Source organism: Arthrobacter sp. zg-Y844, from assembly GCF_024385465.1.
GTDB lineage: Bacteria > Actinomycetota > Actinomycetes > Actinomycetales > Micrococcaceae > Arthrobacter_B.
This window is the reverse complement of record NZ_JANFLS010000001.1, coordinates 172024-229694: the sequence shown is the minus strand read 5'-3', so window position 1 is coordinate 229694 and position 57671 is coordinate 172024. Positions and strand designations below refer to the sequence as shown.

The 57671-nt window shown below is 65.3% G+C and carries 47 protein-coding genes and 1 pseudogene (2 of these 48 only partly in view); 34 read left to right on the top strand and 14 right to left on the bottom strand.

What is annotated here, in order from left to right:
- The 3 genes in view from NNX35_RS01020 to NNX35_RS01010 are tightly spaced (at most 2 nt apart) and all read right to left on the bottom strand, a layout consistent with a single transcriptional unit that may run on beyond the window.
- Positions 1-173: the beginning of a DUF4350 domain-containing protein gene (locus NNX35_RS01020; protein ID WP_255866753.1), read on the bottom strand. Its footprint begins 1060 nt before the window's first position; 173 of the gene's 1233 nt are visible here — the first part of the coding sequence; its start codon is at positions 171-173; the stop codon falls past the left edge of the window.
- Positions 170-856, bottom strand: coding sequence for a DUF4129 domain-containing protein (locus tag NNX35_RS01015; protein ID WP_255866752.1), 687 nt, complete (start codon positions 854-856; stop codon positions 170-172). Before NNX35_RS01015 ends, NNX35_RS01020 begins: the two co-directional genes overlap by 4 nt.
- Before the next feature lie 2 nt (positions 857-858).
- The gene (locus NNX35_RS01010) at positions 859-2172 is read right to left on the bottom strand and encodes a hypothetical protein (RefSeq protein ID WP_255866751.1); all 1314 of its coding nucleotides are present in this window, start codon (positions 2170-2172) and stop codon (positions 859-861) included.
- A gap of 208 nt (positions 2173-2380) precedes the next feature.
- Between NNX35_RS01010 and mtrA the strand changes: the two genes are divergently transcribed.
- The 7 genes from mtrA to secA all read left to right on the top strand — a co-directional run bounded on the left by mtrA (position 2381) and on the right by secA (position 12516).
- Positions 2381-3058 (top strand): MtrAB system response regulator MtrA, encoded by a 678-nt coding sequence (mtrA, locus tag NNX35_RS01005; RefSeq protein ID WP_227918371.1) that lies wholly within the window; start codon positions 2381-2383, stop codon positions 3056-3058.
- Between the two features lie 49 nt (positions 3059-3107).
- On the top strand, positions 3108-4778 hold the full coding sequence (mtrB, locus tag NNX35_RS01000) for an MtrAB system histidine kinase MtrB (RefSeq protein WP_255764730.1): 1671 nt from the start codon (positions 3108-3110) through the stop codon (positions 4776-4778).
- Entirely contained in the window at positions 4768-6501 is a 1734-nt protein-coding gene (locus tag NNX35_RS00995; protein ID WP_255764729.1) for an LpqB family beta-propeller domain-containing protein, read from the top strand. The genes mtrB and NNX35_RS00995 overlap by 11 nt, the downstream gene beginning before the upstream one ends.
- Positions 6502-6556: 55 nt before the next feature.
- Positions 6557-7552, top strand: a complete 996-nt coding sequence (locus tag NNX35_RS16135; protein WP_370646908.1) for a ComF family protein — start codon at positions 6557-6559, stop codon at positions 7550-7552.
- A 127-nt stretch (positions 7553-7679) separates the two neighbouring features.
- On the top strand, positions 7680-8411 hold the full coding sequence (hpf, locus tag NNX35_RS00985) for a ribosome hibernation-promoting factor, HPF/YfiA family (protein ID WP_255764726.1): 732 nt from the start codon (positions 7680-7682) through the stop codon (positions 8409-8411).
- A gap of 50 nt (positions 8412-8461) precedes the next feature.
- On the top strand, positions 8462-9676 hold the full coding sequence (locus tag NNX35_RS00980; RefSeq protein ID WP_255866750.1) for a winged helix-turn-helix domain-containing protein: 1215 nt from the start codon (positions 8462-8464) through the stop codon (positions 9674-9676).
- An 89-nt stretch (positions 9677-9765) separates the two neighbouring features.
- Positions 9766-12516: a preprotein translocase subunit SecA gene (secA, locus tag NNX35_RS00975; RefSeq protein ID WP_255862712.1), complete on the top strand. Its 2751-nt coding sequence runs from the start codon at positions 9766-9768 to the stop codon at positions 12514-12516.
- Between the two features lie 21 nt (positions 12517-12537).
- Here secA and NNX35_RS00970 read toward each other — a convergent pair whose 3' ends face one another.
- On the bottom strand, positions 12538-13137 hold the full coding sequence (locus NNX35_RS00970; RefSeq protein ID WP_255764721.1) for an Rv3235 family protein: 600 nt from the start codon (positions 13135-13137) through the stop codon (positions 12538-12540).
- 100 nt (positions 13138-13237) lie between these two features.
- Complete coding sequence (locus NNX35_RS00965; protein WP_255862713.1) at positions 13238-14029, bottom strand: LysM peptidoglycan-binding domain-containing protein; 792 nt, start codon at positions 14027-14029, stop codon at positions 13238-13240.
- Positions 14030-14236: 207 nt separating this feature from the next.
- Between NNX35_RS00965 and NNX35_RS00960 the strand changes: the two genes are divergently transcribed.
- Positions 14237-14803, top strand: coding sequence for a hypothetical protein (locus tag NNX35_RS00960; protein ID WP_255862714.1), 567 nt, complete (start codon positions 14237-14239; stop codon positions 14801-14803).
- A 36-nt stretch (positions 14804-14839) separates the two neighbouring features.
- Here NNX35_RS00960 and NNX35_RS00955 read toward each other — a convergent pair whose 3' ends face one another.
- Positions 14840-15073 carry a helix-turn-helix domain-containing protein gene (locus NNX35_RS00955; RefSeq protein ID WP_227918361.1) on the bottom strand — a complete coding sequence of 78 codons (234 nt, stop codon included), beginning with the start codon at positions 15071-15073 and terminating at the stop codon, positions 14840-14842.
- Positions 15074-15318: 245 nt separating this feature from the next.
- Here NNX35_RS00955 and NNX35_RS00950 point away from each other — a divergent pair, with 245 nt between their 5' ends.
- From NNX35_RS00950 to NNX35_RS00935, 4 genes are all read left to right on the top strand, one after another.
- Positions 15319-15978 (top strand): SAF domain-containing protein, encoded by a 660-nt coding sequence (locus tag NNX35_RS00950; RefSeq protein WP_255862715.1) that lies wholly within the window; start codon positions 15319-15321, stop codon positions 15976-15978.
- Complete coding sequence (locus NNX35_RS00945) at positions 15975-17279, top strand: chromosome partitioning protein (RefSeq protein WP_255866749.1); 1305 nt, start codon at positions 15975-15977, stop codon at positions 17277-17279. The genes NNX35_RS00950 and NNX35_RS00945 overlap by 4 nt, the downstream gene beginning before the upstream one ends.
- An 83-nt stretch (positions 17280-17362) precedes the next feature.
- Positions 17363-22237, top strand: coding sequence for an NAD-glutamate dehydrogenase (locus tag NNX35_RS00940; RefSeq protein ID WP_255866748.1), 4875 nt, complete (start codon positions 17363-17365; stop codon positions 22235-22237).
- Between the two features lie 12 nt (positions 22238-22249).
- Positions 22250-23731, top strand: a complete 1482-nt coding sequence (locus NNX35_RS00935) for a sensor histidine kinase (RefSeq protein WP_227918357.1) — start codon at positions 22250-22252, stop codon at positions 23729-23731.
- A 93-nt stretch (positions 23732-23824) separates the two neighbouring features.
- On the opposite strand, the gene NNX35_RS00930 is transcribed toward NNX35_RS00935, so the two are convergent.
- On the bottom strand, positions 23825-24073 hold the full coding sequence (locus NNX35_RS00930) for a WhiB family transcriptional regulator (RefSeq protein WP_055239553.1): 249 nt from the start codon (positions 24071-24073) through the stop codon (positions 23825-23827).
- 415 nt (positions 24074-24488) lie between these two features.
- On the opposite strand from NNX35_RS00930, the gene NNX35_RS00925 reads away from it, so the two are divergent.
- Positions 24489-24911, top strand: a complete 423-nt coding sequence (locus tag NNX35_RS00925) for a hypothetical protein (protein WP_255764713.1) — start codon at positions 24489-24491, stop codon at positions 24909-24911.
- Positions 24912-24965: 54 nt separating this feature from the next.
- Here the strand turns inward: NNX35_RS00925 and NNX35_RS00920 are convergent, their stop codons facing one another.
- Positions 24966-28991: an FtsK/SpoIIIE domain-containing protein gene (locus NNX35_RS00920; RefSeq protein WP_255866747.1), complete on the bottom strand. Its 4026-nt coding sequence runs from the start codon at positions 28989-28991 to the stop codon at positions 24966-24968.
- Between the two features lie 283 nt (positions 28992-29274).
- Between NNX35_RS00920 and NNX35_RS16130 the strand changes: the two genes are divergently transcribed.
- The 8 genes and pseudogenes from NNX35_RS16130 to wecB all read left to right on the top strand — a co-directional run bounded on the left by NNX35_RS16130 (position 29275) and on the right by wecB (position 40534).
- Positions 29275-31224 (top strand): acyltransferase family protein, encoded by a 1950-nt coding sequence (locus tag NNX35_RS16130; RefSeq protein ID WP_255866746.1) that lies wholly within the window; start codon positions 29275-29277, stop codon positions 31222-31224.
- A 123-nt stretch (positions 31225-31347) separates the two neighbouring features.
- Positions 31348-32550 (top strand): annotated as a pseudogene (gene glf, locus NNX35_RS00910) (UDP-galactopyranose mutase); the annotation flags it as partial.
- Positions 32547-34544, top strand: a complete 1998-nt coding sequence (locus NNX35_RS00905) for a glycosyltransferase (RefSeq protein ID WP_370646907.1) — start codon at positions 32547-32549, stop codon at positions 34542-34544. The pseudogene glf and the gene NNX35_RS00905, both read left to right, overlap by 4 nt.
- Before the next feature lie 31 nt (positions 34545-34575).
- Complete coding sequence (locus NNX35_RS00900; protein WP_255764709.1) at positions 34576-35445, top strand: ABC transporter permease; 870 nt, start codon at positions 34576-34578, stop codon at positions 35443-35445.
- A gap of 2 nt (positions 35446-35447) precedes the next feature.
- The gene (locus NNX35_RS00895) at positions 35448-36182 is read left to right on the top strand and encodes an ABC transporter ATP-binding protein (protein ID WP_255866745.1); all 735 of its coding nucleotides are present in this window, start codon (positions 35448-35450) and stop codon (positions 36180-36182) included.
- A 127-nt stretch (positions 36183-36309) separates the two neighbouring features.
- Positions 36310-38247, top strand: a complete 1938-nt coding sequence (locus NNX35_RS00890) for a DUF6541 family protein (protein WP_255866744.1) — start codon at positions 36310-36312, stop codon at positions 38245-38247.
- Positions 38248-38297: 50 nt separating this feature from the next.
- The gene (locus tag NNX35_RS00885; protein WP_255764705.1) at positions 38298-39389 is read left to right on the top strand and encodes an NAD-dependent epimerase/dehydratase family protein; all 1092 of its coding nucleotides are present in this window, start codon (positions 38298-38300) and stop codon (positions 39387-39389) included.
- Positions 39386-40534 (top strand): non-hydrolyzing UDP-N-acetylglucosamine 2-epimerase, encoded by a 1149-nt coding sequence (gene wecB, locus NNX35_RS00880; protein ID WP_255764704.1) that lies wholly within the window; start codon positions 39386-39388, stop codon positions 40532-40534. The genes NNX35_RS00885 and wecB overlap by 4 nt, the downstream gene beginning before the upstream one ends.
- A gap of 70 nt (positions 40535-40604) precedes the next feature.
- On the opposite strand, the gene NNX35_RS00875 is transcribed toward wecB, so the two are convergent.
- Together NNX35_RS00875 and NNX35_RS00870 are read right to left on the bottom strand one after the other, a co-directional pair.
- Complete coding sequence (locus NNX35_RS00875; RefSeq protein ID WP_255866743.1) at positions 40605-41030, bottom strand: DUF2304 domain-containing protein; 426 nt, start codon at positions 41028-41030, stop codon at positions 40605-40607.
- Positions 41027-41770, bottom strand: a complete 744-nt coding sequence (locus NNX35_RS00870) for a glycosyltransferase family 2 protein (RefSeq protein WP_255764702.1) — start codon at positions 41768-41770, stop codon at positions 41027-41029. The genes NNX35_RS00875 and NNX35_RS00870 overlap by 4 nt, the downstream gene beginning before the upstream one ends.
- A gap of 182 nt (positions 41771-41952) precedes the next feature.
- On the opposite strand from NNX35_RS00870, the gene NNX35_RS00865 reads away from it, so the two are divergent.
- Both NNX35_RS00865 and NNX35_RS00860 read left to right on the top strand, forming a co-directional pair.
- On the top strand, positions 41953-42978 hold the full coding sequence (locus NNX35_RS00865) for a polysaccharide biosynthesis protein (protein WP_255764701.1): 1026 nt from the start codon (positions 41953-41955) through the stop codon (positions 42976-42978).
- A 59-nt stretch (positions 42979-43037) separates the two neighbouring features.
- Positions 43038-44267, top strand: a complete 1230-nt coding sequence (locus NNX35_RS00860; RefSeq protein WP_255866742.1) for a glycosyltransferase family 4 protein — start codon at positions 43038-43040, stop codon at positions 44265-44267.
- A 68-nt stretch (positions 44268-44335) separates the two neighbouring features.
- On the opposite strand, the gene NNX35_RS00855 is transcribed toward NNX35_RS00860, so the two are convergent.
- Both NNX35_RS00855 and NNX35_RS00850 read right to left on the bottom strand, forming a co-directional pair.
- Positions 44336-45616 (bottom strand): hypothetical protein, encoded by a 1281-nt coding sequence (locus tag NNX35_RS00855; RefSeq protein WP_255866741.1) that lies wholly within the window; start codon positions 45614-45616, stop codon positions 44336-44338.
- Between the two features lie 56 nt (positions 45617-45672).
- Entirely contained in the window at positions 45673-48372 is a 2700-nt protein-coding gene (locus NNX35_RS00850) for a GH25 family lysozyme (RefSeq protein ID WP_304661026.1), read from the bottom strand.
- A gap of 229 nt (positions 48373-48601) precedes the next feature.
- Here NNX35_RS00850 and NNX35_RS00840 point away from each other — a divergent pair, with 229 nt between their 5' ends.
- A complete protein-coding gene (locus tag NNX35_RS00840; RefSeq protein WP_255764698.1) occupies positions 48602-49045 on the top strand; it encodes a DUF2304 domain-containing protein in 444 nt (147 codons plus the stop codon).
- Here the strand turns inward: NNX35_RS00840 and NNX35_RS00835 are convergent.
- Positions 49042-49929, bottom strand: coding sequence for a glycosyltransferase (locus NNX35_RS00835; protein WP_255866740.1), 888 nt, complete (start codon positions 49927-49929; stop codon positions 49042-49044). The two genes, NNX35_RS00840 and NNX35_RS00835, sit on opposite strands and share 4 nt — an antisense overlap.
- Positions 49930-50235: 306 nt before the next feature.
- Between NNX35_RS00835 and NNX35_RS00830 the strand changes: the two genes are divergently transcribed.
- The 7 genes from NNX35_RS00830 to NNX35_RS00800 are packed head-to-tail and all read left to right on the top strand — an operon-like array spanning position 50236 to position 54887.
- Positions 50236-51462: a CpaF family protein gene (locus NNX35_RS00830; RefSeq protein ID WP_255867292.1), complete on the top strand. Its 1227-nt coding sequence runs from the start codon at positions 50236-50238 to the stop codon at positions 51460-51462.
- Complete coding sequence (locus NNX35_RS00825) at positions 51459-52316, top strand: type II secretion system F family protein (protein ID WP_255764696.1); 858 nt, start codon at positions 51459-51461, stop codon at positions 52314-52316. Before NNX35_RS00830 ends, NNX35_RS00825 begins: the two co-directional genes overlap by 4 nt.
- The gene (locus NNX35_RS00820; protein WP_255866739.1) at positions 52313-53251 is read left to right on the top strand and encodes a type II secretion system F family protein; all 939 of its coding nucleotides are present in this window, start codon (positions 52313-52315) and stop codon (positions 53249-53251) included. The genes NNX35_RS00825 and NNX35_RS00820 overlap by 4 nt, the downstream gene beginning before the upstream one ends.
- A 47-nt stretch (positions 53252-53298) precedes the next feature.
- On the top strand, positions 53299-53571 hold the full coding sequence (locus tag NNX35_RS00815) for a hypothetical protein (protein WP_255867328.1): 273 nt from the start codon (positions 53299-53301) through the stop codon (positions 53569-53571).
- Positions 53568-53996, top strand: a complete 429-nt coding sequence (locus NNX35_RS00810; RefSeq protein WP_370646972.1) for a TadE/TadG family type IV pilus assembly protein — start codon at positions 53568-53570, stop codon at positions 53994-53996. Before NNX35_RS00815 ends, NNX35_RS00810 begins: the two co-directional genes overlap by 4 nt.
- Positions 53980-54417, top strand: coding sequence for a hypothetical protein (locus tag NNX35_RS00805; protein ID WP_255866738.1), 438 nt, complete (start codon positions 53980-53982; stop codon positions 54415-54417). Before NNX35_RS00810 ends, NNX35_RS00805 begins: the two co-directional genes overlap by 17 nt.
- Entirely contained in the window at positions 54414-54887 is a 474-nt protein-coding gene (locus tag NNX35_RS00800; protein WP_255866737.1) for a pilus assembly protein TadG-related protein, read from the top strand. The genes NNX35_RS00805 and NNX35_RS00800 overlap by 4 nt, the downstream gene beginning before the upstream one ends.
- A 4-nt stretch (positions 54888-54891) precedes the next feature.
- Here NNX35_RS00800 and NNX35_RS00795 read toward each other — a convergent pair whose 3' ends face one another.
- Entirely contained in the window at positions 54892-55188 is a 297-nt protein-coding gene (locus tag NNX35_RS00795) for a hypothetical protein (RefSeq protein ID WP_255764692.1), read from the bottom strand.
- Positions 55189-55354: 166 nt separating this feature from the next.
- On the opposite strand from NNX35_RS00795, the gene prfB reads away from it, so the two are divergent.
- The 3 genes from prfB to ftsX form a co-directional block, all read left to right on the top strand.
- Positions 55355-56473 carry a peptide chain release factor 2 gene (prfB, locus tag NNX35_RS00790; protein WP_227933148.1) on the top strand — a complete coding sequence of 373 codons (1119 nt, stop codon included), beginning with the start codon at positions 55355-55357 and terminating at the stop codon, positions 56471-56473.
- Positions 56474-56667: 194 nt separating this feature from the next.
- On the top strand, positions 56668-57423 hold the full coding sequence (gene ftsE / locus NNX35_RS00785) for a cell division ATP-binding protein FtsE (RefSeq protein WP_255866735.1): 756 nt from the start codon (positions 56668-56670) through the stop codon (positions 57421-57423).
- Positions 57420-57671, top strand: partial view of a permease-like cell division protein FtsX gene (ftsX, locus tag NNX35_RS00780; RefSeq protein ID WP_255764690.1) — the start only. The gene runs 651 nt beyond the window's last position; 252 of the gene's 903 nt are visible here — the first part of the coding sequence; its start codon is at positions 57420-57422; its stop codon lies beyond the right edge, outside the window. Before ftsE ends, ftsX begins: the two co-directional genes overlap by 4 nt.

Genomic DNA, 57671 nt, shown 5'->3' with positions numbered 1-57671 from the left:
CAGACAGAAGCAATCACAACTGCGCAGAGCAGCAGCAGAAGCAGAAGCGGGACCCGGTGCCGGCGCAGCCAGGCCGTGAACCTGCCGCGGCTCCGGGGCTGCCCGGGCTCCTCATTGCCGCCGCTGGCTTCAATGCTGCCGGCGGGCGCCGCTTCACTGGCGGCCCGGCTCACTTCGGCACCGCCAGCGACGGCGGTTCAGCCGATGCCGGAGTTGCCGGCCGGGCTGCTTCCAAAGCCGTATCAAGGGCGGCTGCGCGTCCGTAATCCGGTTCCGCGGCAACCGCCTTCCCGTAGAGCACCTCATCGAACCGCTGCTGGATCCAGGTGATCCCGGGGCGGTGGTCCGGGAAGGCGGCGGCCAGCCGGGTACCGGCTTCGGCGGCCGTTCGGGCCGGCCGGGCATCGAAGATGACCCGTTCCTCCGCCGAGCGGACCATCGCGCGGAAAGACTCGGCAAGGGCATCATTCCAGCGGTGCTCCGCGGCGGCCTGCTCCGCGCGGATACGGTGGTCGGTTGCCCGTTCCACGACGTCGCGGGCGAAGACCCCGGTCTGCTTTTTCACGGACGCATTCAACCGGGGGCGAATCACGAGAATGGCGACGGCCACCAGCACGACGGCGGCCAGGACCAGTATCAGGACTCCGGGACCCGCGCCGAGCCCGTCCGCATCCTCGAACAACTCGTTCAGCCACTTGCCGACCCGTGCCCAGAACCGGTCGAGCAGGCCGGGTTGGGCTTCTTCGTACACGCGCTTGGACAACTCTTCGCGCGCCCAGTCCCGCGCCTGGTCTGCATCGGGCTCGATCGGGGCTTCCCCGGCGGCGCCGAACCATGGGCGTGCTGTGGACGGCATGTCTACTTCATGCCCGCAGGGGGACCATGCGGCGTGTTCCGGGCCATGGGCACGGCATTCCGGCCGGGCAGGAAGTCGGAATCCTGTGCCTGCGGATTCTCCTGATCCTTCATCAAGGCAAGGTCGAAGCCTTCCCGGCGGATGCGGAGGTCGACATACAGCAGGGCTGTGACGGCACTTTGGAAGCCGCAGGCCACCGCGGTCAGGAGCAGGGAGAAGGCGAAGATCAGGACAACGCTGACACCGATGAGGACGGTGCTGTCCGTCAGGGTGAGCATGCTCGCGGCGAAGGAGAGCGGGACCGTAAGGACCTGGGACAGGACATTGACGATCAGGCTCGTCAGGGCCATGATCCCGAAGGTGCGCCACCAGTTGCGCCCGGTGAGGCGCCAGGACCGCCGAATCGCAGGAAAGACACCGATACCTTCCAATACCAGTGCTGCCGGTGCGAGGGAGAGTTTCACCGAGACCCACACCACCGCGGCAACCACCGCGAACAGGGCCGGTATCACCACGAGCAGCCCGGCTGCACCAAGAGTATCGATGATCAGGTAAGCCAGCACGGCGAGGACCGTGACGCCCACGGCGGCACCGGCCAGCATCAGTAAGGCGAGGCCGGCAAGCGGACCGAGCGATCCGCGGGCCAGCCGCCAGACCTGGCCGAAGCCGGTCCGCAGGTTAAGGATGGACCGCACCACCGGAAGGACCAGGAGCCCCTGGACAATCAGTACCCCGGCCAGGGAGAGGCCGCCGAGGGTCGAAACCGCCCCGACGACCGTCCCCAGGACCGGCCCTGTGACTTCTCCGCTCGCCGATCCGCTCTGCAGCCACCCGTCTACGGAGACGAAGAAGCCCGCACCCAATCCGACAACCAGCAGCGTTATGACGGCCTGGACTACAAACGCGTTGCCGAAGGCGGCCAACGCGTTGCGGCGGCACGCCTGGAACGCGCCGTCCAGGATTTCACCCAGTCCCAGGGGACGCAGGGGAATGATGCCCGGTTTGGGCGGCGGCGTGTAGCCGGGCTGGGGGAGGGGGCCGCCCCGGTAGGGATTGGGCTGCTCCCAGGCGGATGCCGGGGGCGCGTACCCCGGTGCGGCGGGTGGCTGTGTCCACGCATTACCCTGCTGCTGCGCCCACGGGTTTACCGGCGGCTGAGGTATTCCGGGTGGCGCTGGAGCCTGTTGCGCCCACGGGTTTACGGGCGGTTGCGGTATTCCGGGCACAGGCCCCCGGGCGCCGTCGTTCTGCGCCGTGGTTTGCTGTCCGCTGTCCGGGCCGCTGTTGTTTCGGTTGTTGTGTTCTTGCTCGCTCATCCTCAGCCGTTCCCCCGCAGGCACTAGCGTCTATTTACCTCGACTATAGTGACGCTCCGCCCAAACAGCACCCGGCGAGCCGTGGCGGGAAATGTGTCCCTTAGGATGATAGGGATTAACCTAGTCGGCTTTAACGCCGGGGGAGCGGCAGTCGATGCTGCTCCGGGCGCGCAGCGGCGCGTGAGTCAAGCAGCGGAAACAGGGAGCTATGAAGGCACGCATACTGGTCGTAGACGACGACGAAGCACTCGCCGAAATGATCGGTATCGTGCTGCGCAACGACGGGTTTGAACCGGTGTTCTGTGCCGACGGTTCCTCCGCACTTGAAGTGTTCCGCAACAGCAAGCCGGACCTGGTGCTGCTGGACCTGATGCTTCCCGGCATCGACGGCATCGAAGTGTGCCGGCAGATCCGCAGCGAGTCCGACACCCCCATCGTGATGCTCACCGCCAAGTCCGACACGTCCGACGTCGTGCGCGGCCTCGAATCCGGCGCCGACGATTATGTGCCCAAGCCCTTCAAGCCCGCCGAACTGGTGGCGCGCGTGCGTGCCCGGCTGCGCCCGGGCGACCAGAAATCGCCGGAGACCCTGCGGATCGGCGAAGTCTCCATTGATGTTGCGGGCCATTCCGTGACCCGGGGCAGCGACAGTGTTTCCCTCACGCCGCTGGAATTCGACCTGCTCGTGGCACTGGCACGCAAGCCCTGGCAGGTTTTCACCCGCGAGATGCTGCTCGAACAGGTCTGGGGGTACCGCCACGCCGCCGACACGCGGCTGGTGAATGTGCATGTGCAGAGGCTCCGCTCAAAGATTGAACGCGACCCCGAAGCACCCGAGATTGTATTGACGGTGCGCGGTGTCGGATACAAAGCGGGTCAGAGCTAAGTTGCCGGGGTTCCTGGCCGGGATGGCCGGGAAATCCCCTAAATTGGACATGGCCCTGCAGGGCCTGGCGCACCTGCGCGATTCCTTCCGGCGTGCCACTTTCCATCGGATCGCCCGCCAGTGGCGGAGGTCCCTGCAGTTCAAGACAGTCGTTTCCACGCTCCTCCTGGTGGCGCTCGCCGGCGCGGGGATCGGTGCTTTCCTCTCCCATCAGATTGCCGATTCCCTCTATGAAGAGCGGCTGACCCAGTTCCGGACCGAAGCGACGGCCGGTCTGTCCAAGGTGAAGGACAACTTCCGGGACACCGCCGCGAGCGACCGGGAGGGTACCGACCGGCTGGTCATGGACACCCTTCCGCTGCTGGAAGGGCAGGGTGCAGACGCTCAGCGGACCTATCTACTCACCCCGTTGCCGACCCAGGACCCCCTGTATGTCACGTCCTCGGTGAACAGCGGAACCATCACCGCCAGCGGCATTCCCGTGGCCCTCAGCGACGCCGTTATTGCCAGCGACGCCACAGCGTCCGAGACGGATTACGTGTTCTGGTCTCCGCTTGAGCTCGCCAACGGAGAGCCCGGCATTGCGTTCGGCACCAAGGTCACACTGCCCCCGGACAGCTCCGAATATGCCCTCTACCTGATCTATGACCTGCATTCGATGCAGGAGACGCTCGATGACATCCACCGGATTCTCTGGATTGCCGGATTCCTGCTGCTTGCCATCAGCGGCACGATCGCGTGGATCGTAGCCAAGGCCGGACTGGGTGCGGTCAGTGATGCGGCAGAGGTGTCGGAGAAGCTGGCAGCGGGGGAGCTGCAGGAGCGCATGGAGGTCAAGGGCGAGGATGAAGTTGCACGCCTGGCGGCGTCGTTCAACCGCATGGCCGGCACGCTCCAGGACCAGATCACCCAGCTGGCTACACTGTCGCGTATGCAGCAGGTGTTTGTTTCCGACGTGTCCCACGAGCTGCGGACTCCGCTCACCACAGTGCGCATGGCCGCGGAAGTGCTCTACGAAGCACGCGACAGCTTTGATCCGATGTACCGGCGCTCCACCGAACTGCTGTATCACCAAGTGGAACGGTTCCAGGCGCTGCTGGCGGACCTGCTGGAGATTTCCCGGTTCGACGCCGGGGCGGCCGCGCTCGATTTGGAACCTACCGATGTCTTCCATATTGTCCGTGACGTGATTGACGCCACCGAGCCGCTCGCGAACAACTGCGGCTCCGAGGTGGTTGTGGTCTCCAAGGAGGCGAGCTGCGTTGTGGACGCCGACCCGCGCCGGATCGAACGCATCCTGCGCAACCTGCTGGTGAACGCATTGGAGCACGGCGAAGGAGAACCCATCGAGATTGCGATAGCAGCTTCCGAGGATGCCGTGGGCATAGCGGTCCGCGACCATGGCATCGGGATGACCGAAGAGGACGCCGACCATGTCTTCGACCGCTTCTGGAGGGCAGATCCGGCACGTGCACGTACCACGGGCGGCAGCGGGCTGGGCTTGTCCATTGCCACCGAAGACACACGGCTTCACAACGGCTGGCTCGAGGCCTGGGGCGAACCGGGAAACGGATCCTGCTTCCGCCTGACGCTTCCCCGCCGTCACGGTGCAGGCTTTGAATCATCCCCGGTGCCGTTGTCTCCCCGCGAGGTCGTTGCCGGACCCCTGGCGCTCACTGCTGCGGCTCCGGCCCGGGAAGAGGAAATTGATGCCTACTAAGCGGAAGGTGCTGCCCCAGGCACGGCGGGGACGGGCCGGACGGATGCTGGTCCTGTGGCTCAGCATCGTCCTTGTCCTGGTCGGCTGCTCCTCGATACCCACCGTCGGACCGGTAGGCACGGCATCGGCGGAGAACAGCGGGGAAACGGGCGAGGATGCGGTTTTCTCACCCGAGGGTCCGGCCGAGGATGCCTCGCCGCAGGACATCATCCGCGGCTTTATGGACGCAGGTAAGGGCGCCGCCGACGATTACAGCGTGGCCCGGCAATTCCTGGCACCGGAAGTGGCGACTACATGGTCCCCCACGGAACGGGTGACCATTTACCGGTCCTCACGCATCGTGGCCATGCCGGAACCGGACCTGTTCCAGATCCAGCTGGAAGTGCAGGGGAGCGTGGATTCCCGGGGCATCCGGACGGACGCCCCGGAGGGCAGCACCGAAGCATTCCCCGTCCGGCTCGAAAAGGTGCAGGGACAGTGGAGGCTCAGCGCCGTCCCCGACGGGATCATCGTGTCCCTCGCCAGTTTCCCTGCGATCTTCATCGCCCATAACCTCTACTTCTATTCGAGTGACTACCAGTACTGGGTCCCGGATACGCGGTGGTTCATCCAGCGGGCCGGCATTGCCGCCAACATCGTCAAGGAACTCCTGGTAGGCCCGGCTCCGTACCTCCAGGGCGCAGTCCTCAGCGCCTTCCCTGCCGGCACCGCATTGGCACGCGATGCCGTTCCGGTGGCCTCGGGAGAGGCTGTCGTGGACTTCGCACCCGAATCGCTGCGGGACTCCAGCGACCGGAACCGCCAGCAGATGGTGAAGCAGCTTGAGCAGAACCTGCGCGGCCTCAACAACGTCACCTCCGTGAGCATGACAGTGGACCAGCGGGACGTTGACCTGGGCAAGGGCAGCGGCGAGCTGCAGTCCGCCGTGGCCGATCCGTCCGCCGGAGCCACCCAGATTGTGGTCTATCAGGACGAACTTGCCTACTACGCCGACGGTCCCGAGCCGATCGGGGATATTCCCTCAGTGGCGGAGTACGGCCCCCGGCATCCCGCCATGTCGGTGGACGGATCGGTCATCGCCTTCCTGAACAGCCAGGAAAATACGCTGCTGGTGACGGGAACCGGACAGGACGTTTCCGTGGTGGCCGAGGCCGAAAGATTTACGGCCCCCAGCGTGGATCCACGCCGATGGGTCTGGACCTCCCAACCCACGGGCACCGGATCCCGGGTTCTCGCGATACCGCCCGGGGGAAACAGCAGTTCCGCGGCCGTGCTTTCCGCGCCGTGGCTGGAAGGTCAAACCGTGACTGAACTGCGGATATCCCGCGATGGTACGCGGGCATTGGTGGCGGCGAACCGGGACGGACGCAGCGAGGTCATGATTGCCGGCGTCGTGAGGTCACCCGAAGGTGTTCCCGTCTCCCTCACGGTTCCGACAATTCTTCAGGTGCCCCCGGAAGCGGGGGCCGTGGACCGGGTCAAATGGGCCTCGGAAGACACAGTGGTTGCGGTGCAGTCCGGTGCCGAGGAAGCCGCGCCGGTAATCCTCAGCACAGCACGCGTTCCGGATCCGCTTTCCGTGAAGGAAGGGATTACGGGACTGAGCGCAGGAAACGGCGCTGAAGACATTTTCATCCAGACCTCAGAGGGCATCTTCAACAAGGTCGGCAGTAGCTGGACGCTCCGGACGGAAGGAATCCGGGACCCGGCTTTCCCGGGGTGATGCAGCGCTCCTGATTTCCTCCACAGCGGCCTGATCGAGCCAATCGCCCGGTTGGATGTCCCCGGGCGGGCGGCACCGCCGCGCGTTGGGTCCGCGCCGGCCCCATCGTGGACGGATGGATATGCCGAACCGGCAGCTGGACCGGCTGCTTTACTCCCCGGCGGGACAGGGAATCGCCGCGGCGGTGTCCGGCTTGGCCGCCGGGCTTGCGCCTGTGTCATGCGTGGCCTGCGGAGCGCCGGATCATTCTTTGTGCAGGATCTGTGCGGCGGGGATCCGGCGCGGCACGCTGCATCCGTATTCCGCGCAGGAAGGTGCCGGCGCCCTTCCAGCCGCAGAACCGGGAGCTCCGGTCCCCGGCACTGGTCCGGGTCTCTTTGTCCCGCTGCCGGTCCTGGCTGCAGGTGTGTATACAGGCGGGCTCGCGCGGACCCTCCTGGCTTTTAAGAACCGGGGGCACACCGACCTGGCCGGGTTCCTGGCCCCGGCCCTGGCCGGAGTCCTGCAGGCCGCGGTAACGGATGCACGCAGAAGGGCTGGGGATATTCCACTGCTGCTGGTTCCGGTTCCCGGCACGGGCGGCTCGCTTCGCAGACGCGGCTATTTTCCGCTGGCACTGTTGCTGGCGCGGCTCCGGCGCCGGCGGTTGCTGCCGGCCGGCTGTGCCGTGGCTTCCCTTGTGTCCATACCAGCCGGGTACGGCCCTGCGGGCACACGGCTGCGGAGCCGCGGGGGAGGACCGGCCGGCGCGTCCGGCCCGCAAAAGGGACTTGGCCGCAACGCGCGGCGGCGCAACGTCCGGAACACCATGACCGCCGGTCGGCCCGGAGGACTAACCGGAGTCAACTGCCTGGTGGTTGATGACGTGCTGACCACGGGAGCCACTATTGCGGAGACGGCACGGGCACTGCGCCGGGCCGGCGCCCGGGTAGAGGGTGCCGCCGTCCTGGCAGCCACACCGGCCCCGGCACGTAACACAAGTCCCGCAGACCCTGCCGTTCCGGGGCCACGTTCCATGGACGTCGGAAACGGAAACGAGGGACGTGAATAAAGCTCCACGGTGATCTAACGTGTTGAGTATGGATAGCTTCAAGTAGCGGGGCTATCCTGCGGCAACGGTCGCGAAGGCAATCTGGCAGCGGCCGTTGTTGTGTCACCGAAATCTATTGGAGGGCACCATGGAATTCATGATCAGCGGACGTAACGTTGCAGTCTCAGACCGGTTCCGCGAGTACGCCGAAGAGAAAATCGGCAAAGTGGAGGCGCTCGGCGACAAGGTCCAGCGGGTGGAGGCCAGGGTCACGAAGCAGGGCAACGTCCGGGACGCAGACAGCGCCCTCACCGTGGAAATCACGGTCACCGGCCGCGGTCCGATTGTCCGTGCCGAAGCAACATCCGGAGACAAGTTCGCGGCGTTCGACCTCGCGTACGGAAAGCTGCTGGAACGGCTGCGTCGGGCAAGCGACAGGCGCAAGGTGCACCACGGGCGCCACGCTCCGGTGCCCGTCCGGGTTGCCACCGCTGATCTTGGTCCCGTGAGCACCTCGGAGCCGCTCTACGCGCAGGTCGCGGCGGCCGCCGAGGAACGGGCCAACGATGAGAACGCCCAGAACACAGCAGAGGAAGACGCCACCGGCGACTGCCCCGTATTGATCCGGCGCAAGGTTTTCCCGGGTGCCCCCATGAGCCTTGACGACGCCGTGGACAATATGGAGATGGTCGGCCACGACTTCTACCTGTTTGTGGATTCCGCAACCGGCGCGCCTTCGGTGGTGTACCGCCGGCGGGGCTGGACCTACGGGGTCATCACCCTGGACTCCAAGTGCGCAGACGGTGCGGAAGAGCCGCGGGAAGAGACCCGCGGCTACCGCGTAGCGGAAACCCCCGTGGACGACCGCGCCACCGCCTGACCACCCACCGACTAGACCGTCCAGCCGGACGGCTCCCCTAGGATGAGGGGATGAAAACCCGGCTCTCGCTCCGACAGGCCCGCCGTACGGCGCTGGCGGCGCAGGGACTGGCTCGGGAACGGCCCGCCGGCCTTGTCACCGCAAGGCAGGTGGGCCGTACCTTTGAGCGGCTTGCCCTGCTGCAGATCGACTCCGTGAATGTGCTTGCCCGCAGCCACTACCTCCCGATCTTTTCCCGGCTCGGCCCCTACGACCAGGCAATCCTGGACCGCCTGGGGACCCGGCGGCCGCGGCGCATGGTCGAATACTGGGCCCACGAGGCAAGCTTTGTCCGGCCCGAGCTCTTTGCGGACCTCCGCGCGGTCCAACGGCGGACCTGGATGACCGCCCATTCCCTGCCTTCCCCGGTTGCCGAAGACCTTCGTGAACGTATCCTCACGCTTCTGCAGACCGAGGGCAGGCCGTTGACCTCCCGCCAGGTCATGGACCTCCTCGGCCACAGCGCCGTGCGGGAGACTACCGGCTGGGGATGGAACTGGAATGCCGCCAAGCGCGTGCTTGAGGATCTGTTCGCCGCCGGACAGATCGGATCCGCCGGGCGGACCCCGCAGTTCGAACGGTTGTATGCCCCGACTGCGCTGGTCCATCCTGCAGGCGCAGCGGCGCTGGAACAATCCGATCCCGAGCAGGCAGTGCTGCGCCTGACCGAGGTCGCAGCCCGGGCCCACGGCGTCGCGACGGTTCGGGGGCTTGCCGATTATTTCCGTCTGCAGCAGCGTGAGACGGCCATCGCTGCGGAGGTCCTTGCAGGGAAAGGCATCCTCGAGCGGGTGGAGGTGGCGGGCTGGCAGCGGCCGGCCTACCTGCACGCGGAGGCAGTGGTTCCGAGGTCCGTATCCGGCCGGGCGCTGCTGAGTCCATTCGATTCCCTCATCTTCGAGCGGCGGCGGCTCGAGGAACTGTTCGGCTTCCACTACCGGATCGAAATCTATACGCCGCCCCAGGACCGCCGGTTCGGCTACTATGTGCTGCCGTTCCTGCTGGGCGAGGAAATGGTGGCCAGAGTGGACCTCAAAGCGGACCGCGCCGCGGGTATGCTGCTTGTTCAGGCAGCCTTTTCGGAACCGGGAGCACCGCCGCAGACGGCGCGTCAACTCGCTGCAGAGCTGCGGCTCATGGCACAGTGGCTGGGGCTCGGGCAGATAATGGTGAAACCCGTGGGAGACCTGGCTCCCGCCCTGAAGCTGGCAGTATGCAGGGAATAAAGGTCTTTAGGGAACAACGGACCTTCACGGTACGTCTCTCACGTAGACTGAGGACGCCAGATTTCGGCAACTAGATTGGGAGCAAATCAGTGGCATCACTACTCGAACGAGTTCTTCGTACCGGCGACAAGAAGACGCTGAAGACACTGCGTAACTACGCCGACGCGATCAACGTGCTCGAGGATGAGTTCAAGGGCATGACCGATGCCGAGCTCAGGGGTGAAACGGATCGCCTCAAGGAGCGCTACAACGGCGGTGAGTCCCTCGACGACCTCCTTCCCGAAGCGTTTGCCGCTGTCCGTGAGGCTGCCGGGCGTACGCTCGGCATGCGGCACTTCGACGTCCAGCTGATGGGCGGCGCCGCCCTGCACCTGGGCAACATTGCCGAAATGAAAACCGGTGAAGGCAAGACCCTGGTGGCAACGGCCCCGGCCTACCTCAATGCGCTGACCGGACGCGGCGTCCATATCGTCACGGTGAATGACTATCTCGCGGAGTACCAGTCGGACCTGATGGGGCGCGTTTTCCGCTTCCTCGGCATGACCAGCGGCTGCATCCTCTCCAACCAGGACCCCGCGACCCGGCGCGAACAGTATGCCGCCGACATCACGTACGGAACCAACAACGAGTTCGGGTTCGACTACCTGCGCGACAACATGGCCTGGAGCGCTGCCGAGCTGGTCCAGCGCGGCCACCACTTTGCCATTGTCGACGAAGTCGACTCCATCCTGATTGACGAAGCCCGTACGCCGCTGATCATCTCCGGTGCGGCCAGCGGCGACGTGAACCGGTGGTACACCGAGTTCTCCAAGGTCGTCCAGCGGCTGAAGCAGGACACCGACTATGAAGTGGACGAGAAGAAGCGCACCGTCGGCATCCTCGAACCGGGCATCGAGAAGGTCGAGGACTACCTCGGTATCTCCAACCTGTATGAAGCGGCCAACACGCCGCTGATCGGCTTCCTGAACAACGCCATCAAGGCCAAGGAACTCTTCAAGCGGGATAAGGACTACGTGGTCCTCAACGGCGAGGTCATGATCGTCGACGAGCACACCGGCCGCATCCTGGCCGGACGCCGGTACAACGAGGGCATGCACCAGGCCATCGAGGCGAAGGAAGGGGTGGTCATCAAGGCCGAGAACCAGACGCTCGCCACGGTCACCCTGCAGAACTACTTCCGCCTCTACGAAAAGCTCGCCGGCATGACCGGTACGGCCGAAACCGAAGCCGCCGAGTTCATGAGCACGTACAAGCTTGGCGTGGTGCCCATTCCCACCAACAAGCCCATGGCCCGCATTGACCAGGCGGACCTGATCTACAAGAACGAAGTGGCAAAGTTCGACGCCGTGGTGAAGGACATTGCCGAGCGACACGCCTCAGGCCAGCCCGTGCTGGTCGGCACCACCAGCGTGGAGAAGAGCGAGTACCTTTCCAAGCAGCTGGCCAAGGCCGGCATCCGCCACGAAGTGCTGAACGCAAAGAACCATGCACGTGAAGCCGCCATCGTCGCCCAGGCGGGCCGCAAGGGAGCGGTCACTGTGGCTACCAACATGGCCGGCCGCGGCACCGACATCATGCTGGGCGGCAACGCCGAGTTCAACGCCATTGCCGAACTGGAACGCCGCGGACTGGACCCGAACGAAAACCCCGAGGACTACGAGGCCGCCTGGCCGGATGCCCTGGAAAAGGCACGGACCGCCGTCGCCGCCGAGCAGCAGGAAGTAGTCGAACTCGGCGGACTTTACGTCCTCGGCACCGAACGCCACGAATCCCGCCGTATCGACAACCAGCTCCGCGGGCGGTCCGGACGCCAGGGCGATCCGGGCGAATCCCGGTTCTACCTCTCGCTCACCGACGACCTGATGCGGCTGTTCAACTCCGGTGCAGCCGAACGGATCATGAACAGCTCGTCCATGCCCGACGACGTGGCGCTGGAGTCCAAGCTGGTCTCCAAGGCGATCCAGAACGCGCAGGGACAGGTTGAGGGCCGCAACGCCGAGCAGCGCAAGAACGTCCTGAAGTACGACGACGTCCTGAACCGCCAGCGTGAAGCGATCTACGGTGACCGCCGTCGGATCCTGGAAGGCGACGACCTGCAGGAAAAGATCAGTTTCTTCCTGGAGGACGTGGTCACGGCGATGGTCAACGAGGCAACCGCGGAGGGCCACGGAGATGACTGGGACCTCGAGCAGCTGTGGACCAACCTCAAGACGCTTTACCCGATCAGCCTGACCATCGACGAAGTGGTTGAAGAAGCCGGCGGCCGGTCCCGGCTGTCCCGCGACTTCCTGCACAACGAGATCCTTTCCGACGCGAAACTGGCCTACCAGGCACGCGAGGAAGCCCTCGGCTCGGCCACCATGCGTGAACTGGAGCGCCGCGTGGTGCTCTCCGTCATCGGCCGTAAGTGGCAGGAACACCTCTACGAGATGGACTACCTCAAGGAGGGCATCGGGCTGCGGGCCATGGCACAGCGCGATCCGCTGGTGGAATACCAGCGCGAAGGATTCGTTATGTTCCAGACCATGATGGAGGCCATCCGCGAGGAAAGCGTGGGCTACCTCTTCAACGCCGACGTGCAGGTCAGCGAACCTGCCGCCCCGGCAGCGAACGGGTTGCCGGGAGTCAAGGACGCCCGCGGCGTCGTCGGTACCCCGGTCATCAAGGCGGCGGGACTCGAAGCTCCGCAGCAGCCGGCCAGCCTGCAGTTCACCGCGCCGAACAGCCAGGGCGGGGTGGAGACCAGGGTGGAACGGACGTCCCGCGACAAGCAGGACACCAAGACCGCTCCGGCGGCCGGCAGCAAGTCCGCCGCGAAGAAGGCCAAGCGCCGCAAGTAAACCCGCGTTACCGGGGGCCGGTTATCCGATCTCCAGGGCAGTAACCTTCCAGAGCCCGCGCCGCAGCTGAACCCTCAGCGCAACGGCGCGGGCTCTTTCGTGTTCCAGTGCCACTACCGTGGCCTCGTAGATTCCTTCCGACACCGGGCAGAGACGGCAGGAGCGGATGCGTATGCTGCGGTGCAGCAGCTGCGGATCGGGTGCCGTCCTGGACCGCCCCTGGGGATTGTGCTGCAGCCCGCGGACGAGGTTGGAGCGCAGCTGCAGCCGTTCGTAGTTTTCGGGGTCGAGCCAGCGGGCCATCTGCTGCAGCGGACGGACACCGCCCAGGACCTCGAGTGCGGCGAGTGCCACGGATTGGCAGATGGCTTTCACCCGGGCATCGTCCGCGGGGTTCGATGCCCAGTTGGCGGCTCCGGCGGCGGGACGCGGCAGCGGATCCGCTTCGCCGGGGACCCCGTAACGTTCGCGCGGCCTGGCGGGAACGGGAGCTGGAAGCAGCTCCTGTGAAGGGGCCAGATAGACGGCGATGGGCCCCGCATCGCCTTCGGCGCCCGGTCGGCCCGGTTGCGCCGGTCCGGCCGGGGCATCGGGAGCGGGAAGGAATATCACGCTGGTCATGGTGCGTCCTTTCCTTGCGCGGGAGCGGTGCGGTTGGTGGATTCCGCCGGCGGACTGGTGCGCTGGAACAGCGCCGGACCGTGGACAGCGGGGGAGAAGTTCAAGGAGGGGGGACGGCCAGAACCTGGCCGGGATGGATCAGGCCGGGATCCGGTCCAATGACCTCGCGGTTCAGTTCGTACCAGCGGGGCCAGAGGGCGGCAGTCTCCGCGTCCGTGGCCTGGGGGCCCAGTTGCGAAGCGGCCAGGGACCACAGGGTGTCTCCCGCTGCAACCACGACTTCGCGCTCGTCCGGCCGAGGAACCCCCGTGAGTAGGCCGCCGGCCGCAGGCTGCGGGGGCGAGGGACGCCAAAGTGGAGAAACGGCTTCCGCAGGATCAGGCTCCGGAGGAGTGGATTGCGCGGCATCCGGTCCAACCGGGATGCCCGTGGGGGCGAACGCCGGTGCAGGTGTCCCGGATACCGCTGCCGCGGTTGCGACGGCCACCGGCACCGTTCCCAACGTGCCGCCGGCGGCCAGCGAGATTCCCAGCGCGGCTGATGCCAGCCGGCGCAGCGGTGCCGGGGCCAGGGAGAGGGTCCGCGTGCCGGCCGTCCGGAACCCGAAGCGGTGCAGGAGGCACCCGGCCAGGGCGCAGGCAAACCCCAGGATCCACCAGAGCGTGAGCAGCAGGCCTGCGGCGGCGGCGCAGAACCCGGCCAGCCGGGTCAGCGAGGCCCGGGAAAGCGGAGCTTCGGAGAGCGGACCGGGGGAGGACAAGACTGAACCTGCGACGGCGACGTCCGGCAGCATTCGGGTTCCGCACCACAGGAGCAGCAGGCCAAGCGCTGCTGCGGCTGCGGTTGCCAGTGCATCCGCAGCCAGCCCGGGGCGGGAGGTGGAACCGGTCATTGCATTCTCCGATCTGGAGAGGAGAGCTGAGGTACTCGGGGAATCTAGCCGTTTAGGCCTATTTGGTTCATTTCGCTTCGATTGGTGAACTTTGATGGCGCTAGAGGTTTTTTAGTGCTGTCTGGCCTGTGTGATGCCCGTGTCTACACTTCGGTTCGACCGGTGTCCAGAGTGGTTGACACGCGTCGTGGACGCTAGCCTTGGGCGATGCGATGGGACGCCCTTTTCAGGGACATGGAGGCGCAGCTGGCCGCAGCCGCCGGGCTGGCAGCCGAAAGCGAGATTTCAGACCGTGTGCGGATGGAACTGCGCGAAGTCAGTTTGCAGGACAGGCTGCGCAGCCAATGCGGGAAGCAACTGGTCTTCGATCTCGGAACAGCAGGGATGCTGCGGGGGATCCTGAGGCATGTGGGGGAAGGCTGGGTGTCGCTCGAGCAGGAACGCGGTGCAGCTTTGGCGGTGTTGTCCCAGGTGGTTGCCGTCAGGGGCCTGGACCGATTTGCGAGTCCGACGGCCGGGAACGTGCGGCTGGGGGTGACGTCAGCACTGCGCAGCATCGCCCGGGACCGCAGCGCCGTCGTCGTCCGTTCCGCCGGGGCACCGGCTGACAGCGCCCTGCACGGGACAATCGACAGGGTGGGCAGCGACTTTCTGGAGCTGGCGGCGATACCGTCCGACCAGCCGCGGCGCAGCGCAAACGTCACGGGTGTCCATGTCCTGCCAACGGCCACGGTGGCCGCGGTGCTGTCACAACAGCACAACGGGTGGGAGTGACCGGGTCCCGGAGCGGGCGAAGCAGCCTGCGCCTGTTCAGCTCCCCGCGTTCTCCTCCACCGGGATACCCTGCCGCACGGCCGCAGCGGACTTCCGGTAGGCCCGGGAAATATAGTCTTCGAGCTGCTGCGACTCGACCCGCCACTGGCCCCTTCCGCCGATCTGAATGGCGGGAAGTTCTCCGCTGCGGACCAGGGCGTACGTCTGCGAGGAGGATATGTTCAGCACCTCGGCGACATCTGCCAGCGTCAGGAATCTCTTATCGCCCACGGCACTCACCTTTCGCACCGCACCACTGCGGCTTGCACCCGTTGTATACCAGCACCACCAGTGTGGCACCAGCAGGAAGCAGCGGATGGGTTATCCACAGATCCGACTTTCCTGACAACCACCGTTTCTTTCCCGCTGCGCTTCCTCCACAATGACCCGAATGAGGCCCCCGGCGCGGGGCGAGGGGAGCCTGGAGACAAGCCAAGGCGGAACGCAATGGGGATTGCAGTGGAAAACGGGGGAGCATGAGTCTGACTGACCACCGCACACCGGGGGCGGAACCGGCGGCCGCACGGCTGCGCAAGCCGTCATGGCGGGACCCGCGGCTCCTGCTCGGGATCCTGCTGGTGCTCGGGTCCATCGCCGGCGTCGTGACGCTGGTGGACAGCGCCGATCGGACTACGGACGTCTATGCCGTGAAGCAGGATATTCCTCCGGGGGCGCCTATCAGTGCCGAAGACCTGGTTGCGGTGCCGGTCCGGCTGGGTAACGCCGAAGAGCTTTACCTTCCCATTGCCGCGGGCCTGCCGGAGAACGCCGTAGCGGGTGCAGCGCTTCGGCAGGGGGAACTGGTGGCACGGTCCGCACTGGTCGAACGGGACGCGCTGGACCGCAAGCCCGTCGGCCTGCGGGTCGAGGACCCGCTGCCCGCCAGCACCGAGGCAGGATCACGCGTGGACATCTGGGCGGCCATGCCCAATGCCCGTAACGGATTCGACGAGCCGAAGCAGCTGATCGAAGCGGCCGAAATATCGGAGCTGGCCGTCACCGAGTCCGCCCTGGGCGCCAACCGCAGTACGGAGCTCCTGGTCCTGGTTGACGATTCGGACCTCCCGCTGCTGCTGAGCGCGTTGTCCAACCAGGCCAAGATCACCGTGGTCCATAACCCCGCATCAGGCTCGTGAACATCCCTGTCGCTACGGTGGGGGCCGCTACCGCCGGTGTCCTTGACGGGCTGGAACGCCTGCAGGGACCTGTCACGGTGGTGCGGCGGTGCACCGAGCTGACGGAGCTCGTGGCCGTGTCGCAGAGCGGGATCGTGCGTGCCGCCGTCGTCGTCGACGAGGCCGGGGACCTCACGGCGGCACTGGCGGAACGGCTGGCGTCGGCCGGGGTGGCCCTCGTGGCGCTCACCGACGATCCTGTGCTTCAACCGCGGCTGGACGCCCTGCGGATAGTCAATGCCCCCAGCGGAGTTGACCCGGGTGCGCTCGCCGAACTGATTGCCGCTGCCGTCCGGGCGTTGGACCAGGACGTGGAAGGCGGGGCTCCGGCAGGCCGCAACGCGCTCGCCGACCCTGCCGCGGCATTTGGGGCCGGCAGCACGGGACCGGGACCGGCAGGCGCCGCGGAACCGGACGGCTGCAGGGGCACCGTCACCGCTGTCTGGGGTCCGGCAGGAGCACCGGGCAGGACCACGCTGGCCGTCAACCTGGCGGCCGAAGCGGCTGCTGCCGGCGCGGAGGTGCTCCTTATCGACGCAGACACCTACGGCTCCAGCGTGGCGGTGAGCCTCGGCCTCCTCGACGAATCCGCCGGAGTGGCGCAGGCCTGCCGCCTTGCCGACCAGGGGCTGCTCGACGACGCCGCGCTGCGCAGGCTTTCGGCCAGCGTCTCCCTGCGGGGGCAGCGGCTGGCAGTGCTTACCGGTATCACCCGCTCTGACCGCTGGGTGGAACTGCGCCCCGCGGCGCTCGCGGGCGTCCTCGATGCGGCGCGCCGGGTTGCCGACCTGACCGTCGTGGACTGCGGATTCTCCCTGGAAACAGATGAGGAACTGAGCTTCGACACCATGGCCCCGCGCCGCAACGCCTCCACCCTGCTGGTACTCGACGCGGCGGACACCGTCTACGCCGTAGGTGCCGCCGACTCCGTGGGAGTTCCCCGCCTGGTCCGGGCCCTGTCGGATCTGACCGCGGCGGTTCCGGCCGTCGAGCCGCGGGTCGTGTTGAACAAGGTCCGGGCCTCCTCCGTTGGACGGCAGCCCGAAAGCCAGCTGCGCGGAGCATGGGAAAGGTTCGGGCCGGGAGGGGAAATCGCCGCTTTCCTTCCGGCCGACTACGCCGCCGCCGATGCTTCCCTGCTCTCCGGGACCGCGCTGCTGGAAACCGCGCCGGCGTCGGTCCTCCGCGCGGCCATAGCGGAGCTGGCAGGCGTGCAGGTTCCCCGGCGCCGCCGCGGCGCACGCAGGACGGGGGCAAAGTGACCTTTGGCGCATTCGCGGCTAGGCTCGATAAGAAGAGGCTGCAACGGGGCAGCCGGACGTAAGTACTATCGGAGGCGTATTACATGTCGTCAGGATCCCGCATCGCGGATCTTTTCAGTTCGGACACTTCCCTGGATGAATTCATTGGGAACTACTACGAGCATCTGGCGCGTGAAGATGCGCAGGCCTACGCGCCGTCGGTTCTGAGGGAGCGGGCGCAAAAGCACATGGAACTGGCGCTGACCCGCGCCGAAGGCACCGCCGCCGTCGACATGGTGGATCAAGGCGACACCAGCGTCATCCTTATTGTCACGGATGACATGCCCTTCCTTGTCGACTCCGTGACGGCAGAGCTGGTGCGCCGCAACGCCGCTATCCGGCTGGTGGTGCACCCCATTTTCCTGGCTACCCGGGATCCCCGGACCGGGGAGCTGCAGCAGGTGCAGCGGGTTCCCGCTGCCGCCGGTGTCTCCAGCGGCGACACCGCCGCCCTGCCGAACCTGGCCGACCTGTTGGGCGGCGGCGACGGCGGCACCACCAAGGTGGAATCCTGGATCGCCATCGATGTTGCCCGGATTACCGACGAGGAGAAGCGCTCCGAACTCGTCGAAGGCCTGCAGAAGGTGCTGGGCGACGTGCGGATCGCGGTCTCGGACTGGCCGGCCATGCGCTCGAAGGTGCACGAGATCGCGCGTTCGCTCGAAGCGGTGCCCGGGGCACGGGACATCCCCGACCTGCAGCAGGCACGCGAACTGCTGACATGGCTGGACAACGGTAACTTCACCTTCCTGGGCTACCGGGAATACGACCTCATCACCGAAGACGGCGAAGACGCCCTCCGTCCCACTGAAGGCAGCGGACTGGGGCTGCTGCGCCTGCACTCCACCCGGCGGGTCCAGCGACTGACCGGTGCAGGCCGCGCAAAGGCACGCGAAAAGCGCGCCCTGGTCATTACCAAGGCCAACTCACGTTCCACCGTGCACCGGCCTGCCTACCTCGATTACCTCGGGGTCAAGCGGTTCGACGAGCAGGGCAACGTCAACGGCGAACGCCGTTTTATCGGGCTCTTCGCCACCGGTGCCTATACCGGCTCCGTGCGCAGCATCCCGATCGTCCGGGACAAGGTCCGCGATGTGATGCGTACCTGCGGGTTCCCGGCCGATTCGCATTCCGGCAAGGACCTGCTCTCCATCCTGGAAACCTACCCCCGCGACGAACTCTTCCAGATCGACCCCTCGACGCTGCTGGATACGTCCCTGGCCATCCTTCGCCTTCAGGAGCGGCGGCGCACCCGGTTGTTCCTCCGGCCGGACATCTACGGCCGGTTCATGTCCGCCATCGTCTTCCTGCCCCGTGACCGCTACACGACGCCGGTCCGGCTGCGCATCCAGGACGAACTGCGCTCCACCTTCAACGCAGAGTCCATCGATTTCGAAGCGCGGATGACGGAATCCGCCCTCGCCCGCCTCTTCTTCCGGATCAGGCTTCCCCGCGGCCAGGAAATCACCGACGTTGATGCCGCTGAACTTCAGGCCCGGCTCGTGCAGGCGACACGCTCATGGAGCGAGGGCATCGAAGAGGTAGTCCGCACCCAGTTCTCCCGCGAGGAAGCAGAAAAGCTCTCCGCACTCTGGGCTGACGCCTTCCCGGCCGCCTACCGCGTGGCCTACGAAGTCGAAGATGCCCTGGAGGACATTGCCCGGTTCGAAGCACGGCTCGCCCGCCCGGAAACCGCGCCGGAACTGTTCGTCTACATTCCGTCCGGCACCCACGGCGAAGGCACCGACGGCGAAGGCACCGACGGCGAAGGCCCGGAGGACGCCCGGTTGAAGCTCTACCTGACCGAGCCGAAATCGCTGACCCAGATCCTGCCGTTCCTGCACAACCTCGGGTTGGAAGTGCTCGACGAACGGCCCTTCGAGATCCGGCGGGGCGACGGTACGACCTTCTACCTTTATGACCTGGGCCTCGTCTACCCCGCCGGCATCGATCCGATGGAGACCGGATCCCTGCTGGCCGAAGCCTTCCGTGCCGGTTTGTCCGGGACTGCCGAGTCCGACGCTTTTGACCGGCTGATCCTGCGGCAGGGACTGCGCTGGCGCCAGGTGGTCATCCTTCGGGCGTACGCAAAGTACATGCGCCAGGTCGGCACGGCGAACTCCTACGGTTTCGTGGCAGGCACACTGCTGGCCAACCCCGACGTCGCCCATGCACTGATCGCGCTCTTCGAAGGACGCTTTGATCCGGACCTGACCGAGGACGAGCGGCGGGCCGCCGTCGAGCAGGCCGGCGCCGCCCTGGAGACCGGCCTCGAGCAGGTGCCGACGCTCGACGCCGACCGCGTGCTGCGCACCTTTGCCACCCTGATCAACGCCACGCTGCGCACCAATTTCTACCAGGACAAGGCGTACGTCAGTTTCAAGCTGAACACCGGTGCCATCGACGGTGCTCCGTTCCCCCGCCCGAAGTACGAAATCTGGGTCTACTCGCCACGGGTGGAAGGCGTGCACCTGCGCTTCGGCGAGGTAGCCCGCGGCGGGCTGCGCTGGTCCGACCGGCGCGAAGACTTCCGCACCGAAGTCCTGGGGCTGGTCAAGGCCCAGACGGTCAAGAACGCAGTGATCGTTCCCACCGGCGCCAAGGGCGGTTTCTACGCCAAGAAGCTGCCCGATCCCGCCGTGGACCGCGGTGCCTGGATGGAAGAGGGCAAGAACAGCTACCGCACCTTCATCCGGGGCATGCTGGACCTGACTGACAACCTCGTGGTCAAGGAGTCCGGCGAGGAAGTAGTGCCGCCGGAGCGCGTGGTCCGCCACGACGGTGACGACAGCTACCTGGTGGTGGCTGCGGACAAGGGCACGGCGTCGTTCTCCGACATTGCCAACTCCATCTCCGCCGACTACAACTTCTGGCTTGGTGACGCCTTCGCCTCGGGCGGCTCCGTGGGTTACGACCACAAGGCGATGGGCATCACCGCCCGCGGCGCCTGGGAATCCGTCAAGCGGCACTTCAGCGAACTCGGGATCGACACCCAGAACCAGGACTTCACCGTGGTCGGTGTCGGCGACATGAGCGGCGACGTGTTCGGCAACGGCATGCTTTTGTCCGAACACATCAAGCTGGTGGCTGCCTTCGACCACCGGCACATCTTCCTGGATCCGAACCCCGACGCAGCCCGGTCGCATGCCGAACGGCAGCGCCTCTTCGAGCTTCCCCGCTCGTCGTGGGCGGACTATGACGAGTCCTTGATCAGCGCCGGCGGCGGCATTTTCCCGCGCCAGTCCAAGAGCATTCCGCTGTCGGCGGAGGTTCGCAAGGTTCTGGGCCTGCCCGACACGGCAACCAAGATGAGCCCGCCCGAACTGTTGAAAGCCATCCTTACGGCACCGGTGGACCTGCTCTACAACGGCGGTATCGGCACCTACGTGAAGTCCTCGGCCGAGACCTCCGCCGATGTCGGAGACAAGGCAAATGACGCCATCCGCGTGGACGGCCGTGACCTCCGGGTCAAGGTTATCGGCGAAGGCGGAAACCTGGGAATGACGCAGCGCGGACGCATCGAGGCGGCCCGCGCCGGGGTCATCCTCAATACCGACGCGATCGACAACTCCGCAGGCGTGGACTGCTCGGACCACGAAGTGAACATCAAGATCTTCGTGGACCGGATGGTCGCCGCCGGCCGGCTGGATCCGCAGGAGCGTGCGGAGTTCCTTCACTCGATGACCGACGAAGTCGGGCAGCTCGTCCTGCAGGACAACATCGACCAGAACATGCTGCTGCTCAACGACCGGCAGCGGGTCGTGGAAGCCAGCCCGAGTTTCGAGCGCCTGATGGACTGGCTCGAGGAACATGCCGACCTTGACCGTGAACTCGAGGCCCTGCCCGGCAACCAGGAACTGCACGCGCGCATTGCCGCAGGTGAGGGCGGCCTGACGTCGCCCGAACTGGCCGTGCTTGCGGCGTATGCAAAGATCGAGCTGACGAAGGCGCTGACGCGCTCGAACCTGGCCGACGATCCCTACTTTGCCGGTACCCTGCGCCGGTATTTCCCGAGGCAGATCGTCGAGCGTTTCGGGGACCAGCTGGACACCCATCCGCTGCGCCGCGAAATCATCTCCACCGTGGTAGCCAACGACATGATCAACATCGGCGGCATCACTTTCGCCTTCCGGGTGATCGAGGAAACCTCGGCGACCGAAGCGGAGACGGCCCGTGCCTTCACCGCGCTGCGGGAGATCTACGGCATTGACAAGGTCCTGGCGGAACTTGGTGGCCTACCCGCCGGCTTCCCGACGGAGACCTGGTCAATGATGCATTTGGACCTGCGGCGGCTGCTGGACCGCGCGGTGCGCTGGTTCGTCAACCACGTTGGCCGGGGAACAACGATCGCCGAGGACATCGAAGCATTCCGGCCCGTCGTCCAGCCGTTGATCTCGGACCTGACGCGTTTCCTGCGCGGTTCCGATGCCGAGCGGGTGGAAGGCATGCTGCAGAAGGCGCGCGAGCTGGACATCCCGAAGGAACTGGGGACGTACTGGGCCGAGCAGTTCGAGTCGTTCGGCCTGCTCGATGTTGCCCTGTCCAGCAAGGCAACCGGAGTTCCGGCGGATGAAGTCGCTGGCGTGTACTACGCCGTCTACGACCAGTACGGGATTGACGACCTGCTGAACCGGATCACGAAGCTGCCCCGTGAAGACAGGTGGCAGTCCCTTGCGCGAGCAGCCCTGCGTGATGACCTGTACTCGACGGTTGCCGATATGACGGTGGCTGTGCTGGAGGCTACTCCTGACCGGTCCGGCACGGATCCGTCGGAGCGCCTGCAGGCATGGGAGCAGGAGAATGCCGACCACCTGCAGCGCGCCTCCAAGATGTTCAGCGAAGTAAACCGCCTGGAGGAGGACGACATGGCATCGCTTTCCGTCGCCCTTCGCCTGCTTCGTTCCATCGTCCGCCGCTAGTCCGGGGTACCAGTGGCAATCTTTACCGACCCGATCAAGGACCACGCGGATTTCGGCCCCGGCGACGCCGAATGGCTGCACCTGCTGGTGGGGGACTGGCAGCTTGTTGCCGATCTCGCATTCGCCGACCTGGCGCTGTGGTTCCCCGTGCCCGACGGCGGCTACGTGGCGCTGGCGCATGCCCGCCCGTCGACGTCGCACACGGTGTTCCACAGCGACTTTGTCGGCGAACGCATCCGCGCGGACCTGCACCCGCTGGTGGACGCTGCCTGGCGAAGCCAGCACATAGAGCGGTCCAGCGAAACCAGCTGGACAGCGGAAACAGCCATGCGGGTGGAAGCGATTCCGTTCGTCCGCAACGGCCGGACCCTGGCCGTGGTGACCTCGCACATGGACCTGTCCAGCTCGCGGATGCCCTCGCGCCTGGAACTGACCTACCGGCAATGTGCCTACGACCTGCTGCGGATGGGAACGCTGGGCCTCTGGCCCGACTTCGCCACGCCTACCGGGTCCCGCCGGGGTGCTCCCCGCGTGGGAGACGGGTTGATCAGGCTCGATGCCGAAGGGATTGTGCAGTACGCCAGTCCTAACGGCGTTTCTGCATTCCGCCGGCTGGGCGACATGGAGACTCTCGAGGGGCGTTCCCTCGCGGAGATCACCACGGCGCTGCTCAAGGACCGGCGCATGGTTGATGAAACGCTGCCGCTGGTGGTCACCGGGCGGATGCCGTGGCGGACGGAGATCGAGTCCCGCGGCGTAAGCCTTTCCCTGCGCGCCATCCCGCTGCGGGACGAAAAGGAACGTTTCGGTGCCTTGGTGCTCTGCCGCGATGTCTCCGAACTGCGCCGCCGTGAGATGGAACTGGTGTCAAAGGACGCCACCATCCGTGAAATCCACCACCGGGTGAAGAACAACCTCCAGACCGTTGCGGCGTTGCTGCGGATGCAGTCACGGCGGATGGAGAGCGATGAAGGCAAGCTGGGCCTTGCCCAGGCCATGCGCCGCGTGTCCACCATTGCACTGGTGCACGAGACCCTGTCCCAGGGCCTGACGCAGAACGTGGACTTCGACGAGCTGATCGACCGCCAGTTCCGGCTGTCCGCCGAAGTTGCCTCGCCGACGCAGGAAGTCCGGACCCGCCGCGAAGGATCCTTCGGCGAACTTCCGAGCGACCTTGCCACTCCACTGGCCCTGGTCATCAACGAACTGGTGACCAACGCGGTCGAACACGGACTGGCGGGCCGTCGCGGCACAGTCGGACTGGCTGCGCAGCGGCACGGCGAAGCCGGCCGTGAGGAACGGCTCACCGTGACCGTGAGCGACGACGGCGTGGGCCTGCCGCCCGGACCGCGGCGGGAAGGCCTGGGCCTGCAGATTGTCCGGACCCTGGTCCAGAGCGAACTGGACGGCACCATCGAGTGGTCCGCAGGCGAAAGCGGCGGCACGGAAGTCCGGATCGACATGGGCCTGGATACCGAGTACCGGCGTACCTGATCCCGCGGGAATACTCCCGGTACAACAAAGGGCCGCTGCCAATGGCAGCGGCCCTTTGTTGTACCGGCATCATTTCCGCCGGGGAAGTCCTGCTTACGAGGCGCGGCGGGCGCGCGCTGCGCGGCGCTTCAACGCGCGGCGTTCGTCTTCGCTCATGCCGCCCCATACGCCGGCGTCCTGGCCGGTTTCGATTGCCCACTGGAGGCAGGTATCGATCACCGGGCAGCGGCGACAGACGCTCTTGGCTTCTTCGATCTGAAGAAGAGCCGGGCCGGTATTGCCCACGGGAAAGAAAAGCTCCGGATCTTTATCCAGGCAAGCTGCGCGGCTCCGCCAATCCATGTTGATCACTATCTCCTCTGAAAAGTTGACTCCTACGTGTTTGTGAAAACATTCACGAGCAACTACAAACTAAAGGGGCCGGTTTCGGCCCCTGTTTTCCCTTGTTCTAGCGTGGCACGTCAGGCCAAAGCAAACAAGGGGTATCGGGCGGAAAATATGGCAGCAGGGCTGAGGGATGCATCACATTACCTGCGTGCGCCGAACCGGGAATTGCTATTAGTTCCAGTTCCGGAAGTCACAAAACCGGACATTGTTGTGTCTCACCCGTCCCTTACCCCGGTGTCTGTCGGGTGGTTAATGTGACGCCGGGACCGGGCCGAACCGGGGCCTTTGCCGGGCGCCGTGAAGAGCTGTCCGCTGGGCCGCCGAGTTCCTTCGGGGCTCCAGGGGAGACGATGTCCGGTATTCTGCCAGTGTGTCAACACCCCAGAAACCTCCCTCGGTGCAGCGTGCCCCCGCTGTGCTTGCCATCGCCGCCGTACTCGTACTCGAAGCCCTTTGCCTGCTTGGTTTCGCGGCGTGGTACGGCTACCAATTGGCGACTTCGACACCGCTGTCCATGGGCGGCGCCGTCTTCACGCTGGTCTTTGCCGTGGCCCTCGCAGTGTGGCTGCTGGCAGTGGGGCACTTCTTTTTCCGCGGATACCGCTGGACCCGCTCCGCAGCCCTGGTCTGGCAGCTCTTTGTAGTGATCCTGGCCGTTCCGACCCTGCAGGCAGGCCTGGTCCTGGCTGGCCTCGGGTTGCTGCTGCCCGCTGCGGCGGTCCTGCTGCTCCTGTTCACAAAGCCGGTCCTGGCACACACCAGCAGGCTCACGGACAGCAACAAAACCTTCTAGGCGGCATCCCGGTCCCGCCGGGCCCCGGAAAACCGAGCCGTCCGGAGCCTGTCGTTAACCGGCAGGAGCATAGGCTGCCTGCGCTTCGATGACCTCCGTCCCGTCGACGAGGTAGCACCGGCCCGGCGGACGGCGGGCGGCCGGATCAACCCGAACGCCGAACACGTCCCCGTCCGCCTGCGTCACGGGCCGCAGCAGTGCCCCGTGCGGTGCCGATCGGATGTGCAGGGCCAGCGGGACCCGCGCAGTCAACTGGTGCCCGGACACTGCCGCAACGACAATCCTGGCGCCCCGTGCCTGGACCCCGGCGAGTCTCTGATGGGCCGGTGCCGGCAGGGAATCCGAGTCATCTACCAGGATCAGGAAGCGGCGCAGATCCTCCTGCCGCCGTTCCAGGGCGGAAAACACCGGTTCCAGTTCTTCCTGTGTCGACACCAGGCAGCACTCCAGGGAGGAGTCGGCGGAGCGCTGCAGCTGGCGGAGGAAGGTAGTCCGGCCCGAACCCCGCGGTCCGGCCACCAGGAAAACCGATCCGGGCGGGATCCGGACTGAAGCGGTGTCGAGTTCGTCGCCGTACACCCCCACGGGCAGATGGTCCGTGGTCGGGGCCGGCCCCAGAGCTGAGGGCCGGACGGACACAGGCAGGTTTTCGATCCGGTGCGGCCGCCGGCGGCCCGGCGGCAGCGGAATCAGCTGCTCCGAATCCACCCGTGGGTCGTGGGCGAGCAACTGGGCGGACAGGCCTTCTGCGGTTCCGCATCGTCCTTGAACCAAGGCGCGTCCCCTAACCCGGTCCATGGGCGGAAGCCGTGGCCAGATCAGCAGTGTTTCGGCGCTGGCATCCGCGGGGAAGAACATGCGGTTGGGGATGAGGGGAAAGAAACGGGCGTTGAGGACCTCCCGGTCCCCGGCCAGAACGACGCAGATGCCCGCCCGTTCCCCGTCACGGACCAGGTCCGCCAGATCCTCTTCTCCGGACAGCCCGCGGCCGGACCGAAACGCCGTACACCAGCGGGCCCAGCCGGTAATGATCAGCGTGGTCCCTCCAGCGGCTCCGCCGTCAGCGGCCATGCCAATGCCGGAGTGCTGCGGGTCGACGCTTCCGGCGTGACTATGGCCGCCCGGTGCCCGGAACGGCGCCGTGGCCTGCAGGATCAGGGATGCCAGATAAGCCAGGACACGGGCGGCGCGGGCCGTGTCATGGGAGCCCACGTAGGCGCCGGTCTGCTCTGCCGCCGCCAGCCACGCGAGGCTGCCGTCTGCGTCCAGAATGTACAGATGCCGGCCGGGCAATTCGGCGAGGTGCTGCCCGGCGATGAGCGCCAGGGCGTCCGGAGCCCCGGACCTCGGAGCACCCAGGACCGCCAGATGGGAGTCTGCCTCCGGACGCCAGGACAGGGTGCGCTGCCGTTGTTTTCCCGGTTCATCCAGCAGTCCGAGCACTAGCCCGCCCGGCAGCTGCTCCCGGATGTCGTCGGCGCAGCGGGTGAGCTGGCCAGCGGTCAGGGAAGAGGGGAGGGGCGGCCGTACTGGGCTGAATGGAACAGGAAAGCCCCCGATAGCGGCTGCCGCCCGAACTGCGGAAACCACCCGATTCAGCGCCTTCGGGTCTCCCACGGCGTCGGCACCCGGGGAATGGTAATACTCCGCCAGTTCCTTGAGGGGACTCTCGCCCGTACCGCTGCGCAGGGACGTGGACAGGCTTTGAAACAAGTGCGGGGGCAGGCCGCCTTTGCTGACGTATGCCCGTCCCGGGATGTCCGGAGGGATGGCGGCCGCCGCGTCCGTGGTGATGACATCGCGGGACTCGACGCCGGACTGAACGCGCAGTGCGATGCTCGTGGCAATGTTCGCCCGGATATCGGTGGTGATGGCTCCCTGGGGACGCTGCGTTGCCAGGAGGAGATGCAGCCCAAGGGAACGCCCGATGGCCGCAATCCGCAGCAGCTCGGGAAGGGCAGCGGGCACCTCGTCCGCGAGCATCCGGAATTCGTCAACCACAACCAGTAACCGGGGGAGCCCCTCCGCCGGACGGTGTCCTGCGTTGTAGGCGGAAAGGTTGTCCGCCCCGACGCCGGCGAGGAGAACCTCCCGGCGGCGGACCTCGGCACGCAGGGAGACAAGCGCCCGGGCAACGGTCTCTGCGGAGAAATCCGTCAGGAGCCCCACGGAATGCGGCAACGGTGCGAGGGGGCCAAGTCCGGACCCACCCTTGAAATCGATCAGCAGGACGGTGAACAGCGTCGGGGGATGCGAAGCAGCCAGGGAGCCCACGAAAGTGCGCAGGAATTCGGATTTTCCGGACCCGGTGGTTCCCGCCACCAGGAAATGCGGGCCGTCCTTATCCAGGTCCAGGGTGACCGGCCCGGATGGTGAGACACCGACGACGGCCGCGGCGCCGTCGGCCCGGGCATCTGCCTGCCAACCGCCCAGGATCTGATCCGGGGCCGGCGGATGGAATTCGTCGAAAGCAGCTGCCGATGGGAGCCGGCCCGGTACGTCGGCGGGCCGCGGTAGCCGACGGGCCGCCAGCCGCCGGCTGAGCCGCTCGAAGGTCTCCGGCTGGATCAAGTCGGGAACAAAGTCGAACGTGGCGGCCCCCGACGCAAAGGTGCCGCGGCCTCCCAGCAGCGTTACCGTCACCGGCGCAGGCGGTCCCCCCATCCTGATGATGCCCGCGTGTGCGGAGTGGGGTTCGGGCAGGGACTGGAGCAGCTGCCCGGCGTGCTCCGCCCAGGAACGGTGGACGAACAGGACGAACGGGACGCCTCCGGAGGGGACGGGAAGATCGCTGAGAAGGGCGCGTAAGCGGGCGGAAGCGGAACCGATGGCCGCAGGCGAAGCCGCCGGCAGTGCCGCAAGGGCGACGCGGGGCAGGAACCTGGCGGATGTTTCCAGTTCTGCGGCGGTCCCGACGCAGACAATCAGCGGGCCGTCCGCGGCGGCCGTCTGGAGGAGCAGTGTTCTGCCCAGGGCAGCAGTATCACGCGCGGACCCCTGCAGGCAGATCTCCCGGTCCTTGCCCAGGAAAAGGACCACCGGTGCCTCCTGCAGCTGCGGCGGTTTGAAATGCGGCTGCGGCGGAACCGCCTCCAGGTTCGCCGGCTGCGTGCCCGCTCCGATCCGCACCGGACACACCGGGGTGCTGTGCACCCGGCCGTTCCGCTGCGGCACCGATTCCATGGCCAAAGCGGTCGCTCCGGGATCCGGTGCAGCCAGTTTGCGCCGTCGGCCGTCCTCTTCCGCAGCCCGGGCAATGGCAGCGGCCTGTTCGCGCCGCCGGCGGCGGGCACCCGCAGCGGTGATCAGGGCGGTAACTGCGGAGACGGCGCTGAAGGCCAGGAACATCCACATGCCGGTTGCCAATGCGAGCACGATGCCGAGGACCAACGGAAGCAGCGCCCCCACCAGGAGAAGCCCGGTTTTTGCTCCGTGCTCCGGAAACCGGACGGTCAGCGGCTGAAAGGGGTCTTCCGGAGGACCCGGTGCCTCCTGCCATGCGGCGGGAAGGAACAGCCGGCAACTGCTGTAACCGAATTTCAACAGAGATCCTGTGTCCACGACGGCCCTCCGGACACGGCGGCCGTCGACCCAGGTGCCGTTGGCGGAACCCGAATCACGAAGCAGCACTGTTTCGGCTCCCACCACGAGCTCCGCGTGCTGCCGGGACAAGGCCGGGTCGGCAATGCCGATCTTCGGCGGGGGTCCGCCGTCCGCAGGGCCCGCCCTGCCGATGGCATGCGTGCCCCGTTGCAGGGCAATGATGTTCCCGGCATCAGGTCCGGTGCACACGGCCAGCCGCAGGGGAGGGGCGGCGGCATGAGCCGCATCTGCACCGGGGACGCCGCCGTCGGGTGAGTCCGTGGAATGGAGGATCACGGCCCCGGTGATGAACGGGGCGTCGCCCGGCGTCAGCTGCTCCAGCGGGGAACCATGGATCGTATACCGTCCCGGACCGTAGCGTTGCTCAAGGAGCACGGCGACAGCGTTTCCGGAAAGCGCTGCAGTCATCTTGATCACCACCTCGCGCCGGGTCATGCCCGCCGGCGGAACCGTGCCCGGCGCCGAGGCAACGGTCATATGAAGCAGCAAATTTCCTCCAACCCGTGCGGTGGTCTCGCCGATCCTGCTGTTGAGGAATTCAGCCTAAGGGCCGCCCGGCGGCATCCGCCGCGGCGGCCCGGACCCTGGGGATGACGGGTCCGACGGCACCGCCTGTGCAGGAAAGGTGAGGTGCCGGCGTTACACTCCACATGGGGAATGTCGCTTCAGAAAGGCCAGTGTGACCCGCCAGATTTCGTCTTTACCGCAGTCAGCGGATCGGCTTTCGCCGACGCCCGCCAACCCCGGATACCGACCTGAGGTGCAGGGCCTTCGGGCGCTTGCTGTCCTCATGGTGGCCAGCTACCACATCTGGTTCGGCCGGGTGTCCGGGGGCGTGGATGTCTTCCTCCTGGTCTCTGCTTTCCTGCTCTCGCTCTCCTTCATCCGGAAAGGCGAGACCGGCCGGAGGCTGCAGCTGCGGCAGTACTGGACGCGTGTTTTCCAACGCCTGCTGCCCGCCGCGGCAGTCGTGATCCTGGGGACGCTCGTCGCTACGGCGCTGTTCGTGCCCCGAAGCCGGTGGATGGAGATCTTTGCGCAGGCCTGGACATCGCTGCTGTACGTACAGAACTGGGCCCTGGCAGCGAACTCCGTGGACTACTACGCGGAAGACCAGAGCGTGGCGAGCCCGTTCCAGCACTTCTGGTCACTGTCGGTACAGGGCCAGGTCTTCATCCTCTGGCCGTTGCTGTTTGCGCTCTGTGCCCTGATTGCCAGGGCGTGGCGGAAGCGGTTCCGCAGCGTTGTCCTCGCGGTTTTCGGGGTGGCCTTTGCAGCGTCGTTGACCTTCTCTGTCATTGAGACCTACACAAACCAGGCCCACGCCTACTTCGATACCCGTACGCGGTTGTGGGAATTTGCCTTCGGTACCTTGCTCGCCCTTGCCCTTCCCTACCTGCATCCGGGCAGGGGACTGAGGATAGCCGCCGGATGGATCGGCCTGGCCGCGATCCTCAGCGGCGGGTTCATCCTCGATGTGCAGGGGCAGTTCCCCGGGTTTGTGGCGCTTTGGCCCCTGGCGGCAGCGGCGCTGGTCATCCTGGCCGGACAGACCGGCAGCCGTTTCGGCGTGGACCGGTTCCTGTCCTGGGGCCCCCTGGTCCGGATGGGTGATATGTCCTATGCCCTTTATCTGTGGCACTGGCCCGTGCTGGTCATTTACCTTGCCTGGCGGGACCGGCAGGAAGTGGGGCTCGTCGGGGGTTCGTTCATCATTGCGCTTTCACTGGCACTGGCGTATCTGACGACCCGCTTTGTAGACAATCCCCTCCGTGCGGTGCAGGGACCGGCCCCCGGGAAGCGCGCCGTCACTGTGATCGTTGCCTGTTTGGCCGCGGTGGCGGTGCCGTTGGCGGGCTTGCAGTATTCGCTCAAGGTGCAGGATGACAAGCGGCAGGCGGAAGCCGAGATCAATTACCCCGGCGCCCGGGTCCTCCTTCCGGGATACGACGGCGCGCCGACGGGAGTGCCGGTCCGTCCGGCGTCGGCCGCCGATCCGCAGAGCTGGGGAGACCTCCCGCTGAAATGCTCGCAGATCCCGGACGGCCCGTCGGACCCGATTCTCGAAGACGGCTGTTTCAGTACCTCGAACACGGGTTCGGCGGAGCGGACGATCCTTATCATCGGCAGCTCGCATGCACAGCAGTGGATCGAAGCGATCGAGCCGATGGTCGAAACGCACAACTATCGGATCGTAGCGTTGCTGCGGGGCGGCTGCCCCTACGGTGATTTTTCGGATAACGAGCCGGAGGGCTGCAGCGGGTTCAACGAGGCGGCAACTGAATACGCCCTGGAGATGAAGCCCGATGCCGTCGTCACCGTTGTCACCGCGGCGAGGGCTGACGAAGGTGACGACGCCATGATGGACGGCTTCCCGGCTGCGGCCGAACGGCTCAGTGACGCCGGAATCGAAGTCGTCGGTCTCCGCGACAATCCCCGCTTCTCCTTCGACATGCAGGTCTGTGCCGAGGTGAACGGTCCCGAGGACTGCACCGTTCCGCTCCAGCTGTCTCCGGACTTTCCGCCCGCCGAATACGCCGGCGGCACTTCATTCATCGATTTTTCGGATCTGATCTGTCCCGAAGGGCTCTGCAGGCCGGTGATCGGGAACAGCTACGTCTACCTCGACGACAACCACCTGACCGCCGGCTTTACGTCATCCATGGCCTCGGAATTCGAGCGAAGGTTCCACCAGGCGGTCAGCTGGTAGCGGCACCCTGCAAGTGGCCGCCAGGGCCTCCGACGGCGGTCCGCAGGGTGCGCTGAAAGTGCCTGCGCGGCAATAGTCGGATACCCTTGACCCGGGTATACGCCGGTTCGGCCATACCGTACCAAACAGGAGAAACAAGTGAACGTTGACCTCGTCGTCGTTGGGTCGGGCTTTTTCGGCCTGACCGTAGCCGAGCGCGCTGCAAAGGAACTGGGCCTGAAGGTCGCCGTCCTGGACCGCCGCCATCACATTGGCGGCAACGCCTATAGCGAGAACGAAGCCCAGACGGGAATCGAGGTGCACCGGTACGGTGCCCACCTGTTCCACACCTCCAACGAGCGCGTCTGGGAATACGTCAACCGGTTCACCGAATTCACCAATTACGTGCACAAGGTCTACACCAGCCACAAGGGCGAGGTGTACTCCATGCCCATCAACCTGGGCACGATCAACCAGTTCTTCCGCGCTTCCATGGGCCCGGCCGAGGCAAAGGCCCTGATCCTGGAACAGGCCGGAGAGCTCGCCGGCACCGACCCGGCAAACCTTAACGACAAGGGGATCCAGCTCATCGGGCGCCCGCTGTACGAGGCTTTCATCAAGTACTACACGGGCAAGCAGTGGCAGACGGATCCCAAGGACCTGCCGGCTGAAATCATCAGCCGCCTCCCCGTCCGGTACAACTATGACAACCGGTACTTCAACGACAAGTACGAGGGCCTGCCTGTCGACGGTTACACGGCGTGGATCGAACGCATGGCAGATCACCCGAACATCCAGGTGCACCTGAAGACCGACTTCTTCGATGAGGGCCACGAGTTCTCCCGCAACAGCACCCTGGGCCAGGTTCCGGTCATCTACACCGGAGCCGTGGACCGATACTTCGACTACGCCGAAGGGGACCTGTCCTGGCGCACGATCGACCTCGAAGAAGAGGTGCTGCCGATGGAGGATTTCCAGGGCACGTCGGTCATGAACTACCCGGACGAGGATGTTCCCTACACCCGGATCCACGAGTTCCGGCACTTCCACCCCGAGCGGAACTACACCAAGGACGCCACCGTCATCATGCGTGAGTACTCACGCTTCGCGGAGAAGGGCGACGAGCCGTACTACCCCGTGAACACGGCCGAGGACCGCGCCAAGCTCCTGGCTTACCGCGACCTGGCCAAGGGCGAAAAGTCCGTTCTCTTCGGCGGACGCCTGGGTACCTACAAGTACCTGGACATGCACATGGCGATCGGCTCTGCCTTGTCGATGTATGACAATAAGATCAAGCCCCACTTCACCGGTGGCGCAAAGCTGGAAAGCGGAGGAGTGGACGCGTGAGCAGCGAGACAATAGACGAGACGGGCTACCTTCCCGGTATCACGACGGCGCGTCCGGGTCGCGACGACTCCGGGCTGCGGATCCTGCAGCGGGTCGTATTGCCCAATGACAAGGACCTCGACACCTTGCCGCTCTACATCGACAGCGACACGGGCAAGGGCGGCCTGGACGAAAATTCCACCCGGAAGCGCAGCGTCGCTCCTTCCGGCCGCCAGCTGCATCCCGAGGACATCCTCGGCCGTTCGTCGGTCCGCGTCCGTCCCGGAGAGCGCCTTTCCTTCGGCTCCTACTTCAACGCGTTCCCGGCCAGCTACTGGCGCCGCTGGACAACCGTGGAGAGCGTCATCCTGCGCGTATCCACAGTCGGTGAAGGCACGGTTGTCGTCTACAAGTCCAACGCCCGCGGCGCGGCCCAGCGGGTGGAATCCCGCCAGGTAACCGGCTCCGGCACGTGCGATTTCGAGCTCACGCTTGCACCGTTCGGCGACGGCGGCTGGTACTGGTTCGACCTCATCGCCGATTCCGAGGGGATGGAGCTGGAGTCCGCGGACTGGAGCGCCGTCTCCGACAAGCCCGCCGGCAGCATCACGCTTGGTGTTACCACGTTCAACCGCCCGGACTACTGCCTCAACACCATCAAGGCGATCCAGGGCGACGACGGCGTCCTGGCGATCCTGGACGAACTGATCATTGTGGACCAGGGCAACCAGAAGGTTGCAGACGAGGCCGGGTTCAGTGACGTTGCGGCTGCGATGGGCAGCCAGCTGCGCATCATCAACCAGGGCAACCTGGGCGGATCCGGCGGCTTCGCCCGGAACATGAGCGAGACCGTGAAGGCCGGACGCTCCGACTACGTGATGCTGCTCGACGACGACATTGTCCTCGAGACCGAAGGCATCCTGCGGGCCGCCGCCTTCGCGGACATGTGCCGGAAGCCCACCATCGTGGGCGGGCACATGTTCGACATGTACAACAAGTCGGTGCTCAACGCCTACGCCGAGGTCGTCAACCAGTACCGCTTCCGGTGGGGTCCGGTGGACGGCCTGGCCAACCACGACTTCGCACTCGAAGGCCTGCGGTCCTCCTCCATCCTGCACCGCCGCTGGGATGCCGACTACAACGGCTGGTGGATGTGCCTCATTCCGACCCAGATCATCAGGGAAATCGGATTGTCGCTGCCGGTCTTCATCAAGTGGGACGACGCCGAGTACTCCCTGCGTGCACGGTCAATGGGCTACGCCACGGTTTCCCTTCCCGGTGCTGCGGTCTGGCACGTTTCCTGGGCCGACAAGGATGACTCCGTCGACTGGCAGGCGTATTTCCACGAACGCAACCGACTGATTGCAACGCTGCTGCACTCTCCGTACGCCAAGGGCGGCCGGATCCTGCGCGAAAGCATGAACACGGACGTCAAGCACCTGTTCTCGATGCAGTACTACCCGCAGAAGGCCCGTCTCATGGCCCTGCGGGACGTACTCCAAGGCCCTGAGAAGCTGCACGAATCCCTGCCTGCCATGATGCCCCAGCTTCGTGCCATGCGGTCCGAATACACGGACAGCGTTGTCAAGCAGGAGCCCTCGGCCTTCCCCGAGCCGCACATGCGCAAGCCGCCGAAGAAGCCCATCAGCACCAAGTCGCCTTCCCTGGCCGGCCTGATTCCGTGGGCAGCCAAAACGGTCCTGAAGCAGGCGGTCATTCCGCCCGCCGCCGAATCGCGGGAAAAGCCGCAGCTCGTCGTCGCCAATCAGGACAGCAAATGGTGGGTTCTCTCCAAGCTGGACAGCGCAATCGTGTCCAATGCCGACGGTACGGGTGCCTCCTGGTACCAGCGTGACCCGAAAAAGGTCCGCAGCATGCTTTCCGAGGCTGCGATGCTGAAGGCGAAGCTCTTCGCAGACTGGGAAGAGCTCAGTGCACGGTACCGCGACGCCCTCCCGGACATTACGTCCATGGAAGCGTGGCAGAAGACCTTCGATGAGAACCCCGGTGACTAGTATCCGCGCCACACAGTCAGGGGCAACCCCCATGAATGACGAGCTCACCGTACCGGGGCGGAGCGGAAGCCTCGGGGATATCCTGAGGCACCGTTTCCTGCTCAAGCTCCTGGTATCCAAGGAACTCAAGGTCAGGTACCGGGGATCGGTGCTGGGGCTTCTCTGGTCCTACGTCAAACCGGGCGTCCAGTTCGTTGTCTTCTACGTCGCCCTTGGTGTCTTCATGGGCTTGGAAGAGAGCCCCCGCAACCCCGACGGGCTCGCGAACTACGCCATCTACCTCTTCTCCGGCATCGTGCTGATCAACTTCTTCACCGAAGCCCTGGGGAATGCGTCGCGGTCCATCGTGGGGAACGGCGGATTGATCAAGAAGATCTACCTGCCGCGGCAGCTGTTCCCCGTGGCATCAGTGTGGGTCTCGGGCGTCCACTTCGTTCCGCAGATCCTGATCCTCCTCGTGGCGTGCCTTTTCAACGGCTGGAGGCCCTCCCTGCTGCAGTTGGCGGCCGCCGGTGCGGGGTTCATCATCGTGGGAATGCTCGCCACCGGACTGGGGCTGCTCTTCGGTGCGGTGAACGTCTACTTCCGCGACGCGGAGAACCTGGTGGACATGTTGCTCATGATCGCAACATGGGCCTCGCCGGTGCTGTATTCGTGGAACATGGTCCAGAGAGAGCTGGGGGAGACGTTCTTCAATGTCTACCAGCTGAACCCGATCACCGTGGCCGTGGAAACCTTCCACTTCGCCTTCTGGCTTCCCACCACCGACGGTGCGGAGGCGATTCCGCCGCACCTGTTGTCCGTGTGGATACCTATCGCCCTGGTTGTATCGGCAGCTCTACTGCTGATCGGCCAGCTCGTCTTCCGTCGCCTTGAAGGCCGTTTCGCGCAGGAGCTGTGACCGTGGCAAACGCCATCGAAGTACATAACGTAAGCAAGCAGTTTGTTTTGCGGCACACCCGCTCCATGAAGGAAGCCTTCGTCTGGCTGGTCAAGGGCCGCAAAGGCGACCTTTCCGAAAAGTTCCATGCGCTCAAGGGTGTTTCCCTCGACATCGAGCAGGGCGAGACGGTGGCACTGCTGGGCCTGAACGGCTCCGGCAAGTCCACCCTGCTGAAGCACATATCGGGTGTTATGCGCCCGGACAGCGGAACCGTGGGAACCCGCGGCCGCGTGGCCGGCCTGATCGAGGTGGGGGCAGGCTTCCACCACGACCTCAGCGGCAGGGACAACGTCTACCTGAACGGCGCGATTCTCGGGATGACCGAGGACGAGATCAATGCGAAGTTCGATTCCATCGTGGAGTTCTCGGAAATCGGCCAGTTCATCGATACCGAGGTGAAGTTCTATTCCTCCGGCATGTATCTCAGGCTGGCGTTTTCCGTCGCGGTCCACACGGATCCCGAGGTGTTCCTCGTGGACGAGATCCTCGCCGTGGGCGACGAACCGTTCCAGCGGAAATGCATCGACAAGATCAAGCAGCTGGCGGGGGAGGGCAAGACCCTCGTAGTGGTCAGCCATGACCTCGACCTGGTGTCCCGGATCTGTGAGCGCGGCGTGCTGCTTGAACACGGCGAAGTGATCATGGACGGGCCGGTACGCGACGTCGTCGACCGCCTGCGCGGCATTGACGGGTGAGGTTCGCGGCGGGCCGCCGCAGCCGGCGGCAGGCCCTGTACTACGCTGGTCTAGTCTTTTAGCAAACTGAAGGTAGGTAAGAGTGTCCTGGTGGTCCGAAGTCCCACTGTTTTTGGCGACCGCGGGATTGTTCCTCATTCCTGGGCTGCTGGTTGCGTGGCTGAGCGGCGTCCGCGGCTTTCCCCTCTTCGCGTTTGCGCCGGCGCTGACCGTCACGCTGGTCTCGGTGGGGGCGGTGCTTGCACCGCTGGCCGGACTCAACTGGATTGTGGGCGTTGGTCTCCTGACGGTGGTCACCGCAGGGATTGCGTTTGCCGTTCAACGGTGGCGTGGAGGCACTGTCGGCCGCCCGGCCCGGGACTGGGCCAATACGGCTGCCCTGGCCTTTGCCGTAGCCGTGGCGTTCTTCCTGATCGGCCGCAGGCTGCTTTTCGTCTACGGGGAGCCGGAAGCTTTCTCCCAGACCTTCGATAATGTCTTCCACCTCAACGCGATCCGCTACATCATGGAAACCGGCGCGGCTTCGACGTTCGATGTCGGACGGATGGCCGGGAACTCCTATTACCCCGCCGCATGGCACGACATGGTGGCGCTTGTGGTTGAGTTCACCTCGGCCGGGATCCCCGTAGCGGTCAATGCCGTCAATTTCTTCTCTGCCGCCGTTGTATGGCCGCTGGGATGCATCTATCTGGTCCGGCAGCTCTTCGGCCGCAGCATCGTACTGACGCTGCTTACCGGCGTATTGTCCGCAGCCTTCGGCAATTTCCCGCTGCTGATGCTCGACCACGGCGTCCTGAACCCCAACGTCCTGGCAATTGCGTTGCTGCCGGTGGTCTTCGGCGCAGCGGTCAACGCGCTGGGCCTGTCCAGTGAAGTGCAGTACACCCCGACGATCCGGTGGCTGCTGCTGCTGGCCATGATCCCTGGCATGACTCTCTCCCATCCAAGTACCACAATGGCCTTGCTGGCGATGCTGGTCCCTGCTGCTTTTGCTTTGGCCTTCCGGCGGACGGTGACGGTACCTGCCGATGTACCTGCCGAAGGGCAGGGCAGCCGGACGCGTGCCGCCAAGCTCTGGCCCTGGGTCGGGGTGGCAGCCTACATCGGTGCCGTCGCCTACCTCTGGACCGTGGCGCGTCCACTGGAAGCCGCGTCGACCTGGGTTCCCATCCAGTCCACCGGCCAGGCCATAGGCGAGGCAGTCTCGGGCACGGCCCTGGGCCGGCCGGTTACCTGGACCGTGTTTATCCTTACCGCGGCCGGACTGGCATTCCTGTTTGCGCAGCGGGGAACCCGCTGGATTGGCGCCGTGTACGTCGTCATTGCCGGCTTTTACGTTGTGGTCTCATCCTTCCCGCAGGAGGACCTGCGGATGTACCTGACCGGTGTCTGGTACAACGATTCTCCCCGCCTCGCAGCGCTGATCCCGGTGGTGGCGGTTCCCGTGGCCGCCTACGGCGGCTGGAAGCTGCTGGCGTGGGTGGCCGGACTTCCCCTCGTTGCTGCCGGCGTGGACCGGATCCGGCATGCGACGTTCGGGAAGCCCGCTTACGGGGCCGTGGCCGTTGTTGCTGCAGTTGCCCTTGTCGGGGCCAGCACCTACCTCACGCAGAAGGACAACATCCGCGACGCAGCGGAGTCGGCTCAGCGCAGCTACCTCCTAACCCCGGAGTCCGGCCTCATTACAACGGACGAACTCGAACTCCTCAATCGGTTGGATGAAGAGGTGCCGGAAGATGCAGTCCTGACCGGCAATCCCTGGACCGGAACTTCGTTGGCTTACGCCCTTGCGGATCGCAGGACCCTCCAGTTGCACCTCCTCGCGACATATGGAGACGACGTCGACATCATCTACAACCACCTGCGCGATGCCTCGACGGATCCGGAGGTATGCCCGGCAATCGAATCCACGAGTGTGGACTACGTCCTGGACTTCGGCAGGCAGGAAGTCCACGGCTACGACCACGGCTTCGTCGGGCTCCAGAACCTGGAAGAGACCGGCACAGTGCGGCTGGTCGACCAGGCCGGAGACGCGAAGCTGTATGAAATAACGGCCTGCAAATAGAGTCCCGGGACACAGGTCCCCGCGTATACAAAACCGGAAAAGGTAACAGCATGAGTTTCGTAATCACGGGCGGCAACGGCTTTCTCGGCTGGCACACCCGCGTCTTGGCCCACAGCCTGGGCGAGTCCTGCGTCAGCATCGGCCTGGGCGACAGGTTCAATCGGGAAGAGGCCGTTTCCGCTCTTGCCGGGGCGGACACCCTGGTTCACATCGCCGGTGTAAACCGGGGTACGGACGAAGAAGTAGCCGAGGGAAATCTCCTGTTTGCTACTCAGCTCGAGGACGTCCTCGCGGCCGCCGGCCCGTCGCTGAAAACGGTTGTGTATGCCAACTCGGTGCAGCAGGGAAACGGCACTGTCTACGGGCAGGCCAAGGCCGACGCCGGCCGGACCCTCGCCGCAGCGGCGGCCCGGGCGGGGGCCGAGTTCAAGGACATCGTGCTGCCCAATCTGTTCGGCGAGCACGGGGTGCCCTTCTACAACTCAGTCGTGGCGACCTTCTGCCACCTGACCGCAGCAGGTGAAACGCCCACTGTGCAGGATGACAAAGTGCTGACGCTCCTGCACGCACAGGACGCTGCGGAGCTTCTCCTGGGCGTACGGCCGCAGGCGGAGCAGCAGCAGGTGGAAGTGCAGTGTTCCGTGAGCGGCTTGCTGGAACGTATCCAGGCCATGGCTGCGGCATACGAGACAGGGACCATCCCCCGGCTGGACTCGGATTTCGAGCGCAACCTCTTTAATACCTACCGTTCCTTCCTTACCGGCGACGGCCTTCCGCGCGTGCTGGAACTCAAGACGGACCCGCGCGGGTCCTTTGTCGAACTGATCCGCTCGGAAGGCGGAGAAGGACAGAGTTCCTTCTCCACCACCAAACCGGGGATTACCCGCGGGCAGCACTACCACCGGCACAAGATTGAGCGGTTTGTGGTCATGTCGGGCACCGGCGAGATCGCCATGCGCCGAATGTTCTCGGATGAGGTCGTTCGATATTCTGTAAACGGAGAACAGCCTGTTGCCATAGACATGCCGACAATGTGGTCGCACAACATTACGAACGTCGGACCCAACGAGCTCTACACAGCATTCTGGGTCAACGAAATCTTTGATCCCGCATCACCCGATACCTTCCCGGAGGAAGTATGAATACCCCGTCACGCAAGCTCAAGGTCCTCACCGTAGTTGGAACGCGGCCTGAGATCATCCGTCTCGCCGCAACCATCCGGCGTCTTGACCGGTCTACGGAACACGTGCTTGTGCACACCGGGCAGAACTACGACTACGAACTCAACGAGGTCTTCTTCGAGGACCTGGGCCTTCGCCGCCCGGACCACTTCCTTGCCGCTGACACGAGCTCGCTCGGAGCGGTCCTCGGCAGCATCCTTGCCAAGCTTGAGACAGTGCTGCTGCAGGAAAAGCCGGACGCCATGGTGGTGCTGGGCGACACCAACAGCTGCATCTCAGCGCTTATCGCGCGCCGCCTGAAGGTTCCCGTGTACCACATGGAAGCAGGCAACCGCTGCTTCGATGAGAACGTCCCTGAGGAAGTCAACCGCCGGCTGGTGGACCACGTTGCGGACTACAACCTCGTCTACACCGAACACGCCCGCCGTAACCTGCTGGCCGAGGGTATCCACCCGTCCCGCATCCTGCTCACCGGGTCACCGATGCGCGAGGTGCTGGAAGCCAATGCCAAGCAGATCGCCGAGAGCAATATCCTCGCAGACCAGGGACTGACTGCCGGGGAGTACTTCCTGGTCAGCCTGCACCGTGAAGAAAACGTGGACAACCCCAAGCGCCTCAAGGAGGTGCTGGGTGCCCTGCAGCATCTCGCGCAGAACTATGGACTGCCGGTGCTGGTTTCCACCCACCCGCGCACGCGTAAGCGGCTTGAGGACCAGCCGGAGGAGCTGAAGCAGGGTCTGCGGTTCCACGCACCCTTCGGCTTCAACGACTACGTCCAGCTGCAGATGTCCGCAAAGCTGGTGCTCTCCGACAGCGGAACGATCAGCGAAGAGTCCTCCATCCTCGGCTTCCCGGCCGTGACCCTGCGTGACTGGATCGAGCGTCCCGAGTCGCTGGACTCCGGCGTCATCATCACCACGGGCGTCGAGACGGACTCGATCGTTGACGCGATCGAAATCGTTCTGGACCAGGCCGGTACCGACGGACTGGCCGATGCGCCTGCGGAGTACCAGATCACGGATACCTCGCGCCGTACGGTCAACTTCATCCGGTCCACGGCACACAGCCACCACCGCCGGGCCGGCCTGAACATGGACAAGGCCTAGGCTCCCCACTAAAAAGCTCCCCCCGCTGCCAGGCAGCGGGGGGAGCTTTTTTGCGTTGGACGCGGCGGGCCTAGTGGCCAGTCGCTTGCTGCACCCCGCCCTGCGGGGACGTATCGCTGCGCAGCAGCTGCCCGGCGTCGGAAGGGGTGCCGGAGGCCTGCTCCTCCAGGGCCAGGACCGAGGACCGGAGGATAGCGACTTCCTCCGCCAGAACGCGGATTTCCTCTTCGCTGACGGACTGTTCCCAGGACAGGTGCAGGCAGACACCGATCAGGAGCAGGAAGGACATGCCGAACAGGAAGTTTGAACCTACCTGTACCCCGATTGCGGAACTGACGATGTTCAGCAGGTTGGGCCAGCCGGCCAGGACCAGCGACGCAACGCCGACCACCAGCCAGAGGGCAGCGTATTTCTCCTTGAAGTGCTTGCGCCGGACCAGCTCAAGCACGAGCGCGACGACAACGAATGCGAATATAAACGCGGCAATATTGATCATTTTGAGGCAACCTCCGCCTGGTGCGGCTTGCTCCCGCTGCGGCTCAACGCAAAGAGGAGGGCGAATACGGAACGCAGCAGGTAGATCGCTGCCTTGGCCGGGTTGTGGCTGGGCTGTCCGCCCTGCCGGGCACGCATGGCGACCGGGACCTGAGTCACTGTGCAGCCGGACTTGATAGCCACCACCAGGGAATCGATGGTATCTCCGAGGTACTCGGCTGGATAATGCGCAATGTACTGGTTTATCGCCTTGACATTTCCCGCCCTGAAACCGGAAGTAACATCAGTCAGCTTGGTCTTGGCAAGCCGGGAAATAACGGCTGCGAGAAATACCATGGCCCATTTCCGGGGGCCGGAAACCGTATAGTTTCCCTTCTCCGCGAAACGTGCGCCAATGGAAATATCCGCATGCTGCAGTCCGGCCAGGACGGTTTCAATTTCAGCGGGATCATGCTGCCCGTCGGCGTCGACCTGGATTACCGTCTCGTAGCCAAGCCGCTGGGCGTATTTGAAACCGGCGCGCATCGCGCCGCCGACGCCCATGTTGAAGGGGAGTTTCAGGACGGTGGCCCCGGCGGCTTCGGCGACGACGCCGGTACCGTCGGTGGAACCGTCATCCACAACCAAGACGTCGTAGCCGCGGTCGGTGTCCTGGATCTCCTGAACGGTCCGGCCTACCGTTTCGGACTCATTCCAGGCAGGCATGATGACCAGCACACGAGGGGAAGTTTCAGATGACATGCCTAGAGTTTACTCGGCGAATGCGGCCAGCCATTAATCGACGGGCGCCCGGCGGGGCATTCCAGTCTTGTGGCGCGCGTCCCGTCAGGCGGATCCAAGGCATAACCGCTGATATCATCTAGGGGGTTCCGGGGTCCGGCATTGGATCAACCCGCGACATTTTCTATCCCTGAGGAGACCAGTTGTTCAGGAACAAGACTCTGCTAATCACCGGAGGTACCGGCTCGTTCGGCAATGCTGTGCTGAAGCACTTCCTCCACACAGATATCGCTGAAATCCGGATCTTCTCCCGTGATGAGAAGAAGCAGGACGACATGCGCCGGGAATTCAACAGCCCCAAGCTCAAGTTCTACATCGGGGACGTGCGGGACATCAACAGCGTGCGGGAAGCCGTACGCGGCGTGGACTACATCTTCCACGCAGCTGCACTGAAGCAGGTACCCTCGTGCGAGTTCTTCCCCATGGAAGCAGTGCGTACCAACGTCATCGGGACCGACAATGTCCTGACGGCAGCCATTGACGCCGGCGTGAAGAAGGTTGTCTGCCTGTCCACGGACAAGGCTGCCTACCCGATCAACGCCATGGGCACCTCCAAGGCGATGATGGAAAAGGTTGTCATCGCCAAGTCCCGGAACGTGGATCCCAAGGACACCCTGATTTCCTGCACCCGCTACGGAAACGTGATGGCTTCGCGCGGTTCGGTAATTCCGCTCTTTGTCGAGCAGATCAAGGCAGGCAAGGACTTGACGGTTACCGACCCGGATATGACCCGTTTCCTCATGAACCTCGACGAGGCAGTGGACCTGGTCCTCTTCGCTTTCGAACACGCGAACCAGGGCGACCTGTTCGTGCAGAAGGCTCCGGCGTCCACGGTGGGGGACCTCGCCGCAGCCATGAAGCAGATCATGCGCGCCGACGTCGAAATCCGCACCATCGGCACTCGGCACGGCGAGAAGGCGCACGAGACCCTGCTGACCCGCGAAGAGCGGGCCAAGTCCGAGGACCTCGGCGGCTACTTCCGCGTTCCGGCCGACACCCGGGACCTGAACTACGGAAAGTTCTTCGACGACGGCCAGGACATGGCACAGGTTCCCGAGGAATACACATCGGAAAACACTGAGCGCCTCACGATTGACGAGGTCGTCTCCAAGGTGATGACCACTCAGTACATGCGTGACCTGCTTGCCGGGGAACCTGCGGTCAGCTAAGTCCGGTTGCCCGCCGGCAACGGCGTCCAGCAGTAAACATCAGGTGAGGAGCCTTGAACGTGCCCAACGAGAGAATCCTGGTTGTCTGCCAGCACTTTTGGCCTGAAGGATTCAGGCTCAACGATATTGCGGCGTATTTCGTGGAGAACGGCCTCGAGGTCGAGGTGCTGTGCGGGCTGCCGAACTACCCCAAGGGCGAACTGTTCCCGGGGTACACGTTCAAGGGTCCTTACCGGGAGAACCACAACGGGATCGACGTCCACCGGACGCTTGAGATTCCCCGGCGCGGCAACACCAGCGCCAGGATCTTCCTGAACTACGTTTCGTTCCCCTTCTTCAGCCTGTTCCACATCCCCAGGATGCTGTTCGGGAAGTATGACCGGATCTTCCTGTACCAGCTTTCCCCGGTCATGATGTCGCTGGCAGGCATCATCGTGGGCAAGATCCGCAGGATTGAAACCACGATGTACGTCCTGGACCTTTGGCCGGAGAACCTTTACTCGGTCATCAACGTGAAGAACAGGTTCCTTCGCGGCATGCTCGAGAAGGTTTCCCACTGGCACTACCGCAACGTGGATAAAATCGTGGTTCTTTCGGACCTGATGAAGGAACGGCTGTCGGGAGTGTCCGGCCTTCCCGCCGAGAAGATCACGGTCATCCCGCAGGCCTGCGAGAAACTCTACGAAGAGCAGATTGTCGACGAGGATCTTGCCCGCCGGTTCGAGGGCGGCTTCAAGGTGGTTTTCGCCGGCAACATCAGCCCTGCCCAGTCCTTCGACACCATGATCGAGGCTGCCCGGCTGATCCGCGACGAAGGCATCGACGACGTCCAGTGGGTGATTGTCGGTGACGGAATGAGCAGGGCCGAGGTGGAAGCCAAGGTGCAGGAGAAGGGCCTCTCCGACAGCTTCCACTTCGAAGGCCAGCGGCCGGTCGGGGACATTCCCCGGTACACGGGCATCGCTGACGCACTGGTGGGATGCCTGGTAACCAGCGACCTTCTCGAAGCGACCATCCCCGCGAAGGTGCTTTCCTATATTGCCTCCGGCAAGCCGCTGGTCCTGGCGATGGACGGCGAGGTCCGCCGCCTCGTGATGGACGAAGCCGGCTGCGGTCTCGTGGGACCCACGGAAGACGCCCGTGCGCTGGCGGACAACGTGGTCAAGCTCTACCGGATGAGCAATGCCGAACGTGAATCCCTGGGGGAGTCAGGCCGGGCCTACCACTTCGAGAACCTGGAACGGAACATCGTGCTGGGTAAGCTGAAGGACTTCATCCTCGAGGCGTAAAGCCGCCCCGTCACTGCCTGCTTCGGCGGCGCTGCCTATGAGGCGGCGCCGCCTTTTACGTGGCGGCGCTACTTAGCGGTGCTGCCGGAGGGCAGGCGGATCAGGGCAATGACGTGGACGGCTATCCCGGCCAGCGGTCCAACCGTCAGGCTCAGGACGCACCGCAGGTCCAGCGGGACCGGAAGCAGAAGCAGCAGGACGGACACGACGGTACCGAGAATCCACCCGATCGAGTAGACCCGGTGATGGCCCAGGGCGATGGCCGCCGTACCGGTCAGGGTGATCAGGGCGATCAGGCTCGCTGCGAATGTCAGCCCGGCCAGGACCCAGCCGGAAATACGGTAGTCAGGCCCGAAAATGCCCATCAGGGACGGTCCGACCAGGGCGGCCAGCCCGGCGCCCACCAGTCCGACAAGCAGGATGGCCCCTACCGGCTTCACGAAGGCGGAGAGGCTCCCGCGTGCCTGCATGATCAGGTTCATCGCCACGCCCTGGAAGGCCTGCAGCGGAATCATGATCGGCGCGCGGGTCATGGAGACTGCCAGCAGCAGCGGCGCTGAAAGCGCGTACTCCTCCGGCGTTGCGGTCATCTTGACCAGGATGGGGAAACCGACCACCAGGGTGGCCGAGGACGCCGCTGACAGCAAGGCGTAGCCGGTTTGGCGCAGCGTGCCGCCCAGGCCTACGTCCGAGCGTGCCCCCGCCGCCGAACGCGCTGCGGGGGAGAAAATGATCAGCGAAAGCCATGCCGCCAGGGAAGCGATGCAGGCCAGCTCGACGCCGATCAGCGGAGCGGCCAGGAGCGCCGCCGCGCCGATGGCGGCAAACCGGATCAACGATTCCAGGGTCACCAGGTTCGCGAAGGTTCCCCAGCGGTCGGTTCCCTGAAGGCTGCCGGCGAGGGCTGCGTGCCCGGAATACAGGACGGCGAAGACGGCAAGCGCCGTCATCACCAGTCCGGTGTTTCCGGGGAAGAGATGCCGGCCGAGCGGCCAGAGGGCCAGTATCACGGCGGCCGCACCCACTCCGATGAGCGCCCCGGAAAGGATCGGGCGGGAGAACCATCCGCCGTGTGCAGGGGCACCCAGAACCACCGCATGCGTGGATCGTGTGGACTCTGCCTGAATGCCGCCCAGCGTTCCCTGGACGAAAAACAGGGCCGCCCAGAACGCCAGGAAGTCCGCGTTCTCCTCAATGGAAAGCGTCCTGCTGGTCACGAGGAGGATGAGGACGCCGGCGAGGGCGGAGATGATGGACGAAATCCCTACCCTGGAGGCGCTTTTCCCGGTGAAGCCACCGCCGCCCGGTCCTGAGACTGCCTTGGTGGGGTTGGTTTCACGTCGCGTCAAAATCAGTGCCTCTTGTCCTGTCGGTGCCCCAGCCAGTCTACTTTACCCGCAGTGCCCTAGGCCCGGCGCGGGGTTACCCGGACACCGCCTGACTGTGTCCACGTAACGGTTGTCCGCTCGAAGTTCTGCGTGCAGGAGGTGCTGCCGGAGCAGGTCTGGTTTCCCGTCGACATTCCCCAGGCGCCGTGGATTCCGCCGGAGGCGGTCCACGCGGTGCCGATCTGGCCGGGCAGGTAGATGCTGCTCACTCCGTTGGCCTGGGTCCAGTACGCGGTGGTCCGTTCAAAGTCCTGCGTGCAGTAGGTCGGGTAGCACACCTGGTTTTCCGTCGGCATGCCCCACGTTCCGTGGATCCTGCCGGACGCGGTCCAGGCCTTGCCGATCGGATCCGCAAGGACAACAGTCTTGACGCCCTTGGCCGCAGTCCAGTACGCAACGGTCCGTTCAAAGACCTGTGTGCAGTAGGTGGGCTCACAGGTCTCGGGAGACTGGGGCAGGCCCCAGGAGGAGGAACCGAAGATGGTTCCCGAGGCGGTCCAGGCCTTGCCGATGGGGCCGGTGGTCTGGACCGTGGTTACGGCTCCGTTTTTCGGCCAGTAGGCCGTGTGGCGTTCGAATACCTGCGTGCAGTAGGTCGGGTAGCACGCCTGGTTGGTCAGGGGGATGCCCCAGGACGCGGCGCCGCCGAGCCCGCCGGAGGCTTTCCAGGCCTTGCCGACGCTCTCATTCAGTGCCACGGAGGTGACGCCGGTGGCCTGCATCGAATAGACGGAGCGGCTCTCGAACTCCTGCGTGCAGTAGGTCGGGTAGCAGGCCTCGTTGCCGGTGGGCCTGCCCCAGCCGGAGGTTTTGCCAGCGCCGGTCCAGGCGCCGCCGATGAGGGAGGACGTCCTGACGGTGTGGACTCCCGAAGCCTGGGTCCAGAACGCGGTGTCCCGTTCGAAGGTCTGGGTGCAGACGTTGCCGGTGCAGGTTTCCCCGCTGGTGGGCATACCCCAGGAAGCGGCGCCGTAGATGGTTCCGGCAGCCCGCCAGGCGCCGCCGATGGCGCCGGGCAGGTAAATGGTGCGCACGGCGCCGTCGTTGCCGCGGTAAGCGGCGGTACGTTCAAAGGACTGTGTGCAGTACGTGGGCTCACAGATGTGGTTGCTGCTGGGGATGCCCCAGGACGCAGAACCGTAGATTGTGCCTGCAGCGGTCCATGCCCGGCCGATCTCCGTGTTGAGGAGGACCGTGCTGACGCCCGAGGACGGCCGGAAGTAGGCCACCGCCCGTTCGTAGCTCTGCGTGCAGTAAACGCTGCCGTAACAGACTTCTGCGCCCGTGGGCAGGCCCCAGGACGAGGCGCCGTAGATGGTGCCGGCGGCCTTCCAGGCATTGCCGATGGCTCCGGCGGTGTAAACGGTCCTGACTTCTCCTGTGGAGGTAATCAAATAGGCCGTCGTCCGGTCGAAAGCCTGGGTGCAGTAGGTCGGATAGCAGCTTTCGTTGCCTGTCGGCAGCCCCCAGGAGCCGTCAACGCCGTTGGCTGCCTGCCAGGCCGCACCGATCGGCCTGCGAGTGTCCACGTTGTAGCTGTCGGCGCGGCGGCTGAATTCGTGGAGCTCGGTGGAGCTGCCGTTGAAGACGTTGGAGTCCCCGGCGAACGGTCCGCTGCTGCTGTACTGCCAGACGTTGTAGCTTGACCAGCCGGCGGGCAGGGCGCCTGCACCTACCTGGTTGTAGTTGGCGATGTGCAGCGGGTGGTCGGCAAACGCCGTGCTGCTGCCCGTGCACCGGTTCCACCAGTCCGTCGTGGAATAGATCATGGGCAGCCGGCCGGTCCGTGCCTTCACCGTATTGGAGAAGTCCCGGATCCAGGACACCATCTGCGCCGCGGACAGGTTGTAGCAGGTGTTGCCCAGCTCGGCGTAGGGGTTGTACTCGATGTCCAGCAGCGGGGGCAGCGTGCGGCCGTCGGCGGACCACCCGCCGCCGTTGTTGACGAAGTAGTTTGCCTGATCCGCGCCTGAAGAGACGCCGGGAATGGCAAAGTGGTAGGCCCCGCGGTACATGCCTACGTCCACCGAGCCGTTGTACTGCTGGTTGTAGTAAGGGTTTTTGTACGACGTAGCTTCGGTCGCCTTCACGTACGCGAACCGGGAACCCTGGTTCCAGGCATAGCGCCAGTCGACGTCGAGCTGGTGGCTGCTGACATCCATGCCCTGGATGCCCGGCGGACGCCAATCCGCCGCGAGCTGGATGTTGGCTGCCAGCGAGATGGAGGCGGCCGGGGCAGCCTGCGGTGTTTTCGTTGCCGGAGCGTCCGGCAGCACGCCGTCCCCTGCCAGCCGCTCGACCTTTGCTTCCAGCGCTGTTTCCTCAGCGGTGGGCACCTGGGCATTTCCCGTTTCTTCCAGCCGTTCCAGGCCCTGCCCCATTTTCGCTCCGAGCGGTCCGATGAGTTCGGCCAGCCAGTCTTCCTCGACGGCGCCGCTTTCGGGCTCCACCGGCGGCGTCGCCTCGGGCGTGCTCTCAGCGGGCGCGGACGGTGTGGCAGGCACCGGAGCCGCTGTCGGCCGGGGTGCCGGCGCGGCGCTCTCGGCGGGTTCGGCGGGTTCGGCAGTGGGCGCCGGGCTGGTTGCTGGTGTTTCGACCGGTGCCGGCTGCTGGACGGCGCCGGGTTGTTCCGCGGCTACGGCGGGAAGTGTGCCGGAGGTCAAGGCAACGGCGAGGGCGACCCCGGAAAGCCATTTAAGGGAAAGGGTGCGTGTCATGGGAACTCCGGTGGGGCAAAAGTTAAAGAAGGGGCGGGTGAGAAGAGAATACCGGAAGAACCGGGACGTTTCGGGATATCGGCAATAAGCCGGAGAAGCGCCTGTCGGAGAGCGAATTGACCGCGTAACACTCGTTTTTAAAGCAGTGATCTTCTAGTGTCGGGCATCAAGTCACCACAGGAAGTAAGGACCAATACCCCGTGCGGCTCACCTTGATCCACCCTGAACAATGACCGGTTTTCCGGTAATCGCCGGTGCGGTCGTAGTGCTGGCGGCGATTACTGTCCTGCTTCGCCGGCGGAAGCTGCGGGAGAAATACACGTTTCTCTGGTTGATCGTCGGGACGGTGACCCTGGTACTCGCCCTGTTCCCCGGAATCCTGCGGTGGGCGAGTGAACTTCTGGGCGTTCAGGTGCCCTCCAATCTGCTTTTCGCCGTGGCAATTGTTTTTCTGGCCGGGGTGTGCCTCCACCTTTCACTCGAGGTGACAGCAGTGGAAGACGAAAGCCGCATATTGGCAGAGGAACTTTCGATTCTGCGCGCACAGTTCGAGCAGGCACGCCAGCGCGGCGAACCGGGCAAGCGCGGCGAACCGGGCAGGGGACTGCCGGGCGACGGCGGGCAGGAATCCGGAGGCAGGGCCGGCGGGAACGGGGAAGACCCGCCGGGCTAGGTCAGTGCGTGGCGGCCCAGGACCTGGATCCCGGTGGACGTGGGCCGCGGCAGGGAACGCATCAGCAGCGACACGGCGTGCAGCCGGGATGTCCAGTGCAGCCGGGCGGCGCGGGCCGCCCGGTTCCAGCCGAGCCCGGTGAAGCGCAGCGCCTGGTCCTGGAAGAACCGGCGTTCCTCATCAAAGCGGCGGCCGTCCATCGCCCGGACCGAGGAATCCGAGGCGTCGTGGCGGCGGTAGTGGAAAACGACGTCGCCCGTGGACACCACAATGGAGCCGCCCGAGGCGGCAATGTCCATCAGCAGCGCAAGGTCCTGCACGACGTCGTACTCCGGCCGGAAACCGAATCCCTGGATCACCTCCCGGCGCCAGGCCAGCGAGGGAAAGTAATGCCAGCCCGCGTGCAGGAGACTGGCTGCCATGTCTTCTCCCGCGAGGGACACCGTTCCCCCGGAACCCGGCGTCAGCACGGATTTGATCCGGTCCACCAGGGTCGAGACGGCCAGCCCGTCACCGTCGATGACGCTGACCCCCGGCTGTACGACGGCGGCCCCGGGGTAGGCGTCCAGCAAACCCAGGACGGCGTCCAGGTAACCGGGGAGCATCACGTCGTCGGCGCCCATCATGACCACTACCGGAGCCTCGGCACGGCCGAGTGCCTTCTGGAAATTCCGGTTGGCACCGAGGTTCTCTTCGTTGCGTTCGTAGTGGATCCGCGGATCCTGCAGCGAGGTGAACCACCCGCGCGGATCGCCGCCGGGATACGCATCATCCAGCACCAGCAGCCGCCAGTCCGGACTGTCCTGGTCCTGGACGCTGCGGACGGACTGCCGCATCAGGTCTTCGTCGCCGTAATAGGGGAGCAGAATGTCGACCGCAGCCATGGCGCCGCCCTTGAATCGCGCCTTTGGCGCCGGGAAAGCAGAGAAACCCGGCTGCCTTGAATACGGCAAGTTTAGGATCCGGGTACCTAGCCAACAATAGAAAATCACCTAGGTGGTACCTGCTTCCGGTGATTCTCCTGCGGAGTTTTGCGGGCCGCATCCACCGGGGCGGTCTTTATCCACAGCTGCCGGGCACTACCCTCGCCTTCGCCCGGCGCAGCCTTTACTGTGTGGCCCGTTGGCCGGAGCGGACCAACGCCAGTCTCGTGCCGGTGCCTTCGGGCAGCGGCCATGCCGGGGGTAGCGATGGATGCAGCGCGGATAGTCGAAGACGAGGTACGCGAGCTCATCCGCGTGCGCGGGCTGGATCCGCAGGAACAGTCCGCGGAGGTTCGCCGGCTCGTGGATGCTGCCGTTTCCGATTACGACGACCGCTCCCTGCTGGGGACCCTGCCGCCGCTGGGGCGGCCGGAATCCGTTCGCCGGCAGGTCTTCGACGCCGTGGCGGGCTTCGGTGCGCTCCAGCCGCTGCTGGATGATCCCACGGTCGAAGAAGTGTGGATCAACTCGCCCTCCGAGGTTTATGTCGCACGGGACGGCCGGTCCGAGCTGACTTCCCTGACGCTGACGGCCGAGCAGGTCCGGCTGCTGGTGGAACGGATGCTGAAGTCCTCCGGCCGGCGGCTTGATCTTTCCTCCCCGTTCGTTGACGCGGCGCTACCGGACGGGTCACGCCTGCACGTGGCCATCCCGGACGTGACCAGGCGGCACTGGGCCGTGAATATCCGCAAGTTCGTCGCCCGCGCCCGCCGCCTCGACCACCTTGTGGAACTGGGCACGCTGACCCCTGATGCTGCCCGCTTCCTCGGCGCCGCCGTGGCTGCCGGGTTGAACATCCTCGTCTCCGGCGCCACGCAGGCGGGGAAAACCACCATGCTCAACTGTCTTGCTGCGGCCATCGGACCGAGGGAACGGGTGGTTACGGTCGAGGAGATCTTTGAACTGCAGCTCCCCCTTCGGGACGTGGTGGGGCTGCAGTGCCGTCAGCCGAACCTGGAGGGACAGGGTGAAATCCCGCTCCGCAGGCTCGTGAAGGAAGCATTGCGCATGCGCCCGGATCGGCTGGTCGTGGGGGAGGTCCGTGAAGCCGAGAGCCTCGACATGCTGATTGCGCTGAACGCGGGTTTGCCCGGCATGTGCACCATCCACGCGAACAGCGCCCGGGACGCGGTAACCAAGCTGTGCACACTGCCCCTGCTGGCGGGGAACAATATTTCCAGTGCCTTCGTGGTTCCGACCGTGGCGTCCTGCATCGACCTGGTGGTCCACTGCTCCAGAACCGGCACGGGACGACGCGAGGTCACCGAAATCCTGGCCTTGGGACGGCGGGTGGAAGGCGGAATCATCGAGTCGTCCCCGGTATTCGGCCCGGTGGACGGCAAGCTGGCCGTGACGGCTTCCTCCATGCCGTCGGCTGACAAATTCGCTCTGGCCGGCGTGAACGTCGCTGCCCTGCTCGGGGCGGCAGCATGAGCGCTGCAGCGGGGTTGACCCTGGGCATGGGATTGCTGCTGCTGTGGCAGTCCTGCTGGAGCACGACAGCCCGTACCCCTTCCCGGCGGCGTCGAACCGGATACCTGGACGATCTGCTGCGGCAGGCCGGCATCGAACGGGTCAGGGCCGCCGGGCTCCTTGCCGCGTGCGCCGTCACGGGTGTTTTCGTCCTTCTCCTGTTCTTCATCCTGACGCTGTCGTTACCCATCGCGGCCTGCTTCGCGCTTTTCGGGGCGGGACTGCCTTACGCGTTAGTGCGTATGCAGGCCCGCCGCAGGAGGGCCTCGCTGGCGGAACTGTGGCCCGACGTCGTCGACCACCTGCGCTCTGCAATCCGGGCAGGCCTGTCTCTTCCGGAGGCCCTCATCCAATTGGCAGGGAACGGCCCGGAGGAGCTGCGGGGATACTTCCGGGCCTTTGCCGCCGACTACCGGTCCGGAGGCAACTTCGAGGATTCGCTGACCCGGCTCAAGGACAACCTCGCGGACCCGGTGGCGGACCGCATCATCGAAGCCCTGCGGATCACCCGACAGGTAGGCGGCACCGATCTGGGCAGGCTCCTCGGCACACTGGCCGGTTTTCTCCGTGAAAACGCGCGGACCCGGAGCGAGCTGCTGGCACGGCAGTCCTGGACCGTCAACGCAGCGAGGCTGGCCGTGGCGGCGCCCTGGGCGGTGCTGCTGCTGCTGGCGGCGCGCCCGGAAACCGCCGCAGCCTACAACTCCGCTGCGGGCGCGACGGTCCTGGTCGCCGGAATCGGCATCTCCGTCCTTTGCTACCGCCTGATGCTCCGGATAGGCGCGTTGCCCGAAGACGTGCGGGTGCTGCGGTGACGCCCGGGATGGCGGCAGCGGTGCTGGCTGGAGCCCTGATGGGAACCGGGCTGTTGCTGGTCCTCCACCGGCTGCCGCCGCTGCGGCAGAGGACCTTCACTGCGCGCGTGGAACCGCAGCTGCGTTCCGTGCGGCCCGCGTCGGGGCTCCTGCTGTCCGCCTCCGACATCACGCCTTTCGGCCCGCTGGAGCGGATCCTGCGTCCGTTGCTCCACGACGCCGTCCGCCGGCTGGCCCGCTGGTCTCCGGCCAACCGGACCCTCGCGCAGCGGCTGCAGCAGGCAGGCGGGAACAAATCCGTGTCGGACTACCGTGCAGAGCAGGTCTTATGTGCCGGTTCGGGGTTCCTGGCCGGGGGAGCCGCAGGCGCGCTTCTCGCCGGGAGCGGTCGCATAGGTCTTGTATCGGTGGCCTTTGGTATATGTACCTGCGCCGTTGCAGGATTCCTGCTGCGGGACTACCTGCTGACCCGGCAGATCGAACGGCGCAACAGCCGCATCCTCGCCGAATTCCCCAGCCTTGCCGAAATGATGGCGCTCGCCGTCAGCGCAGGGGAAAGCGCCGTCGGTGCGCTGGAACGCGTTTCCGTCGCTGCACAGGGGGAACTGGCAGACGAGTTCAGCCGTGTCCTTGCCCAGACCCGCTCAGGACACCCGCTCACCAAAGCCCTGCAGGATTTCTCCGACCGGATCCGCCTGGCGCCGTTGAGCCGTTTCGTCGACGGAGTCACCGTTGCCGTCGACCGCGGAACACCATTGGCAGATGTTATGCGTGCACAGGCCCAGGACGTCAGGGACAGCGCCAAGCGTGAACTGATGGAGACCGCAGGCAAGAAGGAAATAGCCATGATGGTGCCCGTGGTTTTCGGAATCCTGCCGTTGACCGTGCTGTTTGCGGTGTTTCCGGGCCTGGCGCTGCTGAGGCTGGGGCTATGAGGCGGCAGGTGAAGGCAAGGCCAAGCATGTCGAGGGATGGAGACAGGATGAGCAGCAATAATGCGAGCAGGCACCGGAACAGCGCACATGCGCCGGGTGAAGGATGGAGAGCGGCCGTCGCCCTGGCAGCGGCATGGTGGTACCGGCTGGTGCGGCAGTGCCAGGCAGCTCTGCACCCGAAGGACCCGGAGCGCGGAGATGTGCCCGGGTGGGTGATGATCACCCTCATGTCCGCCATCCTCGTGGCTGGACTGCTGCTCCTGGTGCAGCCGGCCCTTGAGCGGTTGTTCGAATCCGCAATAGAACAGGTGCAGCCATAAAGCGCTGGCAGGGTCACCGGGGCGGCCGCCGGGCGTACCGGTTTGCCGGCTGCGGTCCGGAGCGGGAACGGGGATCCGCCGTCGTCGACTTCGTTATGGTGGGCGCGCTGGTGAGCCTGGTGTTTATGGCTGTGGTGCAGTTGGCGCTGGTGCTGCACGTTCGCAACACCCTGATCGACGCCGCAGCCACGGGCGCGCGCTACGGCACGCTGGCGGACCGCACCCCGGCGGACGGCGCGGCGCGTACGGCCGCCCTGATCGGCAGCTCACTCGGCGAGGAGTATGCCGGGGACGTCGCCTACTCAGAGCAGACCGTGGACGGCGCACGCCTGCTGGAGATCACGGTGCGGGCACCGCTGCCGGTCATCGGTTTCGTCGGACCCGGTGACGGAATCGAGGTGAAGGGGCATGCGGCCCGGCGGTGAGGGAGAGACGGGACAGGCACCAAACGACGCCGGCAGCGCCGTCGTCGAGTTCATTTTCCTGGGCCTGATCCTCCTGGTGCCCGTGGTGTATCTCGTGATCACCGTCGGCCGGATCCAGGCGGCGTCCTTCGCAGTGGTCGGTGCGGCCGACGCTGCGGCCAAGGTCTATGCGGCAGCACCCGACGCTGTGGTTGGCGAACAGCAGGCGGCAGATGCGGCCGAGCTCGCGCTGAGCGACTTCGGGCTGCAGGCGGACGGCATGCTGATGGACATCAGCTGCTCCGAAACCTGTCTGGCACCCGGCTCGACCGTCACTGTCAGCGTCCGGTATGAGGTGCCGCTTCCCGGGCTTCCGTGGGCTGACGGGTCGCCGGTAGCGGTGGATTCCGAGTCCACGCAGGTTGTGGAGCGCAACGGTTGAGCCGGGGGTTTGGGAAACGGCCGCCGGCCGGGCAGCGGGAGGACGGGGAGCGGGGGCAGGTCGGGGTGCTGATCATCGGGTACACCGTGCTGGCACTGCTGACCGTCACAGTGGTGATGGCGGCGTCGTCCGTCTATCTCGGGCAGAAAAAGCTGCTTTCGGCTGCCGACGGTGCGGCCGTGGCTGCGGCGGACACGTTCTCGCTGGGGGAGGCCGCCGCAGGAACGGGGTCGGCGGCCGTGCTGGAGGCCGACGCCGTCCGCAGCGCCGCCCGCCGCTATCTCGCCGAAACGGGTGCGGAGGAACGGTTCACGGAGCTTGCGGTAACCGAAGAGACCGGCACGGCGGACGGCCGGACCGCGCGCGTGGTTCTGGCGGCGCGGGTCCATCCGCCCATCGTCAATTTCCTGGTGCCGGACGGAATCTCCATCACCGCGGTCAGTGAAGCCCGGGCCCGGCTGCTGCAGTGAAAAGTTACGAAGCCTTCCGCTGTGCCTGCGCCTGCGCCTGTGCCTCGCGCACCGGGCCGTGGCCCCAGCCGCCGTGGTCCACGTCCAGGATCCGGCCGTCCTCGCCGTAGCAAATGGTCACCGGCTCACCGAACTGTTCGCAGTCGCTGTCAGGGCACTTGTCCTTCATATTGCCCACATACTCGTTGGAAAAGTGTTGCTCCCACTCGTCCACTTTGCCCATGGCCCAGGGATCGCCCTGCTCGGCAAGGTCGTTGAGTTCGTCCAGGGTGTACATGCGTCCGCGCTCGGGATGGGTCAAGAGAGGCTCCTTCGAAAGGGCGTACATTCCATATCCGTCCCCATTAATCTAACGCCGCCCACGGACACCGCCGCGCGCATCGGCCCCGGCGCGTCCCGGTGTCAGCATTGCCCGGCACGACGACGGCGGGCAGCGGCGCAGGGACATGGCGTAGTCTGTAAGCACCATGGCAGAAATAGATTTTCCCGCAGAAATCCGCGCCCTCCGCTCCACTTTCGCCTCCATTGAAGAGGTCTCGGACGTGGCAAAGATCAAAGAGGACATCGAAGAGCTGAGCGAGATGGCCGGCGTCCCCGATCTTTGGGACGACCCCTCCGAGGCGCAGAAGATCACTTCCAAGCTCTCGCACCGCCAGTCGGAGCTGGAGCGCCTGCAGACCATCGAATCCCGCATCGACGACCTTGAGGTCCTGGTGGAACTGGCCCAGGACGAGGCCGACGCGGATTCCAAGGCCGAGGCCGTGACGGAACTGGAGTCCCTGCGCCGGTCCCTGTCCCAGCTGGAAGTCGTCACCCTGCTTTCCGGTGAATACGACGAACGCGAAGCCGTGGTGACCATCCGTTCCGGTGCCGGGGGAGTGGACGCCGCAGACTTCGCCGAGATGCTGCTGCGCATGTACCTGCGCTGGGCCGAACGGCACGGATACCCCACCACCGTCCTGGATACCTCCTACGCCGAAGAGGCCGGCCTGAAGTCCGCCACCTTCGAGGTCAAGGCTCCCTACGCCTACGGCACCCTGGTGGTGGAGGCCGGTACGCACCGCCTGGTCCGCATCAGCCCGTTCGACAACCAGGGCCGCCGGCAGACGTCCTTTGCCGCCGTCGAGGTCATTCCGCTGATCGCACCCACGGACCACATCGACATCCCGGACAACGAGATCCGCGTCGACGTCTTCCGCTCCTCCGGTCCGGGCGGCCAGTCCGTGAACACCACCGACTCCGCCGTCCGGCTCACCCACCTTCCCACCGGCACGGTGGTCTCCATGCAGAACGAAAAGTCTCAGCTACAGAACCGTGCCGCCGCCATGCGCGTGCTCCAGTCCCGCCTGCTGCTGTTGAAGAAGGAGCAGGAGGACGCCGAGAAGAAGGCCTTCGCCGGCGACGTCAAGGCGTCCTGGGGCGACCAGATGCGCTCCTACGTGCTCAACCCGTACCAGATGGTCAAGGACCTGCGCACCGAACACGAGGTAGGCAACACCTCCGCAGTGTTCGACGGCGAGATTGACGACTTCATCGATGCCGGCATCCGCTGGCGTGCGCACGGCAGCGTTTCCGCCCGCAAATAGGCCACGGCGGCTGCGGTCGGGGACTGGACCCCGTCCGCGGGCAGGTTCCCGGCACTCTGGCACCGGTGTGCAGTCCGACACGCGCTGCTGGGTTGTGGCTCACTGCGCCGGAAGCTGGCTATAGTCGAGAGGCCGGTGCCCATACCCCGAACCAAGGCCCGTGTCTCCGGCCGCTTCATGGGCACTAAGTAGTGATGATCACTTTCGACAATGTCACCAAGCTCTATGACCGGAACTCCCGGCCTGCGCTCAACTCGGTCAGCCTTGACGTGGACCGCGGCGAGTTCGTGTTTCTCGTAGGCGCTTCCGGCTCCGGTAAATCGACGTTTATCCGGCTGATCATGAAAGAGGAGCACGCCACCAAGGGCACCGTCTACGTAGCGGGCGCCAACGTGGCGAAGATTCCGAGCTGGCGGGTGCCGCGGCTCCGCCGGGGGATCGGCGTCGTATTCCAGGACTTCCGCCTGCTTCCCAACAAGACGGTTTTTGCGAACGTTGCCTTCGCCATGCAGGTGATCGGCCGCAGCCGTGCCGTTATCCGCGACTCGGTGCCCGAAGTCCTCAAGACGGTCGGGCTCGAGGGGAAGGGTAACCGCATGCCGCACGAGCTTTCCGGCGGTGAACAGCAGCGCGTGGCAATCGCGAGGGCGATTGTGAATAAGCCCGGCATCCTGCTCGCCGATGAGCCGACCGGAAACCTGGACCCCACCACGTCTTTGGGCATCATGAAGGTGCTGGACCGGGTGAACCAGAACGGCACCACGGTGGTGATGGCTACGCACGACGACGACATCGTCAACGCCATGCGCAAGCGCGTGGTGGAACTGCGCAACGGCAAGATCATCCGTGACGAGCATGAGGGCATCTACCTGGGCGAACCGGAGCCGGAGCGGGACGGCTCAGACGTGGCGGATGGCTCCAGCCGCACGGAGAGCGGGGTAGCCGAATGAGGCTCGCATTTGTCCTGGGCGAGATCGGTTCCGGGCTCCGCCGGAACCTGTCCATGGTTGTCTCCGTAATCCTCGTGACCTTCGTGTCGCTGACGTTCGTGGGGGCGGCAGGGCTGCTGCAGCTGCAGATCGGCCAGATGAAGGGCTATTGGTATGACCGCGTGCAGGTTGCGGTCTACCTGTGCACGGAGAACGACACCTCCGCGTCCTGCGCTTCCGGTGCCGTCACCGACGAGCAGCGCTCTGCC

Excerpts from the sequence above, each read along its gene's own strand:
- wecB (WP_255764704.1), top strand. The coding sequence starts at position 39,386 with ATGAATACCCCGTCACGCAAGCTCAAGGTCCTCACCGTAGTTGGAACG.
- NNX35_RS00970 (WP_255764721.1), bottom strand. The coding sequence starts at position 13,137 with ATGACCAGCGTGATATTCCTTCCCGCTCCCGATGCCCCGGCCGGACCG.
- NNX35_RS00815 (WP_255867328.1), top strand. The coding sequence starts at position 53,299 with ATGAGCAGCAATAATGCGAGCAGGCACCGGAACAGCGCACATGCGCCG.
- mtrB (WP_255764730.1), top strand. The coding sequence starts at position 3,108 with ATGGCCCTGCAGGGCCTGGCGCACCTGCGCGATTCCTTCCGGCGTGCC.
- ftsE (WP_255866735.1), top strand. The coding sequence starts at position 56,668 with ATGATCACTTTCGACAATGTCACCAAGCTCTATGACCGGAACTCCCGG.
- NNX35_RS00830 (WP_255867292.1), top strand. The coding sequence starts at position 50,236 with ATGGATGCAGCGCGGATAGTCGAAGACGAGGTACGCGAGCTCATCCGC.
- NNX35_RS00950 (WP_255862715.1), top strand. The coding sequence starts at position 15,319 with ATGAGTCTGACTGACCACCGCACACCGGGGGCGGAACCGGCGGCCGCA.
- NNX35_RS00930 (WP_055239553.1), bottom strand. The coding sequence starts at position 24,073 with ATGGATTGGCGGAGCCGCGCAGCTTGCCTGGATAAAGATCCGGAGCTT.
- NNX35_RS00980 (WP_255866750.1), top strand. The coding sequence starts at position 8,462 with ATGAAAACCCGGCTCTCGCTCCGACAGGCCCGCCGTACGGCGCTGGCG.
- NNX35_RS00965 (WP_255862713.1), bottom strand. The coding sequence starts at position 14,029 with ATGACCGGTTCCACCTCCCGCCCCGGGCTGGCTGCGGATGCACTGGCA.
- NNX35_RS00840 (WP_255764698.1), top strand. The coding sequence starts at position 48,602 with ATGACCGGTTTTCCGGTAATCGCCGGTGCGGTCGTAGTGCTGGCGGCG.
- NNX35_RS00875 (WP_255866743.1), bottom strand. The coding sequence starts at position 41,030 with ATGATCAATATTGCCGCGTTTATATTCGCATTCGTTGTCGTCGCGCTC.
- NNX35_RS01015 (WP_255866752.1), bottom strand. The coding sequence starts at position 856 with ATGCCGTCCACAGCACGCCCATGGTTCGGCGCCGCCGGGGAAGCCCCG.
- NNX35_RS00995 (WP_255764729.1), top strand. The coding sequence starts at position 4,768 with ATGCCTACTAAGCGGAAGGTGCTGCCCCAGGCACGGCGGGGACGGGCC.
- mtrA (WP_227918371.1), top strand. The coding sequence starts at position 2,381 with ATGAAGGCACGCATACTGGTCGTAGACGACGACGAAGCACTCGCCGAA.
- NNX35_RS00870 (WP_255764702.1), bottom strand. The coding sequence starts at position 41,770 with ATGTCATCTGAAACTTCCCCTCGTGTGCTGGTCATCATGCCTGCCTGG.
- NNX35_RS00900 (WP_255764709.1), top strand. The coding sequence starts at position 34,576 with ATGAATGACGAGCTCACCGTACCGGGGCGGAGCGGAAGCCTCGGGGAT.
- prfB (WP_227933148.1), top strand. The coding sequence starts at position 55,355 with ATGGCAGAAATAGATTTTCCCGCAGAAATCCGCGCCCTCCGCTCCACT.
- NNX35_RS00920 (WP_255866747.1), bottom strand. The coding sequence starts at position 28,991 with ATGACCGTTGCCTCGGCGCCGGGCACGGTTCCGCCGGCGGGCATGACC.
- NNX35_RS00805 (WP_255866738.1), top strand. The coding sequence starts at position 53,980 with ATGCGGCCCGGCGGTGAGGGAGAGACGGGACAGGCACCAAACGACGCC.
- NNX35_RS00940 (WP_255866748.1), top strand. The coding sequence starts at position 17,363 with ATGTCGTCAGGATCCCGCATCGCGGATCTTTTCAGTTCGGACACTTCC.
- NNX35_RS00835 (WP_255866740.1), bottom strand. The coding sequence starts at position 49,929 with ATGGCTGCGGTCGACATTCTGCTCCCCTATTACGGCGACGAAGACCTG.
- NNX35_RS00825 (WP_255764696.1), top strand. The coding sequence starts at position 51,459 with ATGAGCGCTGCAGCGGGGTTGACCCTGGGCATGGGATTGCTGCTGCTG.
- hpf (WP_255764726.1), top strand. The coding sequence starts at position 7,680 with ATGGAATTCATGATCAGCGGACGTAACGTTGCAGTCTCAGACCGGTTC.
- NNX35_RS00960 (WP_255862714.1), top strand. The coding sequence starts at position 14,237 with ATGCGATGGGACGCCCTTTTCAGGGACATGGAGGCGCAGCTGGCCGCA.
- NNX35_RS00850 (WP_304661026.1), bottom strand. The coding sequence starts at position 48,372 with ATGACACGCACCCTTTCCCTTAAATGGCTTTCCGGGGTCGCCCTCGCC.
- NNX35_RS01010 (WP_255866751.1), bottom strand. The coding sequence starts at position 2,172 with ATGAGCGAGCAAGAACACAACAACCGAAACAACAGCGGCCCGGACAGC.
- NNX35_RS16135 (WP_370646908.1), top strand. The coding sequence starts at position 6,557 with ATGTCCCCGGGCGGGCGGCACCGCCGCGCGTTGGGTCCGCGCCGGCCC.
- NNX35_RS00885 (WP_255764705.1), top strand. The coding sequence starts at position 38,298 with ATGAGTTTCGTAATCACGGGCGGCAACGGCTTTCTCGGCTGGCACACC.